54 protein-coding genes and 4 pseudogenes (2 of these 58 cut by a window edge) are annotated in these 57,671 nt (G+C 51.7%); 9 read left to right on the forward strand and 49 right to left on the reverse strand.

Annotated elements, in window-relative coordinates:
* Window positions 1-961, reverse strand: the 5' portion of a protein-coding gene (gene proA / locus NA330_RS12520) for a glutamate-5-semialdehyde dehydrogenase (RefSeq protein ID WP_023242243.1). Its footprint begins 290 nt before the window's first position; the window shows 961 of its 1,251 coding nt (coding positions 1-961); its start codon is at window positions 959-961; the stop codon falls past the left edge of the window.
* 11 nt (window positions 962-972) lie between these two features.
* Complete coding sequence (gene proB, locus NA330_RS12525) at window positions 973-2,076, reverse strand: glutamate 5-kinase (protein ID WP_001285275.1); 1,104 nt, start codon at window positions 2,074-2,076, stop codon at window positions 973-975.
* A gap of 282 nt (window positions 2,077-2,358) precedes the next feature.
* On the opposite strand from proB, the gene phoE reads away from it, so the two are divergent.
* Window positions 2,359-3,411, forward strand: a complete 1,053-nt coding sequence (phoE, locus tag NA330_RS12530) for a phosphoporin PhoE (RefSeq protein ID WP_052894745.1) — start codon at window positions 2,359-2,361, stop codon at window positions 3,409-3,411.
* 50 nt (window positions 3,412-3,461) lie between these two features.
* Here phoE and crl read toward each other — a convergent pair whose 3' ends face one another.
* From crl to gpt, 3 genes are all read right to left on the reverse strand, one after another.
* Window positions 3,462-3,863 carry a sigma factor-binding protein Crl gene (gene crl, locus NA330_RS12535; RefSeq protein WP_000174693.1) on the reverse strand — a complete coding sequence of 134 codons (402 nt, stop codon included), beginning with the start codon at window positions 3,861-3,863 and terminating at the stop codon, window positions 3,462-3,464.
* A 57-nt stretch (window positions 3,864-3,920) separates the two neighbouring features.
* Entirely contained in the window at window positions 3,921-5,165 is a 1,245-nt protein-coding gene (frsA, locus tag NA330_RS12540) for an esterase FrsA (protein WP_023242245.1), read from the reverse strand.
* Window positions 5,166-5,253: 88 nt separating this feature from the next.
* The gene (gene gpt, locus NA330_RS12545) at window positions 5,254-5,712 is read right to left on the reverse strand and encodes a xanthine phosphoribosyltransferase (protein WP_001292018.1); all 459 of its coding nucleotides are present in this window, start codon (window positions 5,710-5,712) and stop codon (window positions 5,254-5,256) included.
* A 248-nt stretch (window positions 5,713-5,960) separates the two neighbouring features.
* Here gpt and pepD point away from each other — a divergent pair, with 248 nt between their 5' ends.
* A complete protein-coding gene (pepD, locus tag NA330_RS12550) occupies window positions 5,961-7,418 on the forward strand; it encodes a cytosol nonspecific dipeptidase (RefSeq protein WP_001292983.1) in 1,458 nt (485 codons plus the stop codon).
* A gap of 154 nt (window positions 7,419-7,572) precedes the next feature.
* On the opposite strand, the gene prfH is transcribed toward pepD, so the two are convergent.
* The 3 genes from prfH to dinB all read right to left on the reverse strand — a co-directional run bounded on the left by prfH (window position 7,573) and on the right by dinB (window position 10,597).
* Window positions 7,573-8,187, reverse strand: a complete 615-nt coding sequence (prfH, locus tag NA330_RS12555) for a peptide chain release factor H (protein ID WP_000602086.1) — start codon at window positions 8,185-8,187, stop codon at window positions 7,573-7,575.
* Window positions 8,184-9,323, reverse strand: a complete 1,140-nt coding sequence (locus NA330_RS12560) for an RNA ligase RtcB family protein (RefSeq protein ID WP_023242246.1) — start codon at window positions 9,321-9,323, stop codon at window positions 8,184-8,186. The genes prfH and NA330_RS12560 overlap by 4 nt, the downstream gene beginning before the upstream one ends.
* Window positions 9,324-9,541: 218 nt before the next feature.
* Window positions 9,542-10,597 (reverse strand): DNA polymerase IV, encoded by a 1,056-nt coding sequence (gene dinB / locus NA330_RS12565; RefSeq protein ID WP_001226204.1) that lies wholly within the window; start codon window positions 10,595-10,597, stop codon window positions 9,542-9,544.
* A gap of 249 nt (window positions 10,598-10,846) precedes the next feature.
* On the opposite strand from dinB, the gene dpaA reads away from it, so the two are divergent.
* Window positions 10,847-11,587 (forward strand): peptidoglycan meso-diaminopimelic acid protein amidase, encoded by a 741-nt coding sequence (gene dpaA / locus NA330_RS12570; RefSeq protein ID WP_001225658.1) that lies wholly within the window; start codon window positions 10,847-10,849, stop codon window positions 11,585-11,587.
* On the opposite strand, the gene NA330_RS12575 is transcribed toward dpaA, so the two are convergent.
* Together NA330_RS12575 and lpcA are read right to left on the reverse strand one after the other, a co-directional pair.
* Window positions 11,558-12,325 carry a class II glutamine amidotransferase gene (locus NA330_RS12575; RefSeq protein ID WP_000333387.1) on the reverse strand — a complete coding sequence of 256 codons (768 nt, stop codon included), beginning with the start codon at window positions 12,323-12,325 and terminating at the stop codon, window positions 11,558-11,560. The two genes, dpaA and NA330_RS12575, sit on opposite strands and share 30 nt — an antisense overlap.
* Window positions 12,326-12,537: 212 nt before the next feature.
* Window positions 12,538-13,116, reverse strand: coding sequence for a D-sedoheptulose 7-phosphate isomerase (gene lpcA / locus NA330_RS12580; RefSeq protein ID WP_000284051.1), 579 nt, complete (start codon window positions 13,114-13,116; stop codon window positions 12,538-12,540).
* 239 nt (window positions 13,117-13,355) lie between these two features.
* Here lpcA and fadE point away from each other — a divergent pair, with 239 nt between their 5' ends.
* From fadE to pagN, 4 genes are all read left to right on the forward strand, one after another.
* Window positions 13,356-15,800, forward strand: a complete 2,445-nt coding sequence (gene fadE / locus NA330_RS12585) for an acyl-CoA dehydrogenase FadE (protein ID WP_000973041.1) — start codon at window positions 13,356-13,358, stop codon at window positions 15,798-15,800.
* Between the two features lie 108 nt (window positions 15,801-15,908).
* The gene (locus NA330_RS12590; protein WP_000015789.1) at window positions 15,909-16,676 is read left to right on the forward strand and encodes an amidohydrolase; all 768 of its coding nucleotides are present in this window, start codon (window positions 15,909-15,911) and stop codon (window positions 16,674-16,676) included.
* Between the two features lie 309 nt (window positions 16,677-16,985).
* Window positions 16,986-17,393 carry a Spy/CpxP family protein refolding chaperone gene (locus NA330_RS12595; RefSeq protein WP_000788200.1) on the forward strand — a complete coding sequence of 136 codons (408 nt, stop codon included), beginning with the start codon at window positions 16,986-16,988 and terminating at the stop codon, window positions 17,391-17,393.
* Between the two features lie 330 nt (window positions 17,394-17,723).
* Entirely contained in the window at window positions 17,724-18,443 is a 720-nt protein-coding gene (gene pagN, locus NA330_RS12600) for an adhesin/invasin protein PagN (RefSeq protein ID WP_000787612.1), read from the forward strand.
* A 3-nt stretch (window positions 18,444-18,446) separates the two neighbouring features.
* On the opposite strand, the gene NA330_RS12605 is transcribed toward pagN, so the two are convergent.
* The 11 genes and pseudogenes from NA330_RS12605 to NA330_RS12655 all read right to left on the reverse strand — a co-directional run bounded on the left by NA330_RS12605 (window position 18,447) and on the right by NA330_RS12655 (window position 28,200).
* Entirely contained in the window at window positions 18,447-18,662 is a 216-nt protein-coding gene (locus NA330_RS12605) for a hypothetical protein (protein ID WP_001575654.1), read from the reverse strand.
* A 119-nt stretch (window positions 18,663-18,781) separates the two neighbouring features.
* On the reverse strand, window positions 18,782-19,729 hold the full coding sequence (locus tag NA330_RS12610) for a LysR family transcriptional regulator (protein ID WP_023242247.1): 948 nt from the start codon (window positions 19,727-19,729) through the stop codon (window positions 18,782-18,784).
* Window positions 19,730-20,225: 496 nt separating this feature from the next.
* Window positions 20,226-20,463: pseudogene (locus NA330_RS12615) on the reverse strand (PerC family transcriptional regulator); the annotation flags it as partial.
* An 82-nt stretch (window positions 20,464-20,545) separates the two neighbouring features.
* Window positions 20,546-21,367: a polysaccharide deacetylase family protein gene (locus NA330_RS12620; protein WP_000119374.1), complete on the reverse strand. Its 822-nt coding sequence runs from the start codon at window positions 21,365-21,367 to the stop codon at window positions 20,546-20,548.
* Between the two features lie 407 nt (window positions 21,368-21,774).
* Complete coding sequence (afaD, locus tag NA330_RS12625; RefSeq protein WP_023242248.1) at window positions 21,775-22,245, reverse strand: AfaD family invasin; 471 nt, start codon at window positions 22,243-22,245, stop codon at window positions 21,775-21,777.
* A gap of 21 nt (window positions 22,246-22,266) precedes the next feature.
* The gene (locus tag NA330_RS12630) at window positions 22,267-24,777 is read right to left on the reverse strand and encodes a fimbrial biogenesis outer membrane usher protein (protein WP_023242249.1); all 2,511 of its coding nucleotides are present in this window, start codon (window positions 24,775-24,777) and stop codon (window positions 22,267-22,269) included.
* Between the two features lie 23 nt (window positions 24,778-24,800).
* On the reverse strand, window positions 24,801-25,541 hold the full coding sequence (gene safB, locus NA330_RS12635; protein ID WP_000691917.1) for a pili assembly chaperone SafB: 741 nt from the start codon (window positions 25,539-25,541) through the stop codon (window positions 24,801-24,803).
* Between the two features lie 74 nt (window positions 25,542-25,615).
* Window positions 25,616-26,113: a Saf-pilin pilus formation protein SafA gene (locus NA330_RS12640; RefSeq protein ID WP_023165498.1), complete on the reverse strand. Its 498-nt coding sequence runs from the start codon at window positions 26,111-26,113 to the stop codon at window positions 25,616-25,618.
* Between the two features lie 131 nt (window positions 26,114-26,244).
* Window positions 26,245-26,739, reverse strand: coding sequence for a hypothetical protein (locus NA330_RS12645; protein ID WP_000800124.1), 495 nt, complete (start codon window positions 26,737-26,739; stop codon window positions 26,245-26,247).
* Between the two features lie 756 nt (window positions 26,740-27,495).
* Window positions 27,496-28,069 (reverse strand): annotated as a pseudogene (locus NA330_RS12650) (integrase core domain-containing protein); the annotation flags it as partial.
* Entirely contained in the window at window positions 28,003-28,200 is a 198-nt protein-coding gene (locus tag NA330_RS12655; RefSeq protein WP_001224073.1) for a transposase, read from the reverse strand. The pseudogene NA330_RS12650 and the gene NA330_RS12655, both read right to left, overlap by 67 nt.
* A gap of 52 nt (window positions 28,201-28,252) precedes the next feature.
* Between NA330_RS12655 and NA330_RS12660 the strand changes: the two genes are divergently transcribed.
* On the forward strand, window positions 28,253-28,567 hold the full coding sequence (locus NA330_RS12660) for a SymE family type I addiction module toxin (protein WP_001539118.1): 315 nt from the start codon (window positions 28,253-28,255) through the stop codon (window positions 28,565-28,567).
* 65 nt (window positions 28,568-28,632) lie between these two features.
* Here NA330_RS12660 and NA330_RS12665 read toward each other — a convergent pair whose 3' ends face one another.
* The 5 genes and pseudogenes from NA330_RS12665 to NA330_RS12685 form a co-directional block, all read right to left on the reverse strand.
* Entirely contained in the window at window positions 28,633-28,911 is a 279-nt protein-coding gene (locus NA330_RS12665) for a hypothetical protein (protein WP_077905245.1), read from the reverse strand.
* 315 nt (window positions 28,912-29,226) lie between these two features.
* The gene (locus NA330_RS12670) at window positions 29,227-29,694 is read right to left on the reverse strand and encodes an exported pathogenicity island protein (RefSeq protein WP_023242252.1); all 468 of its coding nucleotides are present in this window, start codon (window positions 29,692-29,694) and stop codon (window positions 29,227-29,229) included.
* Between the two features lie 92 nt (window positions 29,695-29,786).
* A complete protein-coding gene (locus NA330_RS12675) occupies window positions 29,787-30,011 on the reverse strand; it encodes a hypothetical protein (protein WP_023138331.1) in 225 nt (74 codons plus the stop codon).
* Between the two features lie 556 nt (window positions 30,012-30,567).
* The gene (locus NA330_RS12680) at window positions 30,568-30,807 is read right to left on the reverse strand and encodes a hypothetical protein (protein WP_124743976.1); all 240 of its coding nucleotides are present in this window, start codon (window positions 30,805-30,807) and stop codon (window positions 30,568-30,570) included.
* A gap of 24 nt (window positions 30,808-30,831) precedes the next feature.
* Window positions 30,832-31,004 (reverse strand): annotated as a pseudogene (locus tag NA330_RS12685) (RHS repeat-associated core domain-containing protein); the annotation flags it as partial.
* 136 nt (window positions 31,005-31,140) lie between these two features.
* Between NA330_RS12685 and NA330_RS12690 the strand changes: the two are divergent.
* Entirely contained in the window at window positions 31,141-31,416 is a 276-nt protein-coding gene (locus tag NA330_RS12690) for a SymE family type I addiction module toxin (protein ID WP_023242253.1), read from the forward strand.
* Window positions 31,417-31,464: 48 nt separating this feature from the next.
* On the opposite strand, the gene NA330_RS12695 is transcribed toward NA330_RS12690, so the two are convergent.
* The 23 genes and pseudogenes from NA330_RS12695 to tssH all read right to left on the reverse strand — a co-directional run.
* A complete protein-coding gene (locus NA330_RS12695) occupies window positions 31,465-31,884 on the reverse strand; it encodes a tetratricopeptide repeat protein (protein ID WP_023242254.1) in 420 nt (139 codons plus the stop codon).
* A gap of 13 nt (window positions 31,885-31,897) precedes the next feature.
* On the reverse strand, window positions 31,898-36,598 hold the full coding sequence (locus tag NA330_RS12700) for an RHS repeat-associated core domain-containing protein (RefSeq protein WP_072103196.1): 4,701 nt from the start codon (window positions 36,596-36,598) through the stop codon (window positions 31,898-31,900).
* A gap of 15 nt (window positions 36,599-36,613) precedes the next feature.
* Window positions 36,614-37,072 carry a DcrB-related protein gene (locus NA330_RS12705; RefSeq protein WP_000186513.1) on the reverse strand — a complete coding sequence of 153 codons (459 nt, stop codon included), beginning with the start codon at window positions 37,070-37,072 and terminating at the stop codon, window positions 36,614-36,616.
* 59 nt (window positions 37,073-37,131) lie between these two features.
* Window positions 37,132-39,366, reverse strand: a complete 2,235-nt coding sequence (locus tag NA330_RS12710) for a type VI secretion system Vgr family protein (protein WP_000011526.1) — start codon at window positions 39,364-39,366, stop codon at window positions 37,132-37,134.
* 396 nt (window positions 39,367-39,762) lie between these two features.
* Window positions 39,763-40,284: a DUF2778 domain-containing protein gene (locus NA330_RS12715; protein ID WP_000968384.1), complete on the reverse strand. Its 522-nt coding sequence runs from the start codon at window positions 40,282-40,284 to the stop codon at window positions 39,763-39,765.
* A 23-nt stretch (window positions 40,285-40,307) separates the two neighbouring features.
* Entirely contained in the window at window positions 40,308-40,724 is a 417-nt protein-coding gene (locus NA330_RS12720) for a DUF2195 family protein (protein WP_001596567.1), read from the reverse strand.
* Window positions 40,721-41,509, reverse strand: coding sequence for a TagF domain-containing protein (locus NA330_RS12725; protein ID WP_023242256.1), 789 nt, complete (start codon window positions 41,507-41,509; stop codon window positions 40,721-40,723). The genes NA330_RS12720 and NA330_RS12725 overlap by 4 nt, the downstream gene beginning before the upstream one ends.
* The gene (gene icmF, locus NA330_RS12730) at window positions 41,509-45,378 is read right to left on the reverse strand and encodes a Type VI secretion protein IcmF (RefSeq protein WP_023242257.1); all 3,870 of its coding nucleotides are present in this window, start codon (window positions 45,376-45,378) and stop codon (window positions 41,509-41,511) included. The genes NA330_RS12725 and icmF overlap by 1 nt, the downstream gene beginning before the upstream one ends.
* A gap of 33 nt (window positions 45,379-45,411) precedes the next feature.
* On the reverse strand, window positions 45,412-45,843 hold the full coding sequence (gene sciR, locus NA330_RS12735) for a Shiga-like toxin A subunit SciR (protein WP_077943770.1): 432 nt from the start codon (window positions 45,841-45,843) through the stop codon (window positions 45,412-45,414).
* 201 nt (window positions 45,844-46,044) lie between these two features.
* A complete protein-coding gene (locus NA330_RS12740; RefSeq protein ID WP_023242260.1) occupies window positions 46,045-46,818 on the reverse strand; it encodes a Rap1a/Tai family immunity protein in 774 nt (257 codons plus the stop codon).
* 4 nt (window positions 46,819-46,822) lie between these two features.
* Complete coding sequence (tssL, locus tag NA330_RS12745; RefSeq protein WP_000132479.1) at window positions 46,823-48,127, reverse strand: type VI secretion system protein TssL, long form; 1,305 nt, start codon at window positions 48,125-48,127, stop codon at window positions 46,823-46,825.
* Window positions 48,124-49,467, reverse strand: a complete 1,344-nt coding sequence (tssK, locus tag NA330_RS12750) for a type VI secretion system baseplate subunit TssK (protein ID WP_000118732.1) — start codon at window positions 49,465-49,467, stop codon at window positions 48,124-48,126. The genes tssL and tssK overlap by 4 nt, the downstream gene beginning before the upstream one ends.
* 3 nt (window positions 49,468-49,470) lie before the next feature.
* Window positions 49,471-50,007, reverse strand: coding sequence for a type VI secretion system lipoprotein TssJ (tssJ, locus tag NA330_RS12755; protein ID WP_020898423.1), 537 nt, complete (start codon window positions 50,005-50,007; stop codon window positions 49,471-49,473).
* Between the two features lie 66 nt (window positions 50,008-50,073).
* Window positions 50,074-50,559, reverse strand: a complete 486-nt coding sequence (locus tag NA330_RS12760) for an Hcp family type VI secretion system effector (RefSeq protein ID WP_000119443.1) — start codon at window positions 50,557-50,559, stop codon at window positions 50,074-50,076.
* A gap of 142 nt (window positions 50,560-50,701) precedes the next feature.
* On the reverse strand, window positions 50,702-51,085 hold the full coding sequence (locus NA330_RS12765; protein ID WP_000379146.1) for a type VI secretion system amidase immunity protein Tai4: 384 nt from the start codon (window positions 51,083-51,085) through the stop codon (window positions 50,702-50,704).
* Window positions 51,070-51,555, reverse strand: coding sequence for a type VI secretion system amidase effector protein Tae4 (locus NA330_RS12770; RefSeq protein ID WP_001081550.1), 486 nt, complete (start codon window positions 51,553-51,555; stop codon window positions 51,070-51,072). The genes NA330_RS12765 and NA330_RS12770 overlap by 16 nt, the downstream gene beginning before the upstream one ends.
* Window positions 51,556-51,597: 42 nt before the next feature.
* A pseudogene (locus NA330_RS12775) lies at window positions 51,598-51,792 on the reverse strand (type VI secretion system lipoprotein TssJ); the annotation flags it as partial.
* Window positions 51,793-51,859: 67 nt separating this feature from the next.
* Window positions 51,860-52,345 carry an Hcp family type VI secretion system effector gene (locus NA330_RS12780; protein ID WP_000312802.1) on the reverse strand — a complete coding sequence of 162 codons (486 nt, stop codon included), beginning with the start codon at window positions 52,343-52,345 and terminating at the stop codon, window positions 51,860-51,862.
* 253 nt (window positions 52,346-52,598) lie between these two features.
* Complete coding sequence (locus NA330_RS12785) at window positions 52,599-53,045, reverse strand: STY0301 family protein (protein WP_001804665.1); 447 nt, start codon at window positions 53,043-53,045, stop codon at window positions 52,599-52,601.
* Between the two features lie 12 nt (window positions 53,046-53,057).
* Complete coding sequence (locus NA330_RS12790; protein ID WP_001804664.1) at window positions 53,058-53,216, reverse strand: BPSL0067 family protein; 159 nt, start codon at window positions 53,214-53,216, stop codon at window positions 53,058-53,060.
* A 14-nt stretch (window positions 53,217-53,230) separates the two neighbouring features.
* On the reverse strand, window positions 53,231-54,739 hold the full coding sequence (tssC, locus tag NA330_RS12795) for a type VI secretion system contractile sheath large subunit (RefSeq protein ID WP_000013884.1): 1,509 nt from the start codon (window positions 54,737-54,739) through the stop codon (window positions 53,231-53,233).
* A 23-nt stretch (window positions 54,740-54,762) separates the two neighbouring features.
* Window positions 54,763-55,305, reverse strand: a complete 543-nt coding sequence (tssB, locus tag NA330_RS12800; RefSeq protein WP_000996815.1) for a type VI secretion system contractile sheath small subunit — start codon at window positions 55,303-55,305, stop codon at window positions 54,763-54,765.
* 99 nt (window positions 55,306-55,404) lie between these two features.
* A protein-coding gene (tssH, locus tag NA330_RS12805) for a type VI secretion system ATPase TssH (protein WP_023242262.1) crosses the window boundary here: on the reverse strand, window positions 55,405-57,671 show its 3' portion. 373 nt of this gene lie beyond the right edge of the window; only the last 2,267 of its 2,640 coding nucleotides appear in the window; the start codon falls outside the window, past its right edge; its stop codon occupies window positions 55,405-55,407.

Genomic DNA, 57,671 nt, shown 5'->3' on the forward strand with positions numbered 1-57,671 from the left:
CCACAACGTTCAGATCCAGAGACAGAAACTCGTTATCCAGCTCTTCCGGTTTCAGCGGCACCAGTTTGGCAGGGCCATGCAGTACCTGCATGACGGTTTCATCCCCATGCAACGTCACGCCGCTCTCCGCCATCTGCTTGCTCAGCGCAGGCAAAAAGCGTTCTGCGATGTCCTGATGCACCAGCAAGGTTTCCACCGTGTTACAAGTGCTCGGGCGCTGGGTTTTGGCGTTGACAATAATCTTCAGCGCCGGGGCGATGTCTGCGCTGCTATCGACAAAAATATGGCACACGCCAATCCCGCCGGTAATCACCGGAATGGTGGATTGCTCGCGGCACAGTTTATGCAAGCCTGCGCCGCCGCGCGGGATCAGCATATCGATGTACTTATCCATACGCAGCATTTCACTGACCAGCGAACGCTCCGGATTATCAATCGCCTGAACCGCCGCCTCCGGTAAACCGCAAGCTTTCAGCGCCTTCTGAATGACACGAACGGTTGCGGCATTCGTGCGATGCGTCTCTTTCCCACCGCGTAGAATCACCGCATTACCGGTTTTCAGACACAAAGAAGCCACATCAACGGTAACATTCGGACGCGCCTCATAGATAACGCCAACCACGCCCAACGGCACGCGGCGGCGCTCCAGACGTAGCCCGCTGTCCAGCAGACCGCCGTCGATCACCTGCCCGACCGGGTCAGCGAGATTACAGACCTGGCGCACATCGTCAGCAATCGCTTTCAGACGCGCAGGGGTCAGCGCCAGGCGGTCCAGCATCGCTTCGCTCAGGCCGTTGGCTCGCGCCTGCTCAACATCTTGTACGTTCGCGCTGAGGATACTTTCCATTTGCGCTTCCAGTTCATCGGCTATTTTTTCCAGCACGCGATTTTTTTCGCCGCTGGAGAGCAGCGCCAGCTTATACGACGCCGCTTTAGCAGCAATGCCCATTTGTTCCAGCATATGCCTGTTCCTTATCGAGTAATCATGTCATCACGATGAACAGCGACCGGGCCATATTCATAGCCCAGAATCGCATCGATTTGTTGAGAGTGGTGACCGGCTATCCGCCGCAAAGCATCACTGTTATAACGGCTGACGCCATGAGCAATATCACGCCCTTGCAGGTTACAAATTCTGATGACCTCCCCCCGCGAGAAATTGCCCGTCACGCTTTTGATGCCTTTTGGCAGAAGTGAACTGCCACGTTCCAGCATTGCCGCGGTCGCGCCTTCATCAACCGTAATTTCGCCTGCCGGCGGCGCGCCGAAGATCCAGCGTTTGCGGTTCTCCAGCGGCGAGGCTTGCGCATGAAAACGGGTGCCGACGGAAATCCCCTCCATCACATCGCCGATCACGCCCGGTTTACTGCCTGAGGCAATAATCGTATCAATACCCGCGCGACAGGCTACGTCTGCCGCCTGAAGCTTAGTGCTCATACCACCGGTTCCCAGCCCGGAAACGCTGTCTCCCGCGATAGAGCGCAGCGCATCGTCAACGCCATACACATCTTTGATAAGCTCCGCCTGCGGATTGCTACGCGGATCGGCGGTAAATAATCCTTGCTGATCGGTCAGCAGCAGCAGTTTATCCGCGCCTGCCAGGATCGCCGCCAGCGCGGAGAGGTTATCGTTATCGCCCACTTTAATTTCCGCTGTCGCAACGGCATCATTTTCATTGATAACCGGCACAATATGGTTATCCAGTAATGCACGCAGCGTATCGCGGGCGTTCAGAAAGCGCTCTCTGTCTTCCATATCCGCACGCGTCAACAGCATCTGCCCGATATGGATACCGTAAATTGAAAACAACTGCTCCCACAGTTGAATCAGACGGCTTTGCCCTACCGCCGCCAGAAGCTGTTTAGAGGCGATCGTTGCCGGCAGTTCCGGGTAGCCGAGATGTTCACGTCCGGCGGCAATCGCGCCAGAGGTAACAATAACAATACGATGTCCCGCGGCGTGTAGCTGCGCGCACTGGCGGACAAGTTCTACGATATGGGCACGGTTCAGGCGGCGCGATCCGCCTGTTAGCACGCTGGTGCCGAGTTTTACGACCAGCGTCTGGCTGTCACTCATGATTCTCTGCCGTTCAAAATAAGAAATAAAGACCAAATGAACGTTTTAGCAGGACTGGCTCCGGTTGCCAACAACCTGTACGCATAGCGTGAAATTTTGTTGCGCAGGATCAGCAAGCGTAGCGGCGGAATTTGACCATTTTATTACCGCAACAATTAAACATATTTTTTTAAAAAAATTCTCACTTTGTCATAAATCTTTCATTACCGAACGTTAAAAACCTTCCTGTTTTTTACCGGGTTTCCCGACAAATCATAGCGCGTAATTAAAACAGGAATGGAAATGAATAAGAGCACTCTGGCAATAGTGGTGAGTATCATCGCATCAGCATCTGTTCACGCCGCCGAGGTTTACAATAAAAACGGTAATAAGCTTGATGTGTATGGAAAAGTTAAAGCCATGCACTATATGAGCGATTATGACAGCAAAGATGGCGATCAAAGCTACGTTCGTTTTGGTTTTAAAGGCGAAACGCAAATTAACGATCTATTGACCGGCTACGGGCGCTGGGAAGCTGAGTTTGCCGGTAATAAAGCCGAAAGTGATTCGTCCCAGCAAAAAACCCGCCTGGCCTTTGCTGGCCTGAAATTAAAAGATATCGGTTCTTTTGACTATGGACGTAACCTGGGCGCGCTGTACGATGTTGAGGCCTGGACGGATATGTTTCCCGAATTCGGCGGCGACTCTTCCGCCCAGACCGATAATTTTATGACTAAACGCGCCAGCGGGCTGGCGACTTACCGCAATACCGATTTCTTCGGCATCGTTGATGGACTGGATCTTACCTTACAGTATCAGGGGAAAAACGAAAATCGCGATGTGAAAAAGCAAAACGGCGACGGCTTCGGCACATCCGTGAGCTATGATTTCGGCGGCAGCGATTTTGCCGTCAGCGGCGCTTATACTCTCTCCGATCGCACCAGGGAGCAAAATCTGCAGCGCCGCGGTACGGGCGATAAAGCCGAAGCCTGGGCTACGGGTGTTAAGTATGACGCGAATGATATTTATATTGCGACCTTCTATTCAGAAACCCGCAACATGACGCCAGTTTCCGGCGGATTTGCCAATAAAACCCAAAACTTCGAAGCAGTTATCCAGTATCAGTTTGATTTTGGTCTGCGTCCGTCATTAGGCTATGTGCTGTCAAAAGGCAAAGATATTGAGGGCGTCGGCAGTGAGGATTTGGTGAATTACATTGACGTTGGCGCAACCTATTACTTCAACAAAAATATGTCCGCGTTTGTAGATTACAAAATCAATCAGCTTGATAGCGATAACACGTTAGGCATTAATGACGATGATATTGTGGCAATAGGGTTGACCTACCAGTTCTGATAAGTCGCATTGTGCCTGATGGCGCTACGCCATCAGGCATGACAGCAGGGTTATGCCGACAGTTTTACCGGCTCGTCGTTGAAATCGTCAGACGGCTCCAGCGCCAGCTCCATAGAAATCAGCAGGTCGCGTAGCTTTTCATGAAACTCGCGTAGCGTGTATTCCAGTCGCTCCACCACTTCGGTTTCGTTAATCGGCACTGCGGTCCAGTTGCCCTCTTTATCAAACAAACCAAACTGATAACGATAAGTGAAGCGTTTCTCTTGTGCTTCCAGCTCCATCCACCAGCCCCAAAATTCACGCTTCTCTGGCGCGGGCTTCACGTTGACGCAAACTGCCAGGCAATCGAAAAAAAAACGATTGTCTTCGCACTGCCCTTCCCGGATATAGGGGCCAAGCGCGGTAAATTTCTTGATCAATCTACTTTTCGGGTGTCCACTCGGTAACGTCATTGCGATCTCCTTTAATGAAGCAACTGTTTTACCAAATCAATAGAATTTATCAATCTATTAACACAATCTATGATTAATCCAGTCGGTAATTTCTTGCAGCGCGTGGTCAAAATTGCGGTACACCGGGTTAAAAGGGATCTCTATCAGCTTACCGTCTGAAGATGATGTTGTAATTAAACGAGACTCTTCTTCCGGGCTGAAAGGATCGTTTTTCCAGAATCCGGAAAGCATTGGCGTAGGACAACGTCTGCCCAGTAGCCCCTGTACTTTCAACGAATAGCGATTGAGCTCCACACGCAGCGCCTCATCCGAAGCATCATGCATACCCAGACGGCTGGCCAGCACATCCAGATACATCTCCGGCACCGTGCTCTGTCGTTGCGGATCGCTAAGTAGCGCATGGACCACCGGCCCCAGGCAAGCCACCGCTTTCAAACGCGGCGCTTCCAGATAGGCCAGACGCACCGCAACGTTGGCGCCAAAACGGAAACCAAACGCCGCAACACGGGTATGATCCACCCAGGGGACATTAGGAAGCGCTTTTAACACATGCTGGTGGAGCAAGCTGGAATCATGGGTTAATTTCCACTTTGATGAAAATCCAACCGAAGGCATATCAAGCGTTAACATCGCGATACCGCGCGGCGCGAAATAGCGTTCATACAGGGTGTAATAGTCGGTTTGCATGGCGTCCAGGCCGCCGCACATGAGCACCGTCGGAAACGGACCATCCCCTTTCGGCATATGTAAAAACGCGGTGACAGGCGAACCGCCAGGAACGGCAAATTCCATTTCACGTAACGAGCCTGGCAACCGCTGCGCGGCCTCTTCATAGGCGCGATTCGCCAGCGCCTGCGCCTGCTCCGCCAGCTCATCGCCCTTCAAATGCGGGTAGGCGGCAATGTTATAGAGCGTTGAGGCATGAAGCCAGTAGCGTCCGCTGCGCATGGCGTCCTGTTCCTGACAGGCTTTCTGCTGCCAGTCCATCGCCTGCTTTGCCCACTCATAAATCCAGTTGCCGCCGCGGTAACCGATGACCGTATCGTATAAATCATCATCCGTTCGCTCTGCGTCGCTCATCACAATGCGCGCCTGCACATCAAGGATTTCTCGTGGATCAACGCCGCGCCAAATCCACATCAGGCGGTTTATCATGCGGTACCAGTGCGGGACGTTCTTACCGTCCAGCGCGGATTGCATGGGCGGCTGCGACCCACGATTGAACCGACGGACAAGGGTAGACGTTTCAGTATGTTTAAAGCGGGGTTTGAACAGGGTTTCGCTGAGGTTAGCCTGTGTCATTCGTGCAGCCTCCTTGGATACTCATAGAGGCTTATTGTAACCAATAAAACAGCGCCCGGCATTGCCGGGCGCTCTGAAAAGCTGCTGATTAACGACCTGAAATCGGCGGTACAAATACCACACCCATATCCCAGGGCTGCTCAATCCAGGTGTTCTGAGGAATATCAATAACATAATCATCAACCAGCGGACGGCCCGCCGGTTTAGCGAAAATCGTGACGAAATGCGCTTTAGGGTACATTTCGCGAATCGCGACGGCGGTGCCGCCGGTATCGACCAGATCGTCGATGACGATAAAGCCTTCGCCGTCGCCTTCTGCACGTTTCAGCACTTTCAGTTCGCGCTGGTTATCGTGATCGTAGCTGGAGATGCATACGGTATCGACATGACGAATGCCCAATTCACGCGCCAGTAGTGCGCCCGGTACAAGGCCGCCACGACTTACGGCAATAATGCCTTTCCATTGTTCTGAAGGCATGAGGCGGCTCGCCAGTTTGCGTGCGTGAATCTGCAACATGTCCCAGGTGACGACGTATTTTTCGCTCATGTGAAGTGTCCCAGCCTGTTTATCTACGGCTTAAAAAGTGTTCGAGGGGGAAATAGTTGCGCGAGATTATAGAGACCTGACGCGCTAAAAACCAGTGTTTAGCGGAATCCACGCCTCTTTTTGTATGCTTTATACTACCCGCAGGCGGAGAAAGTGGTATTCTCAGTCGCATCTCGTAAGAGTTATCAATTCCGCTAACCCTGTGGCCTGTAAGAACGTTTTTCAGACCACCGCCAAGGAGACTTATCGTGTCTGAACTGTCTCAGTTATCACCACAACCTTTGTGGGATATTTTTGCCAAAATCTGTTCTATTCCTCACCCGTCCTATCACGAAGAGCAACTCGCGGAACATATTGTGAGTTGGGCCAAAGAGAAAGGCCTTTACGTGGATCGCGACCAGGTCGGTAATATTCTGATCCGTAAGCCCGCCACTGCAGGTATGGAAAATCGCAAGCCGGTCGTTTTACAGGCGCATCTGGATATGGTGCCGCAAAAAAATAGCGACACCGTTCACGACTTCACTACAGATCCCATCCGGCCTTATATTGATGGCGAATGGGTTAAAGCGCGCGGTACTACGCTCGGCGCCGACAATGGTATTGGAATGGCTTCTGCGTTAGCGGTACTGGCTGATGATAATGTCGTCCATGGCCCGCTGGAAGTGCTGCTGACCATGACCGAAGAAGCCGGCATGGATGGCGCGTTCGGCCTCCAGTCCGGCTGGTTGCAGGCCGACATCCTGATCAACACCGACTCTGAAGAAGAAGGTGAGATCTATATGGGCTGCGCAGGCGGCATCGATTTTACCTCTAATCTGCCGTTGACCCGTGAAGCTGTACCCGCAGGATTTGCATGCTTTAAGCTAACCCTGAAAGGCCTGAAAGGCGGCCACTCCGGTGGTGAAATTCACCTCGGCCTTGGCAATGCCAACAAATTGCTGGCGCGTTTTCTGGCCGGGCACGCAGAAGAACTGGATCTGCGTCTGATCGATTTCAACGGCGGCACGCTGCGTAACGCGATTCCGCGCGAAGCGTTCGCTACCCTCGCCGTTGCCGCAGACAACATAGGCGCGCTGAAAACATTAGTGAACGCTTACCAGGATATTCTGAAAAACGAACTGGCGGAAAAAGAGAAAAACCTGACGCTGCAACTCAATGAGGTTGCCAGTGATAAAGCCGCATTGACCGCGCCATCACGCGATACCTTTGTGCGCCTGCTGAACGCAACGCCGAACGGCGTGATCCGCAATTCAGACGTGGCGAAAGGCGTAGTGGAAACATCGCTGAACGTTGGCGTGGTCACAATGTCTGATGCGAATGTCGAAATTCACTGCCTGATTCGCTCTCTTATCGACAGCGGTAAAGATTATGTGGTGAGTATGCTGGATTCGCTGGGCAAGCTGGCTGGCGCGAAAACCGAAGCAAAAGGCAGCTATCCTGGCTGGCAGCCCGATGCGAACTCGCCGGTCATGCACCTGGTGCGGGAAACCTATCAGCGTCTGTTCAACAAAACACCGAACATCCAGATTATCCACGCCGGCCTGGAATGCGGTCTGTTTAAGAAACCCTATCCGGATATGGACATGGTTTCTATTGGGCCTACCATTACCGGACCTCACTCTCCGGATGAGCAGGTACATATCGAAAGCGTCGGCCACTACTGGACTCTGCTGACCGAATTGCTGAAAGCGATTCCTGCGAAGTAAGAAAGCGCTAAAATGCCCGTCCCATTTCTGGACGGGCTATCAATATGGAATATCGGGTATCCATTGCCAGATAAGCTCTCCTGGATGCGCTGAATAGCGCTGCGGCTACACGCGAATAGCCAGACAGCCCTATAACAGCGCTGGTAGCACCGAATTATTGTGGCGTAAACGCCATTCCTTTAAATATCCGTAGCGGATTGCCGCGCTCAATCTGATGATGGAACAGACGCCTTTCAGACTTCAACGCCGCACACTCATTTTGCCGTTGCTGTTCCAGCCGCCAGGCAATCAGCAGCCGGGCCAGACGCTTATTCGCATGTTGACTGCGCTCCGACTGAACCTTCACGCTAATCCCGCTCGCCAGGTGCGTGGCCCGCACTGCCGAGTCGGTTTTATTAACGTGCTGCCCACCCGGGCCGGAAGAGCGCAGAGTCTCGAAACGAATCTCATCAGACTGTATGTGCTCGTCGGCGGAAAAGCGCCCAATGCCGACGTACCAGTTTTTTCGCCCATGGTGCGGACGATACGGGCTGGTACAAATCCACAGTAACGTGCCACACCAACGTTCACTGAAAGCCATAGCTTTTTCGCCGTCCAGCGAGACCAGCGCAGAACGCAGCGTGTCTGGTAATCGTCCCGGCTCTGTTTCAAGTCGCGTCAACGATACCTTTTCTCTGGCAGCTTCTTTCGTCAGACAATCCAGCGCTTTTTTTACCGCCAGACAACACTCGTCCGGTCCCTGCGCAGAAGAAAGTTGCAGTAAGATCATGCGCTTTTCTCCCCTGAGGTTTTCAGCGTCAGCACCGGACGCAGGCAGGCAACTGGCGTAATCAGTCCGGCGTCTGCCAGACAATCCACAACGCTATCGATGGATTTATACGCCTGCGGCGCTTCTTCATAAATGAGCTGGCGATCGCGGCAAATCACCCGGCTACCCATCCCGGTACGGCAGAGCTGTCGCGGGGTAAATTTTGCCGATAACCGGTCTTTACACTCGGTACGCATCCATTTGCGCCCCGCGCCGTGCGCCAGGGAGAAGAGGCTCTCCTCGCTGACGACGGGTTTCACCAGCCAGCTATAATCGCCGCGCGAGCCGGGGATAATCACCAGTCCCTGCCCATCTGGCGTAGCGCCTTTACGGTGCAGCCACCCCGCCTCACCCGCGACAGTACAGGGTTCAACGAAGTTATGCGCCACATCCAGCCGCGGTTCGCCCTCAGCCCTGAGCTGTTGCAGTATCCGGCGGGCAATCAGCGCGCGATTACTGCGGGCAAATGCCAGCGCATCGTCATGTTCTGCAAGGTAGCGGCGCGCATCGTCGCTATCTTCCGGCAAACCGTTATGCGAAAACGCCTCCACATGACGACGCAGGATAGCTTGCCCCAGACCGCGTGAACCACTGTGTACCAGCAGTAATAACTGCGTTTTTTTTAACCCTGACAATGCGAACGAATCAGCATCGACGATGCGATCGACCTGTTGCAGCTCGGCAAAATGATTGCCGCCGCCAATAGAACCCAGCGCAGAGCGCCACGAATGATGCTGCATTGCGGCGGGGACATTCTCCTCCAGCCACTGCGCGTCCGCCACGTCAGGCAGCGACGCCAGCCGCTTCTCCAGTTTATCGGCGTTATATTTACGCCCTAAAATATCCGTTTGCCATAACGCCATGCCGCAGCCGATATCGTTGCCGACCAGCGCCGGATAAAAGCGTCCACGCGAGAAAAAGGCTGCGCCAATAGGGTAGCCGCGCCCCGGATGCAGATCTGGCATCCCGATAACGCGTCTCATACCGATTAACTTAGCCGTCGTATATAATTGTTGGATCGCGGAATCTTCGATCCACAGGTTATCTGATGCGATAGAAAATACCACATCTGATAAAGGACGAATATAATTGCCCATATACCATTCCATATATGAATTAAAAAATCAGGAAATGGCAGACTAATCCAGGGCAATAAAAGAAAATTAATCCTGGAAATGTCTGCAAAGTGCGTTCAGAGAATAAAGTGTCATGATGAACCTCCTTTGCAGTTATTGAGAATGAGAAAACGCGGGTATAGTAATACTGAAATTTAGATGGCGCAATCGTAATAGTGATAAAATCTTAATAGCCTGACTTATAACCCTAACACCAACTGTCGTTCCAACTGAGGGTCGAGCAGCGTTACGTGTAGCCCCACCAGCCGTACGCCGCGCTCGCCGCGACGCTCGTCCCAGGTTTTACGGGCGGTGGTAATTAAGTCTTCTTTATTTAATTGCGGCCAGACATGTTCCTGAGTGGTTTGCTGAAAATCATTAAATTTTAATTTAACGCCCTGTCGGGCAATCAGTAAATCGGGCTTTACTATAGCCAGACGACGCTCCAGTTCCGGATATAAATGTTCAATAATGGCCTCGCAGTCCGACCACTCATGAATATCCTCCGCCAGAGTACGCTCAACGCCTACCGATTTACGCAGCCTTTCGCTGTTAACATCACGCTCGTCAATACCCTGACTACGCTCCCATAATACCCGGCCAAATTTACCGAAGCGTTTGAGAAGCATCGCCAGATCGCACTGTTGAATATCCCCGCAGGTTCTTAACCCCATATTTTCCAGTTTGGCGGCGGAAACTTTCCCCACGCCTGGAATTTTGGCTAACGGCAACGTTTTAAGAAAGCCGGGTACATCGGCTGGCGTAATAACATATTGTCCGTTCGGTTTATTGAGATCGGAGGCAATCTTCGCCAGAAATTTCACTGGCGCAACGCCGGCGGAGGCGGTGAGTTGCAGTTCATTGAAAATAGTCTGACGAATCTCCCTGGCGATCAGCGTCGCCGAACCATAACAGTGCGGGCTGTCAGTCACATCCAGCCAGGCTTCATCCAGCGAGAGCGGTTCAATCAGTGAAGTGTAGCGGGAAAAGATGTCACGTACATGCCGCGAAGCCTCTTTATAGGCGTCAAAGCGGCCAGGCAATAAGGTGAGATGGGGGCACAGCTTTAGCGCCATGGCGGTCGGCATCGCGCTACGTACGCCAAACTGGCGCGCAGGATAGTTGGCGGTACTGATAACGCCTCTTCGCTCACGACTCCCGCCAATGGCAATGGGAATATCGCGTAACGCCGGATTATCACGCATCTCTACCGCGGCAAAAAAACAGTCCATATCAACATGTATGATTTTGCGCATCGCTCGCCCCCACAATACTGTTTAAGTGTACAGTATGTTTTATTGCGCGCAAAGAGACATTCGCGTTAAAAATGCGACATATTCGAAGGTATGACGACGAAAGCGGCGGGAAAATTGTAAACGTACACACGGGGACTTGCGAAAAACTGCCGTGGTGCTAATGTGAGCGCTCCAAATCCAGATTACTCCGATTTGGGGACTCTTTTGCCGTTCTGGCGTGTGTAACCGTTTTATCAAGGAACAAGCAGTATGCGTAAAATCGCATTTTTTCTTGCGATGCTTCTGATGCCGTGCGTCTCGTTTGCCGGTTTGCTGAGCAGCAGCAGCCCCGTCACGCCGGTCAGTAAAGAGTATAAGCAGCAGTTAATGGGCTCACCGGTCTATATTCAGATTTTTAAAGAAGAGCGCACCCTTGATCTCTACGTCAAAATGGGTGAGCAATACCAGTTGCTTGATAGCTACAAAATTTGCAACTATTCCGGCGGGTTAGGCCCGAAACGCCGTCAGGGCGATTTTAAAAGTCCGGAAGGGTTTTACAGCGTTCAGCGTAATCAACTCAAGCCAGACAGCCGTTTTTATAAGGCCATCAACATTGGTTTTCCAAATGCCTACGATCGCGCGCATGGCTATGATGGTAAATATCTGATGATTCACGGCGCCTGTGTTTCCGTCGGCTGCTATGCCATGACCGACAGCGGCATTGATGAGATTTTCCAGTTTGTCACCGCCGCGCTGGTCTTTGGTCAGCCGAGCGTGCAGGTGAGTATTTATCCGTTCCGGATGACCGACGCCAATATGCAGCGTCATAAATATTCATATTACAAAGATTTCTGGGCGCAGCTAAAACCCGGCTACGATTATTTTGAACAGACGCATAAGCCGCCAACTGTTTCTATCGTTGATGGACGTTACGTCGTGAGCAAACCGTTGAGTCACGAAGTCGTTCAGCCACAGCTGGCCTCAAATTATACGCTCTCCGAGGCAAAATAACGCCCATTCGCCTGGCATAATCTTTTGCCAGGTTTCATTCCCCGTTAGCGGCTGGGTAGCAATCACGGTAACCACGTCATTTGGCGTGGTCTGTGAGCTGAAATCAATTTCCATATCCTGATCCACCAGCGTGGCTACGCCAAACGGCGCCCGGCGAGTGATCCAGTGCAAATGGGTTGAGCAAAACGCCATCACATATCGCCCATCTGACAGCAGCATGTTAAAAACGCCTTTTTCACGTAATACCGTCGCCAGTGTCGCAATATATTTAAATACCGCCGTCATGTTGCCCGGCGTGCGGGGATAACGCTGCGTTAATTTATGCAATAGCCAGCAAAACGCTTTTTCGCTGTCGGTTTCCCCCACCGGACGAAAATTACCGGTTTCCAGCGACTTATAACCGTTGAGCTGACCGTTATGAGCATAAGTCCAGTTGCGTCCCCATAATTCCCGGGTAAAAGGGTGTGTATTTTCCAGCGCCACTTCACCGCGATTAGCCTGACGGATATGGGCGATAACCGAGCAGGACTTGATCGGGTAATTCTGTACCAGTTTCGCAATCGGCGAATGGTAGCTCGGTTGCGGATCTTTAAACGTGCGACAGCCCTTTCCTTCGTAAAAGGTAATTCCCCAGCCGTCTTTATGCGGCCCAGTTCCGCCGCCACGCTGCACCAGTCCGGTGAAGCTAAAGCAGATATCCGTCGGCACATTGGCGCTCATCCCAAGCAGTTCGCACATACATCACCTCCACTAACGCCTTAAGCGGGAAGGCGTAATTTTTACAGCCAATCAAAAGTCAAAATATCAAAGAAAACAATATGCTATACCCTAAATAATTCGAGTTGCAGGAAGGCGGTAAGGGAGGAAATCCCCAGGAGCATAGATAACTATGTGACTGGGGTTTCTGAGCGCAACCAACGCACCTGCAGCTTGAAGTATGACGGGTATAGTTATTTAACCATCTCTTTTTCGATCAACTGAATCAAAATATGAATCACTTTGATATGAATTTCCTGAATACGATCGGCATAACCGAAGTGCGGTACGCGAATTTCAATATCCGCCGTTCCCGCCATTTTGCCGCCGTCTTTGCCGGTCAACGTAATCACTTTCATGCCTTTTTCACGGGCCGCGGCAATCGCTTTAATCACGTTACCAGAGTTACCCGACGTCGAGATCCCTAACAGGACATCGCCTTCGCGCCCTACCGCCTCAACGTAACGAGAGAAAATATAGTCATAGCCAAAATCATTACTGACGCAGGATATATGGCTAACATCAGAAATCGCAATTGCCGGGTAGCCCGGACGATTTTCACGATAACGACCTGTCAGCTCTTCAGCAAAGTGCATCGCATCGCAATGGGAGCCGCCGTTACCGCAGGAAAGTACCTTACCACCCGCTTTAAAACTGTCAGCCAACAGGACCGCCGCGCGCTGAATAGCGTGAATATTGGCGTCATCTTTTAAAAAATTAGCCAGCGTTTCCGCCGCTTCGTTCAGTTCGTTACGAATAAGATCCTGGTACATGAGGATATCCTTCAGCATGAATGTAAATGACAGTATGCAGTGTACCGGATAGCAGTACAGGCGAGAAGCATAAGCCGAATTAACGCCTCACGCTTTTGATTTTTCGTGCCCCCAAAAACGGCAACAATGTGAGCTTTGTTGTAATTATTTTGTAAACACATTGCTAAAAAATTTTACATCCACTACAACCTAATCATCACAAGTGGTCAGACCTCCTACAAGCAAGGGAGCTTTTCGTTATGATGATTTTGAGTATTATCGCTACGGTTGTTCTGCTCGGCGCATTGTTCTATCACCGCGTGAGTTTATTTCTTAGCAGCCTGATTCTGCTCGCCTGGACCGCCGCACTTGGCGTCGCTGGCCTGTGGTCCATCTGGCTGTTGGTTCCTCTGGCCATTATCCTCGTGCCGTTTAACCTCACACCGATGCGAAAATCAATGATTTCCGCACCGGTGTTCCGCGGCTTCCGTAAGGTCATGCCGCCGATGTCGCGCACTGAGAAAGAAGCGATTGATGCCGGTACAACCTGGTGGGAAGGCGATCTGTTCCAGGGCAAGCCTGACTGGAAAAAACTGCACAACTATCCGCAACCGCAACTCACTGCCGAAGAGCAAGCGTTTCTCGACGGCCCGGTAGAAGAAGCGTGCCGGATGGCGAACGATTTCCAGATTACCCATGAACTGGCGGATCTGCCGCCGGAACTGTGGGCTTATCTGAAAGAGCATCGTTTTTTTGCGATGATCATTAAAAAAGAGTACGGCGGGCTGGAGTTCTCCGCTTATGCGCAGTCCCGTGTACTGCAAAAACTGTCCGGCGTCTCCGGAATTCTGGCTATCACCGTCGGCGTTCCAAACTCACTCGGCCCTGGCGAGTTGTTGCAGCACTATGGTACGGAAGAGCAGAAGAATCACTATCTGCCGCGACTGGCGCGCGGCCAGGAGATCCCCTGCTTTGCGCTGACCAGCCCGGAAGCAGGTTCTGATGCAGGCGCCATTCCGGATACCGGCGTGGTTTGCATGGGCGAATGGCAGGGCCAGCAGGTGCTGGGTATGCGCCTGACCTGGAACAAGCGTTACATTACGTTGGCGCCGATAGCTACCGTGTTGGGCCTGGCGTTTAAGCTTTCCGATCCGGATAGATTGTTAGGCGGAGAAGAAGAGCTGGGTATTACCTGCGCCCTGATCCCCACCTCAACGCCGGGTGTGGAAATTGGTCGTCGTCACTTCCCGCTTAACGTTCCGTTCCAGAATGGCCCAACCCGCGGTAACGATATTTTCGTGCCTATTGATTATATTATCGGCGGCCCCAAAATGGCCGGACAGGGCTGGCGTATGCTGGTGGAATGTTTGTCGGTAGGACGCGGTATTACCCTGCCGTCCAACTCCACTGGCGGGGTGAAATCCGTCGCGCTGGCAACCGGCGCCTATGCTCACATTCGTCGTCAGTTCAAAATTTCTATCGGCAAGATGGAAGGTATTGAAGAACCGCTGGCGCGTATTGCAGGTAACGCTTATGTGATGGATGCCGCCGCATCGTTAATCACCTACGGCATTATGCTGGGCGAAAAACCGGCGGTACTGTCGGCTATCGTGAAGTACCACTGCACCCACCGCGGCCAGCAGTCCATTATCGACGCGATGGATATCACTGGGGGTAAAGGCATTATGCTGGGCGAGAGCAACTTCCTGGCGCGTGCTTACCAGGGCGCGCCTATCGCGATTACCGTGGAAGGCGCGAATATCCTGACCCGTAGCATGATGATCTTTGGTCAGGGCGCCATTCGCTGCCATCCTTATGTACTGGAAGAGATGGCCGCAGCGCAGAATAATGATGTCAATGCCTTTGATAAGCTGTTGTTTAAACATATCGGCCATGTCGGCAGCAATACCGTCCGCAGTTTCTGGCTTGGCCTGACCCGCGGATTAACGAGCCATACGCCAACCGGCGACGCCACGAAGCGTTATTACCAGCATCTGAACCGACTGAGCGCAAACCTGGCGCTGCTGTCTGACGTGTCAATGGCGGTACTGGGCGGCAGCCTGAAACGCCGCGAGCGTATCTCCGCGCGTCTGGGCGATGTGTTGAGTCAGCTTTATCTGGCCTCAGCCGTACTGAAGCGTTACGACGACGAAGGTCGCCACGAAGCCGACCTGCCGCTGGTACACTGGGGCGTACAGGATGCGCTGTATCGTGCTGAACAAGCGATGGACGATCTGCTGCAGAACTTCCCGAACCGCGTCGTGGCCGGATTGCTCACCGCGATGATCTTCCCGACTGGCCGTCATTATCTGGCGCCGTCTGATAAGCTGGATCACGCCGTGGCGAAGATCCTGCAGGTGCCGAACGCCACACGTTCACGCATTGGGCGCGGTCAGTATCTGACGCCCGCCGAACATAATCCGGTCGGTTTACTGGAAGAAGCGCTGCGTGATGTCATCGCTGCCGACCCTATCCACCAGCGCATCTGCAAAGAACTGGGTAAAAATCTGCCGTTTACTCGTCTGGATGAACTGGCGCGCAATGCGCTGGCGAAAGGGCTTATAGATAAAGATGAAGCCGCCATCCTGGCGAAAGCGGAAGAGAGCCGCCTGCGCAGTATCAACGTTGATGATTTTGAACCTGAAGCGCTGGCGACCAAACCGGTAAAGCTGCCGGAGAAAGTGCGTAAAGTCGAAGCCGCATAATCAGTCTCGCGTCTTTCCTGCCCCGCTTTCGCGGGGCTTTTTCTTGCCGCTTTTTTATTATTGCTCATGCTACAGTGTAAAGACGCTGTTCAATGAGGAGCTCCGATCGTGTCTGGTTTGAAAATTACTCTGTTGCAACAACCTTTAGTCTGGATGGACGGCCCGGCAAACCTGCGTCATTTTGACAGACAGCTAGAGCTCGTATCTGGCCGGGATGTGATTGTTCTGCCTGAAATGTTTACCACCGGCTTCGCGATGGAGGCCGCTAATAACTCACTTTCGCAAGATAGCGTGATTACGTGGATGCAGGCCAAAGCCCGACAAACTGACGCTCTGATTGCCGGCAGCGCGGCGCTACAAACTGAGCGCGGCGCCGTAAATCGCTTCTTACTGGTTGAACCGGAAGGCAAGGTTCATCTCTATGATAAGCGCCATCTGTTTCGTATGGCGGATGAACATCAACATTATGCCGCAGGCGATAAACGCATCATCGTGCAGTGGCGCGGTTGGCGCATTCTGCCGCTGATCTGTTACGATCTGCGCTTTCCGATATGGTCGCGCAACCGCAATGATTACGATCTGGCGCTGTATGTAGCGAACTGGCCCGCGCCGCGCTCGCTACACTGGCAAACATTACTGACGGCGCGCGCTATTGAAAATCAGGCTTATGTCGCAGGCTGCAACCGGGTTGGCACCGATGGTAACGGGCTACATTATCGCGGCGATAGCCGGATCATTAATCCCCAGGGTGATATTATCGCCACCGCCGAACCACACCAGGCGACACGTATCGATGCCGATCTTTCTCTCGTCGCCTTGCAGGACTATCGCGAAAAATTTCCAGCCTGGCGCGATGCCGATCCATTCACCTTGTAAGCAACCTGCCGCTCACCGCGGCGGGATTGTTTCACTCCGTAACTCTCCGTAAAACAAATTCGCGTGGCGTAATGTGGCAGGCAACGTATTCTGACTAAGAGCCTATCCCATTAGGGCTATTTTACTTGCCATTTTGGATCTGGGCAGTGCTCAAAATCCTCACGTACTACGTGTACGCTCCGGTTTTTGCGCGCTGTCCGTGTCCAAACTGGCTGCGCCAATAACGCCTACTGGGATAGGCTCTAAGATAATTGCTCGCCATTCGTGGGTAATAAAAACGGTTAATCACTCCCTTATCAGGATATCTTCATGAAAAACTTTGTACGCACAACTTTACTGGCAGCGACTCTGGCGGGCGTTTCTTTTGGCGCTTTCGCCACCGCTGTCCCCAATCCTCCCCTGCCCGCCCAGGATCCTATTGTCCAGCATCTGAAGCTGACAAACGATCAGATTACCCGGATCAAAAAACTTCACCAACAACTGGAAACCGACGTCAGTCAGATTTCTATGAAGGGAATTAAAGACGGTGCGCTGATAGAGGTGATTAAATCCGGTAAATGGGATGACGCCGCCGTAAAACAGCAGCTTGCAGCCTTCAGTAACATAGAACAACAGGCTCGCTATTATCGGGTTAAATATTATTTTGATTTAAGCAAAGTCTTAACACCAGAACAGCGTCAACAGGTACAACAAGATCTCGCCCAGGCACTTGAGTAAATATTTTTGCCCGTTATTCCTGGATAACGGGCTTTATCCAGGTCGGGTACAAATTCATCTTCATCTTTTTGTTACAGCATCGCTCTATCTAACACTACCCGTTACATAACGTAGAAGTGAAACCGTACGTTGGGCAATTTGGCGAGGAGATGGATTTCCATACCGACGATTATCGTATTGTTATTTAATATTTTCATCTCATTTTTTACCCGCTTACAGAAAACCCAGCGTTACAATAGACCGTTTTTTGGGCTTCGTTTATGTAATCGTTATATCACCCCCTATACCGTGAAACTTGTCTTTTAGCCCAATGTTAAGGCAGGTTCTGAAATGAAAAACTTTTTCGCAGTCTGCATCATTCCCCTTGTGGTAACCTGGTCCGCTACTGCATCAGCAAAAGAAGGGATCTATATCACCGGGAAAGCGGGGACATCCGTAGTCAATGTCTATGGAATCAACTCAACCTTCAGCCAGGATGAGATAGTCAATGGTCATGCAACGTTACCTGACCGTACCAAAGGCGTTTTTGGCGGCGGGGTTGCTATCGGTTATGACTTTTATGATCCATTCCAGCTTCCAGTACGTTTAGAACTGGATACCACTTTCAGAGGTGAGACGGATGCTAAAGGCGGGCAGGATATTATTGCATTTGGTCAGCCAGTACACATAAATGTAAAAAATCAGGTCCGAATGACCACTTACATGGTTAATGGTTATTATGATTTTCACAATAGTACGGCATTTACACCCTATATCAGCGCAGGTGTTGGCCTCGCTCATGTGAAGCTAAGTAATAACACCATTCCTGTTGGTTTTGGTATTAATGAAACTCTGTCTGCTTCAAAAAATAACTTTGCCTGGGGCGCAGGTATCGGTGCAAAATATGCTGTAACAGATAATATTATGATTGACGCCAGTTATAAATACATTAATGCCGGCAAAGTAAGCATTTCAAAAAATCACTATGCTGGTGATGAACATACCGCTTATGATGCAGACACAAAGGCTGCCTCCAATGACTTCATGCTCGGCATTACTTACGCCTTTTAAACACTATCGGTAAAATAGCTGGTCCTGTGGGTTCCCGAAGGCGCAATGGAGGATATCAGTAATGAATACTCCTGCGCCTTCAGAAAATCGTTGAACAGGTGCAACCTGGCGCCATTTTTCAGTACACTGCAACGTTTCTGGTATGGGCTTAACTTCCGGCTGCCCAAAAACAGCCCCGTCCTGTTTCCGGGTATTATCATTTCCGTCAGTCGGCATCATGTTTTGTATTGGGCATCGTCAAAAGACGACTGGCTGACCAGTCGCATATCTCGATGCCTCAATTCAGTCATCATCATGTGGGTTTAAGTCAGGAACGTGTCAAAACCATTCCAAACGGGTTAATCATCATTCAGAAAATCAATTTGTGGGCGATTATTCCATTTATCTTCAATAAAATACAGAAAGCGTTGAAATAAAGGAGAATAATACTGACGATGACGCCATACAAGATAAATGGGGAGATCTGGAACCCTCCATTCAGGAAGTATAATTTCAAGTTCATTATTTTTTAAGTATTTGGTGGCAAGCCAGGCCGGAGTCATGAGGTTGATACCCTTTCCTTCTAAAACCAAATTAAGAACACTCAAAAGATTATTGGAAGATAAATGAACATTAACAGCGCCACTAATAGTGTATGATTCATCTTGACGGAAAAGAGTAAGAGGTCCGGAAAGACCATGATTGTGAAGACCCACAATAATGTGATTTTCCAAATCGCCAGGATGTGAGATCCTGCCATATTTTCTGATATATTTCGGACTCGCACAAAGAACCAACTTTAAAGGGCTTATCTTTCGATACACGAGATCCTCACTTTCGATTATGCCACTTTTAAAAACCAGCTCATCAAACTCCAGGGATTTACTAAAAAAATCGCTACGCTCTCGTGAATCCAGGTAGATTTTTGTATCCGGATAGCTAGCTGTAAATTCCCATATCCACTTATTGGCAAGAAACTCACAGACAATAGCCGGAGCCGAAAATTTTATACTCCCTCTGATAATTTTATCCGGATTTCGCAATTCATCCAGCAAGGACTGAAAGGAAGATGTTATCCTTTTCATGCTTGCATAGGCTGTCTGACCAGCTCCAGTCAGTTCTAAGTGATGTGAATCGCGCCGAAGTAAAGTAACCTCAATAGAATTCTCAAGGCGGCTAAGCGATTTACTGACAGCAGAAATGCTAATATCTAATTCCCGTGCAGCCCGGGAAAGATTCCCTACTTCCGCCACTTTAATAAATATCATCCAGTCTCGCATACCACGATTATTGATCAGTTCCATCATTATCTTCCGTTGATAAAAGAAATTCTTATATTAAAGGAGCTATCAACGACTTACTGATGCGTCATTGTGTGCCTCAATGTCCTTGATATCATCTTAATAAAAAATCTATTGGCTGCAAAATAGCATCTGAATCGATCATGATTTTGCATCCATCTCCGGTTACTAATTGAACCTGTTTACCACTCAGTGTAAATACCCTATCTCGGAAGTGATCGTCAAGGTTGTCGCCGAACCAGATACCAATAATAAAGTGGTTCATTGTCATGCGCCCGTTCTGCAAAGGCATTCTCCTTTTCTGTGACGCAGTCTGGAACGCATTAATTGTATCGTTCACCTAACAAAGTATCCCGTGGAAACAAGCAAAACATCGCCAGATTATTCTTACTTGAGTCCCCCCCACCCGGTTCGACATTATTTGTGAAAGTGGAGGAAACAGAACAGACGGTTTAAATAAGACGCTTACTCAAAACATAAACCTATGTGCAGGCTCCTCTCATTTCGTCACGTCGCTGATATCCAGCTTTACTGGCGCCAGGGGAAGATATCTGCGCAAGGCAATAATTCCGGCGCAACAACAACCACTCCCGCTGGGCCTCTGTACATTCAAAATCGCCCATGACCAAAAGCCAGCGGGTAGAAGCCCTGCGCCAGTGACCTGCGGCCTCCAGATTCTGCGCAACCGGGTCTATCACGGCCTCCGGTGTTATCTTATTTCTGCTCAAAATCAGCACCATCATTTGGGATATAGCCTACAACCCCTGCCCGCCGATGATGGGGGAGGATTCGGTATGCAGCACTTTCATCCTGGTCTCCGGCTCAGTCAGCTATCCGACGTGCCCCCTTATGCCGGGCCAGCAGCGAAGAAAATCCGGGCGTGGTGTGATAAAACAGACGACGTTTCAGCCAGCCCACATTCTTTCGCTCCTTTGTGTTGATACGACCAATACGCTGTGAACCGATGACTGGATTGTTCATACGCCTTTCTGTGGTATACAGGTATGTGAACCCCAGCTCTTCAGCCACATGAATATAGTCAGAACAATACCAGCCCTCAGGCCAGCACAGATGCTGACTGCAATAACCCAGCATCTCCCTCATCCGCTTACGACTAAGAAGAATATCGACACGAAGCAAATCCGACGGATTACGGGACACAGGTTTCTGGTCCCAGCGTCGGTGGGTGTGCGTGTGCGAGTGAAACTCAACAAGGCCACTGAGGTGCATCTCCCGGACCTCTGACCAGCGCAGCATGACCTCATCAGCCCGGCCTTGTTTAACCAGCATCTGACACTCATCATGAGAGTACACCGGTTCGCCTGCAGGAATACGGACCGGTCCGTCACTGATCAAACTGGTCACAAGAAAGAGATGCGCATGCAGATTAAACTCCTGCAGCACCGGAAAAACCTGCAACCAGTTATCCAGCCAGCCGCCATCAAAGGTCAGCATGACGCTTTTACGAGGCAATCTTGCACCATGATAAAAAGCTTCCACCTCTGCAGCGGTAACGGTTTTCCAGCCAGATTCAGCCAGCCATTTCATCTGCGCCCGGAACGTACAGGGAGATAAGGTTATCTGTCCGGGTTTATCACTGACATGGTGATACATTAATACCGGTAAATGTCGTGCATAAGACATATGCTTTATTCCTTTATGTAAAAAATAAATTATTTTTACGCCTGAGGGGACAAGAAAAAGCCCCCTAAACATAAAATCTTAAATATCACATATGAATACCTGACAGATAAACAAACCTTATACTAAGGGCTTATAAAGCCCCGCTCACAAAAGAGTGAATCAAACAAATCCACAAAACAGAAAATAATAAAGGCATCAGTGTCCGTTAAATTATTTTACGAAACATAATATTCCTCTCCCTACAAAAAAAGATGAATTTCAGATTTTAAAATCAATCAGCAATTGATTTTTCTGCAATGAAGATTGCTAACCATATTTGCCTTGAGTAAATTTTCAATACATCCTCGAACCTGATATACAGTATTCGCCTTATTCACTGATACAGGAAGTATGAGTGGAACAGACGGCTACGTATCCTCCTGCGCCAATGCACAGGCCTTAAAATCCAGCGTCCAGGTGTCCGCAGGCACTTCCTGATTGCCATCAACGACCACACTGAAACTGGCGTTATCTGCAGCGGTTCTTAAAATGGCGCCACGACCACTCACCGTATCTGGTTGCCACCCCTCGCCCTCCAGGCGAACCTGAATGTGATGGCGAGGATCCTGTTGCCCGCTCAGCAGCAATACGGTAGGCGTGTTACCCGCCTTTTGCTCATCGCTCCATACCCGAAACCCGCTGTGACTGCCGTGATAAGTCACCCAGCCTTGCGCAAGCACCATCCCATCTGGCACATGCCCGGCCCGAAAGTAAGTCCCTACACGTAGCGTTGTCTGAAGTTTTTCTGCGGCGTTCGCTATCGGCACCAAGCTACTGGCAGTGACCAGTAAGGTTACGCTATAGATAACCGTTTTCATTCGCTGTATTTTCATCCACATTATTCTCTCCTTCAGAATCGGCTATCTGCAGAGACCGCTCATTTGATACAAGCCCGCGATTCCCTTGTGGGCAGGTAGGTGGTAGTTAACCCGACATTGCTGTGCTCCCCATTTCACCGTCAGTTCGCCCTTATCCGCCAAACCAGTGAGATAAACCTGGCTATCAGTATCCACCAGAGCAGCACTGCCATCCTGCCCATTGACTGTAACCTGCGCCCCGAAAGGAATGGCGCTACCATCTTCCCGTTTCAGCGTCATCAGTGCCCTGGCCCCGATGCGAGTGTGAAACTTCGCTTCCACCACCGCCCCTTCGGTTGGCACCACGCGCACATCGGTTTGTGTGACCTCTGCGTCATCCGGTAGTTGCGACGGATCGAGGCTGACTGTATTCTCCTGATAGACGCTCAGGTTGCCCACTGTGGTGTCGCCACGAAAATCCGTCTTAACGCCAGGCCAGCCGCCAACTGGCACCCCCGAGGCCCCTGGCGCTTCAACCAGCGCCACTGAGCCTTGCAAAGGTTGCCCCAGCGTCACACCATGATGGTGGATAACTATACCTCCCGCGATATTGACTCCCATCTGGCGCATCGCCCGGCTGTAGCTATAGTCACCACCTAACAGGCCGTAAGCCCCATTCCATGCCAAGTGCAATGCGCTGTTATTACCACCACCTGGCGGGGCATCGGCACGGTAACTCTGACGCACCTCCCAATCCAGTTGCTGACTGAATGCCTCTCCGTTGACCCCCACTTGTTGCGTCTGACCACCGTGTGATGGTGAAGTCATCTGCCAACTAGCACTTACATTATTCCCCGTCCAGCGGCTTAATGGCATACTGAACCACAGGCTGGTTATGTTCTCTTTACGGTGCTCGCCATTGCGCCACAGCGTTCTGTTTTGATTCCAGTTCAATGACAGCGAGCCCACTCCGATAGAGGTTCCCCAACTCAGTCCGTAGCTGTCATCATGACCGGGGCGATTACGCCAGTCGGTACGGGAACCGATTAAACTCAGATTGCCCAAATGCCTCCCCCATGACTGACTCAACATCAGGGTGGTACGTGAGCTCGGCTGCAAATTTTCCCGCCACGACCATAGACGGTTGCCATTATGTCGATAACTGTCGAGCACATCGGATAGGGTGTTATAGCCCTGCGAGGCATATTGCCATCTCGTCAGAAACAAATTTGTCCCCGTCGCAGTCAGCTGGTTGCTGTAACGCAGTCGCCAGGAGGCTCCTTGCTGTACCGCTTCCCCCTGACGCTGACTGTGTGTGTCGCTTCCATCGACAGATAAACTCCCCCACCGCCCGAGAGATCCCCCCAAACCAAGCGATGCAGCTTGATAGTGCGTTGCACTCTGTATACCGCCGTATGCAGTGAGATTCCACGGCAGACCATACATCAACGTAGCCTGCGCGATCTGCGCCTTATCCGTTGCAGAGTCTGACGATCGGTATCGGCCCGCCAACAGGCTGTACTTCAAATATCCCTGGTGCAGTGCTATCGCCGGGGTCTGATACGGCACCACAAACATTTGTGTACTGCCATCGGCCTCCCACACGGTGACATGCAGATCACCACTACTGTCTGTTACCGACAGATCCCGCAGTGCAAACGGTCCGGGCGCCACGGTGGTGTTGTAAATGGTGTAACCATTCTGTTTGACCTCCACCCGAGCCTGCGTGCGGGCAATCCCACGCACTACCGGAGCAAACTGCCGCTCACTGTAGGGCACCATGTTGTCATCCGATGCCAACATCACACCGGTAAATGGCACACTATCAAATATCTCCCCCTGCGAAGTCTTTTGCCCCAGAGTCAGACGACTTTTTAGTGAGTACAGTCCACGCTCAGCATAGGTATATGCTGCCTGCCACTTCCCCGACAGTTGACTACTCCGCTGCCAGCTGGTCGCATTGCGGACACGCCACGCACCTATATTGATTCCCGGTTGCAGTTGTACCCAGGAAGAGTTGTCACGCCTCTCCATATCCATTTTGTAATCCGTCTGCGTTGTCCTCGCACTGTAGTTCATCAGAAACGCCGGAATACCATCATCCCAGAGATCTTCAGGAGCGATCCCCTTAAATTCCGGACGCAACGCCACCTGAGGAATACTCAGTTGCAGTTGCTGATTATTGATATCCAATACCGCTTTAGCCTGTGGAATGGCGCTCAGATCCGCACACTCATCTGGGGTCTTTGCTGCTTTCCACAACTGAGGGTAATCTTCCGTTTTTACGCCGTAGCGTGAAAGCTGACTGACCGTCAAACAAGGAGCCAGAAAAGGCGTTCCTTGCCCATCCTTTTCTAATTTGAACACCACATCACGGGTGTCGACACGTTTACCATTCACCATTACGTCCACTCGATAAGTCCCTGGCTGTTGTACCCCCTGGTTAAAGAGCGACATATCAACCCCTTTCGCTGCATCGCCCAACATTGATGCATCGAATGTGTAAGTGTGCGCATTTGCGCAGTGAACCACTCCCGCGATAAACAGTAGCAAGGCAGGATGTTTGAACTTCATATTCTGCCGCTAAGCCCCTGGATTTATTTAAGGACGTAGTGGAACGGATGACTTTCACCACCAAAGTCTGTAATAACGCTCCACTCGATATCACCACGAGTGCCACCTGGCATATTTAGTGTTTTGTCAGCAAAGGGGGGGATATACTCAAGCCCTGTAATGGGCTTTCCCCCTACTGTGACGGAGGCTAAATTCATGTAAAACGGGGTGGGGTTCTCCACCTTAAGTTTGTTGCCCGTCTCCACCCATCTTAAATTTCCTGCAACATCTTCCGGCGTCCCCTTCACGGCATCCGGGCGGAAAATCAGCTTATCACAGACGTTGATGGACAAATTGAGGTCAAGGGTCGCGCCCTTAGCCTGTGTATCCGACGGTTCATTTTCGGGTGGTACCGCCTTTACACAGACCCACTGTAAAGTTTCACGATCCGTTGGCATGTCACCACCAGTACGGACAATACGCAGTTGACTCTGCTGGTTCGCTTCTAAACGAAATAGAGGCGGCATCACCAAAAAGGGAGCAGGCGAACTTTTGTCTGCTGCTTTGACTGAAGACTGAACCAAAATAGGGTAATTCTGCGGGTTGCTCACCGAGAGCGTGGCTCCAGCTGTACCAGCGTGATAAATCACCCGTGTAGCCCCCAGCTTCACGCTGAATGATTTAGTGTTTAAATTTAATTTCTGCTCAGAGGCATACACTGGAGGAGTTATAGAATTAGAGACGAATAAAACAGCCGCCATTACACCAAAACTAATAATTTTCATATTACAAGTTATAAAAAAAAGTATGACTTGATATTTATTGCGCCTTAATAAGGCGCAATAAAAGTTGTTTACTATTAAGCTTGATACTCCGCTATGTGTAGCGTCACTGGATAAGTATCAGCCTTTACCGTTTGTGATCCAGACAATTTCACAGCGACTTTATCTGCCATGTCATATACCCACCACTTATGCGAAGCACCATCCACTAATGAACCTTTATTGGCACAGCCTACCCCCCCAAAGGTAACTTTAATGGTATTACCACTTTTACCAGTTACCGTCCACACATCGCTGTCGTTGCCCACTACTTCAGGTTTAGAATAATCTCCCGTTACCGCGTATTGTTTGCTCGAACCGCTTACCAAAAGCATAGCAATAGCCTCATCACCCTTATGAGGCCCTGCCACCAAGCCAGACACTGGAGTAAGCTGTGCTTGTAGTTGTCCAGGATTACTGAAATTTACATCCGCCGACACGCCAGTGCTTGTATTCGGCACGAGCGAGCCGGCATAACAACTAGCAGCCATAATGCTTAATGCACTTGCGATAATTAAATTTTTTATGTTTTTCATCGGAAATCCACCTTTTCAAAATCCCCCAGACATCAAGAATGAATAATGTCATACCAAAATTCACCGTACAGAAAAGCCTGTAGCTGGGAATACTTTAAGACTTAATAATACTTAATAGAAGTTGCTTACTATTAAGCTTGATATGCCGCTATGTTTACAGTCATTGGGAAGACATCAGCTGGGATGTTCTGATCTCCAGCTAGTTTAACACCAAGTTTGTCGTTAATATCATATATGATCCACTGATGCCCATTGTAATTTACATTCCCCTTTGGTGAGGTTGTCTCACCATAGAAATACACTTTGATTCCTTTGCCAGTATTTTTACCATATAAAGTCCATGTATCGCCATTCATGACATCCTTTGCCTTAAAATCCGCTGCGATCGCGAATTGTTTAGCAGCAACAGAACTAACTGCAATAGTCGCAATCTCCGTATTAGACTTAATCGCCCCAGCCTTTAAGCCCGCCACTGGAGCAAATGTTACGCTCAACTGCTGGGGAGAGACAAAGCCAATATCCACTGAACTTTGTTGCTCTGAGCCCACCACGATTGAACCAGCATAACAACTAGCAGTTATCATGCTCAACACGCTTGCGATAATTAATTTTTTTACGTTTTTCATTGAAAAGAAACCTCTTTAAAACTAAGTTAAAATTGCACATCCAGAATGTTATGATGCCATAACATAATTTTACCATATGGGAAAATCCGTGACTGGTAATAACAACTTGTACTTATTGGTATTTGTTACCAATTCAAACAAGTAATGTCATAAAAATCTATATATCAGAGCACCTCTTAATCTGAAAAAAATTGCGTTATTGCCAATATAAACAGTGTTGATGTTAACATCGTGTTGTCAGGGTGGAATAGAATACTAGTCAAAAAGCAATTATACCTTCCATTTACATTCAAGTGATAACATTACAATGACACCCACCACACTGGGTGTGGGAAACTTATCTTCGAAGAGAGGATAATTATCAGGCATCGTTGCAACATTGTTTATATTTAAACATACATCTCCTAACTCGACGGTAAGATTATTAGTTAACTTTTCCTCGCAGGGAAGATCTTTAATGGAAAATCTTGTTTTCCGAAACGGAAAAGCAATTATAACGCTCCAACGAGAGTCTCAACACTAAGAGCTGACTGACACAGGTCAGACTGATTATACAGGCATGAAAAAGCTCTCCCCTTCCTTTCAGTTCTTGCTGGATTATGCAAACGTCGCACCACCTCCCCGTGAACATGGCACATTAATTTGAAGCAACTCTCATCCGGTATCGCTTTTCAGTGCAGCGAAATTCATCGCAGGTGCCCCTGTAAATAGACCCGTTTTAGTTCCATGCATTTTTAAGATTCCGGCCAGATAACGTTATTGGCGGTATTCCTCCGGTATCATATTGTTCCGCGATTCATATGGACGTTCGCAGTTATATTCTGATAACCCTTTATCCGTAATTTCCCGCACCTCATTCAGCGTTCTGAACAGATAAGAATTGAGTATTTCTGTACGGTATGTCCGGTTAAAACGCTCGATGAAAACGTTTTTCTTCGGCTTACCCGGCTGGATAAACGCCAGCTTTACTGCATGTTTCTTTGCCCATTCAGCCAGTGCCAGCGAGATAAATTCCGGTCCCTTATCCATACGCAGCATGGCCGGATAACCGCGGTTGCTGTAATCCTGTCGAGTACACGGACCACTCGCAGAGCTGGCAGATTCAGATCGATTTCAATCGACAACGCTTCACGATTACAGTCATCAACAACATTGAACGTGCGAAAACGACTCCCATAAACCAGCTCTGGTTCAGCGCTTCCGGCGTGACCAGTGGCGAGGGATTGCGTACCGGCAGCCGTTGTTTACCCTTACGGCGAAAATTCAGCTTGAGCAGACAGTAAATACGGTGGAGCCTTTTGTGATTCCACGCGTATCCCTGCCGCCGTATCCAGACCTCCAGTTGTCCCTGGTGGCTTCAGAAATACCGGCCTCCCGGTAGACATCTTTAACAGTCCGTCCGGATTCGACTGATCTAATCACAGCGATGATCTGGTGCGCAGTAATACGGGCTTTACGCATAGCGATCTCCTGCGTTGGCAGATTGATTATGTCGGATGATCTCTAAATGTGAATGGCTCGATTATGCGGGATACTTACATACTCACGCGTTGAGAGACTTTCAGTTCGTTTGTACGGTGAATGGATGCCGCAGGCGGGGTTTATTAACGGGATGCCCGTCAAGGTGCGGGTAATGAGGGATTGCATCGTGATCACGCCGCAGCATACCCGCGGACTCTTTGTCTGTATTGAAGGGATGGGCGTAACCCGCATTAATAAACGGAGTGCAGAACAGTGGTTAAAAAAACTCCTGGGGGCGCTGAACAATACCGGAGATATTCCGGTGATTAAACGCAAAAGAACGGAACAGGAGTTAATGAGTAATTGATAATAAAAAGCCGGGAAAAGATAACCCTCCGGCTTTTACATATTATCCATCCGGCTCCAGATGTTTTATTTCAATCCTTTTGGTTTTATTTCTGGATGTTTTTCATATAATGGATTCATTATTTTAATAAGCATTTCACCCATGATAAAACCAACCGCTTCTCGATATACCTTAAATTCATCCTCATCACAACGGGACTGAACAACAGCAACAGATTCATCAAGTCCCTTACCGAATCTCAACATTAAATCACTAATTAATATAGCTGTATCCTTATCGTTAACCATACTTATTCCTGTAGTAAAAACATCAACAGCCTTGATTTTATTTGCATTCGTTAACACAACTCCAGAAGGCAAATCCGTTACTTTTTGTAGGTAAAGACGTAAATAAGCATTCACTAATGCAATTATTTTCAACCATTTTTCATCTTAATAACTTGCCAGAATCACCTCTATCAGCACCACAAGTAATAAGGCCAAGAGGATCACTATCTGTAATAGGATTCAGAGGATAATAATATCGGTCCATCCCCCTTTCAGCCCTATTGGATCTGCGTAATATACCTTCCCAGTCCCGGATTATAGAACGGTGCTAGTTATAATACAGCCCCAATTCTTCATCGCATTGGGATAGGCTCTAACTGGAGTTATCACACGTTAATGTAATTTAATTACCTCCCCATGTTTCCCCGCATCATCCGTAAACATTGCTTGCAAGCATATTTTTTGTCCATCATTTTTAATATAGTTAAATTCTTCAATTAAAGAATAGTTAATATAGTCCACTCTATAATATAACTCCACGGATTTTGAATTAATGACATTACTATATTGAAGTTTTCGCCCTTTAAATTCACCGAGTATTTTCATTTTAGTTCCCATAACTGTTAAAAAATCTTTTCTCGCAGTGGCATTTTTGAAAGAGTCACATGACAAATCATATATCTCAGCATACTCCCCTTCATTATAAAGAGAAAAAAGCTTATCAACTTCTTCTTTCGCAACTTCTCGAATAGCGCTATCATTTTTAATATTCTCTCTACCTAACCATGTAAAAAATAGAATAACGAACAACACAATCAACACCATAAATAGTAACGATAGAAAAAATCTATTTCTTTTCACTTGAATTCACCTGATAACCAATCATATCCCTTATCCATCAGATCGAAAATCTCCGATAGACACCTCGAATGCCGGGAGCATGTGAGTTCCCCCTAGTCTCCAAATCCGGGTCCCATACTCACACCTTTTGTATATTTATAACTATCAGTTTGATCACAAGCATCTGTATAAGCCATTCCCGCAAGAAGTGCCTCCATAAGAATCCCCTCCAGACTCTGATATTCCTGGTAATAAATCAGCATCAGGGGCTGATATTGTGAATAACAAACCAGCAGAAGTACCTGTACCGCAATGATCACACAATGAATAATACGCACAAACCTCTCTTTCCTTTGGGGGTGTGTACTCCAGCTCCAATTGCCCCACCATCTGCTCTGGCGTCAGCCTCCCGTAACAGTCATACCGGTACAGTTACTGCATATCTTCCGTGATGCGGTTATCCGCCTATAATGATTTCCCGGCTTTTATTCAACGAAGGATTAATAATTTCATGTACAGTCTCTGATATTCTTTACTCAGAGTTATCAGCTTATCCCCCAAAATAAATCACATATTATCTTGATTATTTTTTTAAGATTATCTCTAAACATCCCTCTTTTCGATAAAGTGGCATATAACATCCATATTATCGCGATTACACTTCCAATAATAAAGATCAACATGGATATTTTATTAATCATATTCATCAAACATCAATGTCCCTATCTTTTTGATGAAATTCATTGGAGAATCCATCATGTTATGGAATTTCTCTTTACACACATCGCTAATTGATAGCTCATCTGGATCGTCAAACTGTTCACTATAAGGCAATACACCTAATAAATTTTTGCAGCACCTATCCTTGTCGGTTTCATTAAGTGATTCTGATAATCATAAATTTGCCCTGTTATATGAAGCAGTTGCCAATTTGATATTCCACGCCCCCCATGCCAGAGAAACATTGCCCACTGGAGACAATATAACCAATCCATCAGCAGCAATACCTATCCCGAGTTTGGCTACCCCACTTGCGTGCAATCTTGCAGAATTAGCCATATTTAAACTAGCCGTTAACATTTTTGCCGGATTAAATGGAAGACTATCCAGACTATTATTAGTCTCATCTATCATGCGACTACATAATTCACATGTAAACAATCCCAGCGGATCTGTATCTGTGACGGGATTCAACGGATAGTGGTAAGGATTTAATCCCCCTTTCAGCCCTGTCGGGCCTGACTGACGAACCTGCCACACTCCGGTGCATAATATCTGAACAGATTTTAATGCAGGCCCGTTTCATCGTCAAAATACGGCCCCGGCAGCCGGTTGCTCATCACCGCCCGGTACTGGCCGGGGAGAGGGAGGCGCGGTGCCAGGATGTCGCGCCCATACTCACTCACCCTGAGCTCCACAATCAGCCAGCATCCGGCGGATAAATAAGAATTTATTTAGTCAGCAAATATGAATGCCTCCGGCGTCAGCGTCCGCCACATCAACAGCGAAACCTGCATGACCACCTGTTACTCACAAATCCCCAGCCAGCATCTTAAGGGCGACTGGCTGGCAGAAGAGGGATTTGATACCGGGGCGAGCGTGACCGTGAAGATCTCCGAGGGGTGTTTGATCCTGATTGCAGAGACGGACGAAGTGAGGGATCTACGGAAGGAGCTTTATCAGGTGAAAAAGTCGATGAAGCATATTAAGGCGGGAGTAAATGATGTGGTGAACGGAAATTAAATAATAAAAGAGCCGGGAAGATTTAAATATCCTCCCGGCTTTTATTATTTATTTATGCTTTGATTTAAAAAATTCCCAATATTTAGATGGGTATTCTTTGAATGCTCTATTCTTACCCTTCGAGTAGGCTTTCATAAAGCATTCATAGGCTTCATCATTTTCACCTAACTCCAAACAAACAGCACCTAAATTAACTAATTCGGATGTGGCAACATCAGGAATATTGCACTTAAAAATATCAGACGCCCACTTTTTTGCTTCTATATAATCACCACGAGAAAAATAGATATCATATAAGCTCATCATTACTAACCGAGCCTCTTCACTTTTATATCTGTCCCCATAGATTATATCTAATTCATTTAAAACAGAAATGGAGTTATCTATTGCTTCATCAAATTTCCCCTGAGAATAGAGTGCATTACCTTCACCGATCATCTTAAGTATTAAAGGGTTAAATGACGCCATAATTTGATATTCCTTATTTCACTATTGGTGGCGGTGTAGGTGGTACTGGCGGCAAGTATACCTGACCGAGTTGAGCACCAGCAGAACGGTTAAGTGAATAATGATCCAGATAGTAATTGTTCGAATCCAGCATCCAATTTCTGACTGGCTTAGATTTCGGACCTAAATATCTACCAGTATTATTCCACCATGTTACGGCATCTGTTGTATGTGACATATCAGCTTCACGCAATGGATACCAATTTCCATCCGATGCTTTGAAAATTGTCTGTCCATTGACATCCAGCACATCGCCATTCTGCCTCATTCGAGCTATGACTTCTCGCCCCGTCCGGCTATTTTTTCCCGGAGTTCGTCCTAAATAATCATTACGACAAGATAATCCAAGCGGATCGATCCATGACAGAGGATTCGGTGCATACGCATATAAGTTTATTCCGCCCCTCAGCGAGATTGGATCGCCCGATATAAACTTCCCGATATCCGGATCATAAAATCTGTATAAATTGTAATGCAGCCCCGTTTCCCTGTCCAGATATTGCCCCTGGAAACGCAGGTTCTGCTGTACGGGCCGGGTTTCTTTTTCATGCGTCAGGTTCCCCCATACCTGATAGCCCGCTTCCCAGACAATATTGCCCCCGCCGTCCGTCATCTCCTCCGGCGCGCCGTTTACGTCCGTATGGTAATACAGCACCTCATCCGCTTCGCCCGGCGCGGCCCTGTCCACCCGCGCCAGCGGCTCGTGGCTCCCCTGGTCGCTGTAGATATACAGGCTGCTGCTTCTTCCCAGCCTGCACTCCTGCGCCAGCCGCATTCCGTCCCATAAAAACGTCGTCCGGTTATACGGCTTTCCTTCCGCGTCCAGTTCGTGCTTCTCCACCCGCCTGCCCGGCGCGTCGTACACGTACCCGTAACGCCGTACGGTGCTCCCCCGGATGACCGCCACTTCCGTCAGCCGGTGCTCCGCATCCCAGCGGTAGTGCTGCGTACCGTTGCGGCCCCGCTTTTCCACCACCCGGCCATATTCATCGTAACGGTAATGCAGCCCACGGTATGACGTTATCCGGTTGAACGGCACCACGCTGCCTGCACCCGCCTGCGCGGTCTCTCCCTGCCGCCTGTCCAGCAGGTTCGCCGCCGCGTCGTACTGCCAGCTGTCCAGGTATGCCTCATTCCGGCACGCCGTGATGCGCCCCGTCGTGTCGTAAAAATAATCCGTCACCCCCTGCCGGCTGTGCCGCTTTTTCAGCAGCTCGTCCTGGCCGCTATACGCATATTCCCGGTCAATAAACGTCTCCGGCACCACACCGCGCATTCCTTTACAGGTCAGTTTCCGCGTTAACCGGCCCGTCCGGTCGTACATCCGCCGCGTGTCCAGCCGCCCCTGGCTCCGCTGCACCTCACGGTGCAGGTGGTCACGCGTGAACTCGCTGATGACATCACGCCCCAGGTTGATTTGCTGGAGATGGCCGCTCCCGTAGTACAGGTACCGCAGCGTCCGCCCGTCCGGCATCTGCGTTTCTGTGCGGTTGCCCTGAACATCGTACCGGTGCTGCAGCACGCCCTGCGCCGTCTCCTCGCTCAGCAGGTTACCCGCACTGTCGTAGCTGAACCGGATAACTTCCGGCTCTCCGCCTTCCGCCGCATCATGCCGCCTGCGGCGGATTTCCAGCAGACGGTCCGCCGCGTCGTACCGGTATTCCGTGCGCGTCTCCGGCGTGGTTTTCGCCGTCAGCCTCCCCGCCGCATCACGCTCCAGACCGTGACGGATTTCTCCCCCGCGCTCCCCGCCGTATATCACCGCCGTCACCGCATTCAGCGCGTTATACCCGTATGCCCGGCGGCTGCCGCCGGGGTCCGTCTGTTCCGTCACCCGGTCCAGAACATCGTACCGGAACCGGTAGCTTTCCCCGTTCTCGTTCGTGAGCGTGGTCAGCCGCCCGTAAGCGTCGTACTCATACGCCGTCCTGTGCCCCGTCGCATCCGTCTGCCTGCGCACCCGCCCCTGACCGTCCCGCTGCCAGCGTGTTATCTGCCCTGCCGGGCTGGTGTATTTCACCAGCCGTCCCGCCGCATCCGGCTGGTAACGCTCCGTACGCCCGTCCGCGAACATGACCTCCGTCAGATGTCCGTTGCCGTCATAGCTGTAACGCGTACTGTTACTCTCCGCGTCCGTCACCCTTTCCAGCCGCGTGCGTTCATCATAAAACCATGCCGTCTGCGAGCCAGAACAGTCCGTGTGGCGCATAAGCTGCCCGTCTTCGTTCCACTGCAGGTATTTATCCCCGCCCCGCGCGTCGGTTATCCGCACCACCTGACCGTGCCGGTCATACCCGTATACCGTGCGCTGGTGCAGCGGGTCGATGACCGCCTGCAGGTTGCCCCGCTCATCATACTCATAACGCCACGCCGCTCCCGCGGCATCCACCTCCGTTTCCGGCTGGTGCCACACCGGATGCCACTGCGTCTGCTCAACCCGGCCCAGCGGGTCATGCGTCTCCGTCAGGTGGCCGAGACGGTCATAGACATAACGCCATTTGCCGCCCTGCGCGTCCGTCATCCCCAGCAGTAACCGCTCTTCATCGCTCCAGCGGAAAGTGGTCATCTGCCCGGCCTCGTCCCGGTACGCCGTCACCTGGCCCTGCGCATCCCACCAGTGGCAGCGCGTACGCCCCAGGCTATCCGTCACGCACAGCGAGCGTTCTGCCAGATTCCAGTCCAGTCGGTACTGCTCGCCGCTGTCCGTATGATGGCCCGTCACCCGCCACGCCGCATCGTCCGGGCCTTCAAACCACGCCCAGGAGTAGTAATACCGTTCGCCGCCCGGCTCCCGGTGCATCGTCATGCAGTCGTTGTCGTCATACGCAAACTCGCGCTGATACTGACCTGCGTTGTCCACCACCCCGTTCAGCCGCCCCGCCTCATCGTAACGGTAACACCGCAGCAGCTCCGGCTCCCCTTCCGGGTAATGGCGGAAGATGCGCGTCACGCGCTGCGGGTGCGCTGCCAGCTCATAGTGCAGCCGGATGCAGGGGCGCTGCCGATCGCCGCTGATTTCCACCAGACGCCCGTGGTTGTCGTAGGTCAGGTGCTGGCAGTTACTGTTGCGGTCGCCCAGCATTTTCAGCCGCCGACGCTGTGGGCTGAACGGGTCCGCTTCAAACAGCCTGTACACGCCGTCATCACTGCTGATAAGCCAGTGGCCCTGTTCGCTGCGCCGCACTGCCAGCCCCTCGCCGGGGCTGTAAAAACCGCTCCCCGGCTCCATCGCCTGCAGGTCAATTCGCCGTCCCATCGGGGCCACATACGTCATGCAGTTTTCATCCGGGTTGTCCGGCGTACGCTCCAGGCACACTTCATACAGCACGCTCCAGCCCCGCCCGAACATCCCCTCCGTCCGTTCATCACGGCTGCTGTAGGTCCGCTGCCACTCCAGCGGGAAGTGGCCGGGCAGACTGAAATCAACGTCATCATCGCCTGCCAGGTACTTGGCTCCGGTGGCGGCGTTTACCGGGCGGTTCAGCGCACTCCCCGCCTTCTGAACCATCATGTTAATGCCCAATCCCATCATAAAGCAGGCACTTTTAGCTGACGCCCGTCCGGGCTGCATGAACGTCAGCGCAATGGTGGTCACCAGGGTTATTTGTGACTTACCGCTTTTGATATCCCGTACCACCAGAAGCGGCCCGCCGATACGTACATCACCGGATACATGTACGCCGTTCTCAGGCTCATCCACCACTTTTGCCTCGCAGGTACAGCGTACCCCGCTGCGCGCCGCAGGCTGGCTGTTGATACGCACATCCCGCGTCCCTTCGGCGATATATTCTGCTGCGGGCGGCTCATCGTCGCCTTTGAACAGGTTCGACACGCTGCCGATAAGCGCGCTTGCCGCCTGAAAACCGGTTTCCAGCACATCGAAAGTGTTCATCGCCCCCAGTACCGTCCCCACCGGGTCATCCGTCAGCGCCTGCAGTTTCTGCGCCATAAACTGGGTGAATGAAGAGGGATGTTTGTGGCAGTCGATTTTATCATCCTGTTTCGGGTCAGACCCCGGATATGCCGTTGCCACCGTGGGCTGCCACATCTCTGAAATAAAGTGGCCCGTGTCGGAAAGCATATCGTCCGCCTCTGCCAGAGCATCATTTCCCAGCGAGGCCCATCCTTCCGCTGATCCCATCCGGCTCACCACGGAAACGACGCCCTTAGCCATATTCTCTGCCCGGCCTTTTACTGCATCCAGATATTCCCCGGCCACATCCCACATTGATTTGGCGTCCTGCCTGCGTTTTTCTTCTTCTGCCTCTGCCTGCGCCTGCGCGTCCAGGGTTTCCACATCATGGCGTGATAATGCCGTTGCCGCCGCCCGCGCCGCCCGTTTGCTGTTAATCCGGGTGTCGCCTGAGCCGGTCAGGATATATCCCTCAATTTTCGGCGGAAAAAGGCTGTTGGCTATGTCTTCACAGGCTTTACTGATTTTCTCCCCGGCGCCACTCAGCAACATCGTCGCGCCGACCACGGTCCCCACAAGTAATACGGCGCTGCATCCCAGCGTTGCCACCGTAGCCCCCGTCGCCAGCGCCACAACAGCCAGTGCCGCAAAATCAATAACCGCATTGATGGCGAATTCCAGCGCACTGCCCACCAGATCTGCCAGAAAGGACGTATGCAGCAGCGCGTCGCCTTCCCTTGCCGCCCAGAATGCTTCTCCCATACCACACTCCCTGTGTTATTGTCCGGTTGCCGTGTTTTCCGGGTCCAACCTGAAACGCAGATTCTTTTTGATATCCGCCCAGCGCCCCCTATCCGCTTCGGTTAACGCTGTTGAGCGGGCATAGGTCAGGGCCATCATTACCCGGCTGCTCTGTAGCACAAATACCGCCTGGTACTGATATACATGCTCATTACCCCGGATGAACTGACTCTGTATTTCCAGCCCTTCCATTTTCCCGTCAATACCCAGCCGGACAACCTGTGCTGGCGTATAACGCAGTTCCTTAACCTGCTTTTCCAGTTTTTTCATCTGTTGTTCAACCTGGGACGCCAGTTCATCACCGTCCTGCATTTTGCCGCGGCTGATAATCAGCGCCGCATCCGGATCGCTCAGGCGGATCATATTGAGGGTGCTGTCCTGGGATATATTACCGGAGAAACTCAAGATGGCTTCGTTGATATAATAGTTCGTCATGATTATATAAAATCCTTTTTGGTCTGAAAGTGTTGATAAGTCCGGCACTAAAATAAAAACTATTCTTTGGGTGGGAAAGTTTCCTTAATTACTGCTGCCATTGCTGTTTTTTCTGACTCACCAAATGTTCCCACTTTGGGTTCTCTTTTATCCATATTTAAATCCAGCTGCCCTTTTATAGTATTAATCTGACCATCGGCATCTGTTGCAGTAATATTGAACGTTTTACAGGTTACGTAAAATTCCCCCTTACTGCTCATGTACAGAACGGTGTCACCACAACTCAGGGTAATAGAATCACCCGCTGCCAGATATAACTCTTTTACCGTCTGAATGGTTTTATTTCCTCCGGCCAGAGAGGTATCGTCATACTGAACTTTATGGTCGCGGACAGCGCCAATAGTGGCTATTTCTGACTGGTCAATGACCTTAACCCGATTATTCCCCACCCAGTGACTTTCATTATTATTAACTTCAATACGCTGATCTTTTTCAGCATGTAGCCAGACCTCTTCACTACCGGGTTTATCTTCAAAACGCAGAGCGTTGGCATTGGTCGGTCCGCCGCCGATAGTGTGGCTGTATATCCCGCTCTGTGTTGCCGCGCCCGGCAGTCCCCACGGCGGCATGGTGTCCTGGTTGTAGGTACGCCCCACGATGATCGGCAGATCCGGATCGCCGTTTTTGAAATCCACCAGCACTTCCTGGCCGATACGCGGGATCTGGATCATCCCGAAGCCTTTGCCCGCCCATGGGTAGCTGACGCGTATCCAGCAGGAGCTGTTTTCATCCATTTTGCCGTAGCGATCCCAGCCAAACTGTACCTTTACCCGCCCGTACTGATCCGTCCAGATTTCCTGGCCCGCCGGGCCGGTGACGATGGCGCTCTGCGGCCCTTTGGTGTGGGGTTTGCTCACCGTCCGCTGCGGGCGGAACACCTCGCGGGTGGGGTGCAGTTCAAAACGGGTGGAAAAGGTAAAGTGCTGGTCCTGCCCGCTGTGCTGCGCGTTGTCCTGCACAAACAGCAAGGTCTGCATCAGCAGGTATTCCTGATTGACTTCGGCAGTGGGATAGTTTTCCAGCGTGAAGGTATAACCGGTCATGAGTGTGCGGATATTCCCTCCCCCCAGCACTCGACTGCCGGGGCTGCGCTGCGCTTCCATACGAATGCGCGTCAGCATCTCGCCTTCACTCTTGTCGAAGTAGTCTCCCGGCCACTCATAATGCTCGTAGGTGGCATGACCGGTTTCACGCGGGTTTGCCACCGTGTTTGCCAGCAATGAACGTGGCTTCGTAAAATCGAAATCATCCAGCACCCACTGGCCAGTCCGCAGACTCTCGTTTGCCGTGATAGTGTGGATAAACTCCTTGTCCAGCTTCAGCCCTTCCTGGTGCCACTCGACCAGCGGCGAGTCCGGACATGCTTTGTGGGCGCTGATGGCATCCGCCAGCACCAGCGTGTGGCTGTCCTCGCTGTGCTCAAACCACCAGTAGATGCCCCACTCCTGCATCAGTCGCTGAAGAAAATCAAAATCAGTTTCACCGTACTGCACCTGCCAGGTACGTACCGGGTAGCTTTCCACCAGCCGCTTTTCCACCGGGTAGGGGTATTCCGCCAGCACCTCATCCAGAATATCCACCACGGTTTTATTCTGGAATGCTTTGTAGTCGCTGGTGTGGGTCAGCAGTTTTACCCACGGCTCCATACGCAGCTCATAGGTAACCGAACGCCCTTCATGGCCCACCACCCGCGCCGCCGTGACCAGCCCGCTGATATGTCGTTTACCGCCACCATCCAGTTCGATGTTGACGCACAGATCTTTGCCCACCATCGGTTTGAGCGGCAGGTTGGCCGCCGGGGAGACATAGCCCAGATTCAGGGTGTCGGGCGTTTTTAGCTGTACCACATAGCTGAACAGTTCACTTAATGTTTCGCCGCCGTCCAGGCTGGCGAACAGTAATGCGCCCGGCGGTACGGCGCTGCCGCTGACCGTCACATTATGCGCCCCCGGCCCGCCTGCAACAGCAGAGACGATGGCCGATACCGCATCCTGCGCCATACCTGCGGCGGCGGCAGCCTGCGCCGCTGCCACCGCGGCTTTCACCAGTCCTGATGGCTCCGGCAATGCGCCAAACAGCGATCCCGCAGCCTGTTCCACGGCGGCTTCCGCCGCATCTGCCACGCTTCCGGCGACTGAATCTGCGGTGACACCGCCACTTTCTCCGGTTATCGGCGGCGTGGTTGTCGTCAGCCCTCCCATACCGGATTTATTATTTGTGGATACAAAACTCATGGTAGTGACTCCTTTAATACCGGATTAAAATAAATAGACTCACCGTCAGGAAACAGTGCCCCGCACTTTATAATGCAACCAGCCTGTTATATTTAAATATTTACCAGAAGAACAGGGTATATTGCTGACAAGAGCCATGAAAATAAAAACACAAAAATTAGCACATAACATAAATACTGAATTACATAAATAAGGAAATGAATATAACAATATTATGATTTTATTTTTATTACGCTTACCAGATTCACATTGCATTTTATAGAAATTTGATTAATAACCAGCACACCGCCAGTCATATACTTTATCATTGGTGCTCATTACTTATCTGGCCACCATTGTAATGATTGTCAACCACAGCACGTCCAGACACGATAATTTCATCCGGTTTTAACGGTATTATTGTTTTGTTCCACCATTCGTTTGCTGACCAGAAACATACTTAACATTAACCGTAAATGTCTTTTCACCATTTTCTTTTTCCGTCTCCTGTTTCAGAATACGGAAAAACACCGGTTCCACTTCAATACAACCATGACTGTAACCTTTGGTGGAATCATGGATATAAAAACCACCCCGCTTGCCCCCACAGGCTTTTCGGGTCTTCTCATCCGCTGATTCCAGCCGGATACGGTTATATCCCCAGTTCGCCCAGTATATCTCACATGTTCCGGCAGCCTGGCCTCGCGGAATGGTACTCCAGCCCCATGATGGTCCCAGATCACAATCCGCAGCATTTCTTATCGGTGCCTCCCCCTGAAACTGAATAAACAATTTATAATTCCCTTCCGGTATCGCCGCATCCGGCACACACTGTTTATCTGGCCACTGTAAATCCGGTAACCCCGTGGTCGCCTTAAATATCCCGATACCAGGCCATGTCAGCTTTTGCCCGTCAAAAGTCAGTCTTACCGCCATCATCTTCTCCCTGACTATTCTGTGTATTACAGCGGTGGTGTACAACGTATCATTAGCGCCAGCTTCTGATCCCGTACAGACTGGTTATCCACCGATAATACAAAGCTGAAAGGATAACGTCCCTGCATCTTCGCCAGTGAAATATTCCCCTCCTGAAGGGAATATGCACTTCCGCGTCCGTAACCCTCAACATCCTGCGCCAGTAAGCTGGTATAGTTGATTAATGTTGAGAAACAGCCACATTCACCGGTACTTTTTTTCAGTGTGACCGTTGTTTTCAGAATGGTAAGGTTATCCATTTCCTGACGATGAACGGGATGGATATCCACACACTCCGCCAGCGGGTTATCAATGTTTACATCTGTTCCGCCCCAGGCAAATACGGGCAGGAACATTCCTGCACAGGCAGACATAAACAGAACCTCTACAGCGTACTTTTTCACAGCATCTGACCTCTATTTTCTTCATCCACCAGCCGCAGCGCATCCACATACCGCCCTTCACTGTTCTGCTGCCAGAACCAGCCTTGCCCCGGTGTTGCCTGCCCCAGCGTCTTACCCGGCCAGCCCGGCCACGGCAGATAACGCACGCCCGGCAGTTCTACTACCGGTGCTTCATCCGGCAGCCCGGTCAGTTCCCGGCTGCGCTGCGATGTTCGTCGTAACCCGCGCAGCCACTGCGCCCACCACGGCCCCGGCTGCCACATCGCCCATAGCTGGTCCACCTGCTCCGTCAGCCGCCCGCGCCGCATCGTGTCCGGCGTGATATGCTGCGCCGCCAGCCTCGCCAGCCAGTACAGCCAGCCCTGCGTCTCCTGCAAACTCTCGTCCAGCCACTCCCGACCGCAGCGCTGGTAAATCACCAGCGGCCACGGGCGTCCCACGCTATCCCGTGACGCCATCAGCACTCCGGTCAGCCAGTCAGTCGTCCCACCCATCGGCAAAAATCCCGGCGACATCACAAAGCTCCACGGCAGCGGATGGTGTTCCGGCGCGGGCATATCATGTTCGCCACGCGGCGACAGGTGCATCCAGTCGTCACGTTCTTCATCGGTCGTCTGGCCTTCCGGCAACACGATATGCCGCCCGCTGCCCACCCATGTCTGGCGGTTCAGCCAGTCCTGCCATATTCGTCCCTCTTCAGCGCCCACCCGCCAGCGCACATAGTCGCGCTGGTCCGGCAGCCTGCCGAACATCGCCGGGGCTGATACTACCGCTGGCCGGCGCATTACAACGCCCTCGCCGGACAACTGAAGTTCTGCAACAGCTCCCGGCTGACCGGGTTAAAATCCCGCCCGGCGGTGATTTCCAGCACCACCCGGCGACCGTCAAAATCATATTCCACCAGTTGACGCCCCCGCACCGCCGTTTCCTGTACCATTCCGGCGTCCAGCAGATGAAACAGCGCCCACGGCCCGCCGGTCAGTAGCGTTGAGGTGTCCTGGCGAATACGCGGGCTGGCGGTGATTTCCGCCATCGAGCCGTTGCGCGGTCCCGGCCACGTCACTTTCAGGGGCCGGTCCGGACCATGGGCGTAGCGCAGCACCTGGCCGTCGATATCAATCACCAGTTCCGTGATGGCCGGGTCCATATCCACCACGCTAATCTGCATCGACCAGGAAAATTTTTTCCCGCCCTCGCTGTTAAAAAATACGCTGCGGATCTGCTTCGCCTGCTGAAACGGCGTTAAATCCGGCCCCTGCAACGTCATGTTGCCTTCGGTCGGTTTGTAGCGCCACGGGTCGCTGGCGGTGTCCGCCAGCGGAGCCAGTTGTTTGCTCCAGAAAGCATCCAGTACGCCGCCGCTGGCGAAGATGCGGTTAAAGTCCTCGGCGCTGACCTCCTGCGGACTGTCGGCGAACGGATAGCGCCCGTCGATGGCGTCACGGCAGTCGTCGCCCATCATCGCCTCCATCTGGGTGTTCAGCACGTCGCCGGTCCCGGCGTTGATTTTGCGCGTTCCCTGCTTCGTCAGATCCAGCAGGATGTTTTTCAGCGGCGCAGGCAGTTTCGCCGCCTCCAGTTGCAACTTGTCTGCGGCAGTAATGCGCGCTGGCAACGTCCCCGCCGCCAGCGCGCTATCAGCAATGGTCAGTTGGGTGTAATACTCGTTGAGCATGGTCAGCAGCGAAGCGATCTGCATCGTCCCACCGCCGCTCTGTCCGCCGTCCGTCCGCCCGGCAATGACCTCGCGCAGCGCGGCGAAACGGTCATCCACCAGCGTTTTTTCCAGCCGTTCTTCCGGGTGAATATCCTGGAACAGTTTTGCCGTCTGTACCACTTTCCCCGCGTTACCGGACGCGCGCTGCGCCAGCTGTTTCTGTCTGGCCTGCGGGTCCGGCGGCGGCACCAGCGTGGTCTGCTCCACCACCGCTTTTCCCAGCCGCATCAGCGGTGAGTCCGGCGACGCCAGGGTGCGCAGCACCTGTAAATCATAGGCCAGGCCGGAACTGCCCTCTTCCCCGGCACTGTTGATACTATGGATACTGTCCAGAAAATCCTGCCAGCGGCGGGCATATTCCGTCAGGTACAAACGGCGGACTTCGCGGGCGACAGACTGCTCCTGCCCCGGTATCTGGCTGCGCAGGCTGTCAGTCAGCTTTTTTGGCGTACTCTCCCGGCCCATCACCCAGCCATCGTTCGCCGTCGCCGCCGCCACAAATTCCGGTAATCGTTTGTCGAACAGCTCCCGGTAACCTTCACGGGTAAAAATACCCGGCACGCCCCGATCCAACGGCGCGCCGTTGCTACGCACAAACACCGTTCCCGCATCCGCGCCGACGGCGCGTACCAGCGTGAACTCCTGCGGCGCTTCGCTCTCCATCGCCGCCAGCGCCCGCGCATAGATACGCTCGGTACTGGTGTGACCGTCGAGGAATGCCCGCGCCTGGCGGATCAGCGCCTCATTTTTCTCATACGGTGAATGCACCACCCGGCTGCCGTCAAACAGCGCTTCGATATGCGTCAGCACGGCGGCGCGCCCGCCAAACCCGGCCACGCTGTCGCTGTTCCCCAGATCGTTAATCACCCACGACTGGATCTCCGCCGCGTTGTATTTATCTTCGTGATCTTTATCCAGATTCAGTAGCAGATAGATGCGCAGGGCATCATACGCAGCTTTACTGTCCTGACGGGCAATGGCGTCCGCCAGCACATACTCCATCCGTTTCACCAGCGGCGGCAGCAGCAGTTGATCCAGCAGGCGGTTGTACAGCGACGCCACGCTGTCGGTTACCGGCGGTACGCTGTACAGGCCGTAGCGCCAGGTCAGCGGCGGCGCGTCCGGGTCCAGTTCCGGCCAGGCGGACAGTTCCCTTGCGCTGTCCAGCAGTGCCGGGACGGGAGCCATCGCCGGTTTACCGGTGTAGGCTTTCACTTCACCGTCCAGCCGGGTCGCGCGGGCGCTGATTTCATTCAGATAGTCGCCGTTGGTCTGCTGGCTGGTCTGCATCCCCTGCCACAACAGGAATGCCAGCACCAGTACCAGCAGGTGCCCGCCGAGGCGCAGCAGGCGGTAACGCCAGGCCCACTGGAGGTTTGGCTCCACCAGGTGCGCTTCACGGAAAATAAACTGTGTCAGCAGATCATGCAGAAAGTAGCTGCGGTTGCCGTCCGGCAGAGCGTGTGGGAGAGAGGCGGAGGATTCGCCACGGGCGGTTTTTATCGCCCGGACAAAGCGCTGCCAGATACTCAACTGGTCGGCCACGGCGTCGGCCTGCGCCTGCGCGGCGCTGGTGAAAAAGACCCCGCGCAGCGTGTTATTCAGTTGCGTGGCATCGAATTTTGAATCGAGGAAGATCTGTTCAATAGCCTCCAGCAACGGCTCGCCGAGGGCGGCGAACTCACGCGGGAAGGTATACAGCCGCTGGCGGCTTTTAAGGTCGTACTCTTCCTGTAACCGGGTATCCAGTCCCTGATCCAACCGCAGCGTCAGGCGCGCCAGCTCCTTCGCGCAGGCGGCGTGCAGCGCCTGCGGGTCGCCCGCTTTTCGCCTGCGGCTGTACGGCAACGTGAAGCCCCAGATTTGTGCGCGAAGATGGCTGGTCAGCGTGCGAAAATACTCGCTGAACCCCGGCAACAAATCCATTTTGGTGACCACCAGATAGACCGGAAAGCGAATCCCCAGGGTCTCGCGCAGTTCTGCCAGTCGCGCCCGCAGAGCGGCGCAGGCCGCCAGGCGTTCCGCCGGTGACTGTGCGGTTAAATCCGCCACGTTTAGCGTCAGGATCACGCCGTTAAGCGGCGCGCCGGGGCGATGTTTACGCAGCAGACCGAGAAAGCCCTGCCACTCTCCGGCGTTACGCTGCGCGGCGCTCGCTTCGCCGCCGTCATCGTGGCGGGCGTAGCGTCCGGCGGTATCAATCAACACCGCTTCGTTGGTAAACCACCAGTCGCAGTGTAGCGTGCCGCCACCCGGTACTGTCAGGATACGCGAGGTCTGCTCCATTTGCTCCGCCAGCGGGAACTGCAATCCGGTGTTCAGCAGGGCCGTGGTTTTGCCGTCGCCGGGACTGCCGACCACCATGAACCACGGCAGCTCATACAGAAAGCGTTTTCCCTCGAAGATTTTACGCCAGCCAGGCATATCCACCCGCAACTGCCGCAGCTGCCGGATGGCCTGCGTGACAATATGGTTGACGGTGCGCAGGTCGGCTTTGATCTCGCCTGCCACCGGTACCTCTTCCCCGCGCGGATGCAGGAAGCGACGCAGCAGTTGTTCATCCATACGCAGCACACGCCACAGCCGGTACAGGCCGTACAGCGCGTACATCAGCAGGATGAAACCAATCAGGGTCAGGCGGACCCACAGCGGCGCAAACGGATGGACATCGCCCAGGGCCAGCAGCGGTGTGACGAAGCCAATCGCCAGGCACAGGACACTGATGCCGATGATACTCATCGACCAGTTGACCAGCCACAGTACCAGCAGCATCAGTAACAGGGCAATGGTCACTACCCGGCTACCCACGGAGGCCAGCGGGCGCAGGGTATCAAATGACACCAGCGGCCCGACAAACCAGACCAGCAGCGCCAGAACCAGAACGCCCACAACTGCCAGCGCGCGCCGGGAAAAAAGCAGACTAAGAAATTTTTGCATTATATTTCGACTCGCCACCCAATAATCAATATTTTAAAATTCCCTGGATAAAGTAATATAACCATTAAATCTTACAGAACACTCATCAGCATTCATGAAGCTGGATGCAATGAAAATATCTTTTTCTTTATCTTTGTTAATATAGGTATATTTTGCCACGATAGATTTAACCTGATTTTCATAGTAACTATCGAAATAGGATTTTTTATCTAATATTGCCACTTTATTTTTGGCCTTATCTTTTTCATAATCCATCCTGGCCAGAGATTCTGCATAGACCTTAGATACAGGCGAGATATCAAGAATCTCTACCCTTGTTTTATCCTTTATAATAGTAGCGACATCTATATTCAGGTCATTTTTTATGGCATCAAATAATGATGACTCCATTGATGCTCCAACCGTAGCACACCCATAATCGTGCGCATAAGAAATGGCAGGAATACCCACCAACAGACAGACCATTATCTTAAACATATCAATCCCTTACCACCAAGACTTTACCACCAATACTTATCTGAACTGGCAGCGATAACATTATCACAGGGTATACCTGTCACATTTCAGGCTACATGTGCGCTGGCTTTCCTCGCTCACCCCAGTCACGAACTAATGTACGTTCCTGGGGATTCACTCCCTTGCCGCCTTGATGCAACTTGAATGATTTTATATATTACAGGGATACTCTATTAATTTATTTATGATAAGTTCAGCCGCGCGAGAATTAAGTTCTTTATGTGTTTTATTTTTAAGAGAAACATAGACTAATTCATTTAATGTTAGCGTCTTAAATAAAGCGTATCCACACCACAGTTTGTTCTCTGTCGCATCCTCCACGCCAAGCAGATAGACACCCGCCCTGAGTTTATCCCGTTGATTACCAGACACCCAAAATTTAAAAAAGTCATTACCTGAAAGATTAAGCGCATCCGGAGTCAGGGATAACACAGGAGATGACCGGGAAGCAATTTTTATGGAGGAGTCTGTCCTCTGACAGGGAAAATTTTTAACTAATGCTTCCTCTATTAGTATTGAAGCCCTTACATCAGGCTTTTTCACTGCGTGCTGTTCAAACCAGGTCAGCACAGTATGGTTTATTGTTATACTGTCAACCTGACCATATCCACACCAGGCTTTACTTTCTGTAGCATCCGCCACCCCCAGCATATACATCAGAGCATTGTCTTTTTTCTGTACGTTGTCAGTGGCATAAAATTTCAGGAAATCCCGAGTACTGAGGTTGACATTATCGGGGGAAATGAATCCTGCGTTAATCAGGGACCCGGCAAAAACGCCACCGGGTAATAAACAACATAAAATGATCAAAAAAACACGGATAGATCGTTTTATGTGATATGTCGCTGAGATCCGATAATAATCCCCCGTCACGCCACATACTGCCGAATGATGAGACACATCATAGGTTGATTTTTTCATCATTCATTCACTCCACTACCAGAATTTCCACCCGACGGTTTTTCGCCCGCCCGGCTTTACTGCCGTTATCCGCCACCGGCACCGTATCGCCCTTGCCGACGATATGTACCCGTCCGGCAGGTACGCCGCCGGAGGTCAGTAACGCCGCAACTTCCGCCGCCCGTTTTTCCGATAGCACCAGGTTGGATGGGAATTCAGCCGAATGAATGGGCTGGCTGTCAGTGTGACCCGTTACAGTGACTGCGCCGCCCACGCGGGCGATTTCCCGCGCCGCTTTGTTAATCACTGGCCGGATTGCGTCACTCACCGTTTTCTGTCCCGGTACAAACATGGCGTCGCCACGGAAGACCACCCTACTGTGCTGGTCATCTTCGTCCACGGTCAGCAGGCCACGGGCGATTTCGTTTGCCAGCAGGATTTTCAGCCGCAGCTTATGAACCGGCACGGGCGGCGGCGGCAGTTTTATACCAATCGCATCAATATGCTGTTGTACGGTGACGGTCTGCACATCCATCCGGTGGCTGTAAAGGCCAAACAGCGTCAGCATCGCCAACAGAGCAATCCCGGCGCTCAGCCAGACCGGCACCCGGCGCATCCGCCGCAGTCGTCCGCTTATCGCCCCCTGAAAGTCAGGCGAGAGCGCGGGCATAACCGGATCGCGACGCTGTGAAAGCTGTGTCAGCAATTGCTGACGAATATTGTCCAGTTGCTTACGCCCGTCTGGCTGCACGCTGTAGCGGCCTTCAAATCCCAACCCCAGCAGGTGGTAGATAACCTCCAGTACGTTGCCATGCTCCTGGAAGCTGGCCGCCAGACGCCCGATGATCTGGAAAAGTTTTATCCCGCCTTCGCTTTCACCATGAAATGTTACCAGCAGGCTTTTTCCGGCCCAGATGCCGCGCCGTCCCCAGGTTGTGTTATTGGCGGCTTCATCAAGCGCCGTACACAGGCAGTAACGTACCGCCAGTACGTGCTCGCGCCGCAGGTTCGCCTGATCGCATAATGTCTGGTACAGATGCATCTCGCGTACCAGCAGATTACGGTAAGGCTCTACCAGGGCCGCATCCAGCTTAGCGGGCATGGCTGCGAGAGCGCACAATAAAGGCCGGGCAGCGGCGAGCAACGGGTTAGCCGCCGCGCTTATTTCAGCCAGCCGAAGTTTGCTGTCCGGACCGTCTTCAACGATGACATTGAGTTCCGTGCGCTGGCTGGTGTGTACCGGCGTTTCATATTCACTGTCCTTATGCTCCGGCGTGGTGGACAAAAAGGACATCATGTCCGCCGCTGGCGGCGTCAGGGTACTGTCTGTCATTTATCGCGCACTCCCCACAGTTCTGTCTCCAGCCCCGGAAATTCCCCGGCGGTATGCATGGCCATCCCGCCGTAACGGGCAATATGTTCCCACAATGCTCCCTCGCGGCGGATGTCGTAATAGATGTATCCGGCCTGAAACGGGATTTGGCGCGGTGGTACAGGCAGAACCTGCAAAGCCAGCCCCGGCAGATGCGAGCGGATCAGTTCCGGCAGGCGATCGGATGGCCCGATTTTGGTCTGGGCGGCAAAATGTTGCAGTAGCACATCGGTCGGCATTGAAGCCTTTATCGCCAGTACCAGCGTGCTGAAATCGGCAAGATCGGAAGGAGCCACCACCGCATTCAGGATGCCGTAAGTCCCCTCTTTCAGTTCGATGCGCTGCGCGCCCCGGATCAGTACCGCATTCAGCAGGAACTGCACCTCATCAACCAGCGATTTCAGTCCGGCATAGGGCGTCAGGTGTTTGTACTCTTTGTATTCAGCGGGCCGTCGCGTTTGTGGACGCACATAGGTGGAGAGTTCCCCGGCCAGTTCGGATAGGTAGCGATACAACACTTCCGGGGCCAGCGGGGTTTTCGCCAGGTGAGTCAGCAGCGGCTCAAAGCGATTGAGAATTTGCAGCAGCAGGTAATCGGAGACCTCCGCTGCTTCATGGCCGTGGTTGTCGCTGCCTGTCAGCCGTTCCGCCAGCGAATCGGCCCGCATTCGGATGAGATCGTTGATCCACGACAGCCAGGTACACATCAGTGAACTGGCCTGATAATTAATGATGGGCGGGATCAGGTCGTGGTCGATATCTATCCGCCCGTCAGGGTTTAGCCCGGTGATGCGGGTCAGCGGCAGGCCAATCCAGGCGCCCGTCACCGCTTTTTCCGGCAGCAGCCGCAGGCGCAGGTGACTGAGCTGTAATAACTGCGCGCCACGTCCCAGCGAGTTGGCGTCGCGGATGTCGTGTTCATGTACCGAGAAACGCGCCAGTGATTCCGGGTTATTGTCAAACGTGGTTTCTTCGCTGTTCGGCGCGCGTACCGGTACCGCCAGACAAATCTGCTGGTTCAGGTGCTCCGGCAGGATGGTCAGCGGCGGCGGCAGCGGGGTGTGGTCCGGTGCGTTAAACGGCGTGCCGTCAGGGAAAATCCCTGATGCCTCTTTCAGTATCAGTTTACCGATGTTCAGCGCTTCGCCATCAATATTGTAGTGGCTGAATCCCCAGAAAAAGGGGGTCAGCGGCAGGCTGCGGTAATGCATGACGTGTTCCAGATAACGCTCTTGCTGCTGAAACATCTGCGGCAGTAAAAATTGTCCTTCACTCCAGACTACGCGGTCATTCCAGCTCATAATTCATTTATCCCGTTCCGTAATTACAATGGCGCTTTGTTCCAGTTCCGCCTCCAACTGCACTTTTCCTTTCCCCGGTATGAAGCTGCTGTACCAGGCTTTTTCCGGGGCTTCCGGGATTTTGTAGGTTACCCGCCAGACCGATTTGGCCAGGTTACGGTATCCGGCCAGTACGCCGATTGCCGTGGTCTGCGCATTCAGCGGGCGACGCAGTTTTTTCTCTTCGCCGGGACGCAAAATAAAGCTGTCGCGACGCACTAAATCGTCGGTAAGGACGGATTTGTCGTTGTCATGGAGCGACCAGTAATCAGCTGTCGTGAAAGCGGCGTCATTTTTTAGTTCATAAACACGAATCTCAATGGGCGCGGCCTTCTTCTGATTGTCAGGATTCACCTTATCGGAGGCTTTCACGCTCAGGTCGAGTCGCTGTGATTCGAGGTCAGGTAACGCATCGCTACTGCCGCATCCGGAAAGCAGGAGCAGTACAAAAGGCATAGCTACCGCACATAACCGCCGAGTGGGGTTACGCCATTTATTCACTGTAAATTCCTTTAAAATCAAAACAATAAATCCGGCCAGATATAAATCTGGCCGGAAAAACAGCCGTTAAATTTCTTTGTTGGCCTTGAAGTCGTAGCCTGCGGTGATGGTGCCGCCGCTGCCGCCCTGCTGGTTCTGCACCACGTATTCCTGCTTCACGGTGCTGAAGGAGAGTTCAATTGATTCGCGAGACGCAATTTCCCCTCCCTGGCTTCCGCTGGGCGATACCATTGCAATAATCAGATCTGTGAAAGTGTACTTGAGGTACTCCAGCGGATTGCCGCCAGCCTTACGCATAACCAGAATGGCCTGCGGAATGTGCTTACCGGAAGAGCAGTATTTGAACAGGTTCGGGCTGGCGCGATCGATGTAATGTTCAAATGAAAGATTAGTGACGGAGACCTTACCGGAACCGAGACCGCTACCGGCGTGCATGGTGGATTCCTGATGAATATTCCAGCGCCAGCTCAGTACTTCAATTTCATTTTTGTGTTTGTCATCCATTGACTCGCCGTCAATGCCGTCAATTTTCAGAAAAATGTCATAAGACATATCTACTATCCTTTTAACTACCTAAATTAAGCCCTGATTTATCTGCTTTATTAGGTGAACAGATTAACTATTCCTGTACAGCTCTTTCTTACCCATAAATTCATCAGAGCAAGAGAACGTATGCTTTTAATATCTTTGAATTTTACTTCTCGACACGCCTTTTAATTAATTCATTTAATTCCCTGTCATGGATAAAATCTATGCACTTCATGGTATTAAAATCTGATGATATCGAACCGTTATATTTCAACCCTGAATATTTTTTCGCAATCTCATCAATTTCATGGTAAATCTCCACAGATTGTTTACCATATTCAAGGTAAGCACTGGCCGTAGCTCTGGCATCGTTTTTAACGACATCATCTTTGTATACTAATGCCAGACAATGACTCAGCGCCCAATTTTTTAAGAGTTCCGACTGTGAATATTGTGTGGTCAATGCTTCTTGTGCAAAGGATGGCTGCCATACCAGCATTCCACTTATGCTGAAAGTAACTAATATTAACCATTTCACGGCAGTATCCACAGAGTCCCAACTTCAGGAACAAATGGTCCATTATCTGGGTCATTTAATAAGTGGCACTGATCTGAACAGATACTGCCATTCCATAATGTAACGTGTCCTCTGGCATTGCTCCAGCCATGCCCTTTTACTACGATAATTCCTTTCTTCCCGATAAAGTCACTCTGTTTCGGATTATTAACAATAAGATCAGGCTTGCCCATAGTATGAGTAAGATAATCAATCATATCATTCACGCGATAAATATAGAATTTATTATCGGCACCACTAACCTTTGCATACGGAGAGTTACGGGCTATTGGGAACCCTGTCGCATTCAAAACATAGCTCATTCGAATAGGGCAGGCATTTTGAAAATAACCACCAGTTATATTTTTCCCAACGTTTCCACCAATAATGCTACCCACATCAGCGACGGAATGATTCACCTTCCTAAAAGCTAACCACGCTTCATTGAATGAAGGTCTGTTCATTTTGCTTAACCTCTAAAAATTCTGTGTAGGTCATTAATTCTCAACACGTATCTTCATGGACGCCGCTTTCTTCTGATTGTCAGAATTCACCTTGTAAAACGCTTTCACGCTCAGGCCAGGCCGCTGCGATTAGGGGTCAGGTAGCGAATCGCTACTGCCGCATCCGGAAAGCAGGAGCAGTGCAAAAGGCATAGCTACCGCACATAACCACCCAGTGGGGTTACGCCATTTATTCACTGTAAATTCCTTTAAAATCAAAACAATAAAACCAGCCAGACATAACATCTGGCCGGAAAAACAGCCGTTAAATTTCTTTGTTGGCCTTGAAGTCGTAGCCTGCGGTGATGGTGCCGCCGCTGCCGCCCTGCTGGTTCTGCACCACGTATTCCTGCTTCACGGTGCTGAAGGAGAGCTCCACCGTTTCACGGGAGGCGATTTCACCATCGTGGCTGCCGCTCGGGGAAACCACGGCGACAATCAGGTCGGTGAAGGTATACTTGAGGTACTCCAGCGGATTGCCGCCAGCCTTACGCATAACCAGAATGGCCTGCGGAATGTGCTTGCCGGAGGCGCAGTATTTGAACAGGTTCGGGCTGGCGCGATCGATATAGTGATCAAAATCCAGGTTGGTGACGGAGACCTTACCGGAGCCGAGGCCGCTACCGGCGTGCATGGTGGATTCCTGATGAATATTCCAGCGCCAGCTCAGTACTTCAATTTCATTTTTGTGTTTGTCATCCATTGACTCGCCATCAATGCCGTCAATTTTTAAAAAAATGTCATAAGCCATTTTTATATCCTTATTAAGTTTTACTTAAAATAAACCTGATTTTATCTATATCTTTTTGTTTATAGATAAATCATTGCCGTACAGAATCCTTCTCCAATAACTTCAGGAGAACAGAAGACTGTATATTTTTCCGGTACCGATAATGTATTTAGTTATTTTATGAATTTGCATTATTTAATGCATATGAATAATGCTTCATAACTTCCGATAATAAAAACCATAACCTGTACTGAAATTTTCACGTCTCAAATCGCTAATTACAGATAAAAGATATAGACTGGTCTTCTGGCGATCCCTCAAAATTATGAGTCTTACAGCGAGTAGAAGAAGCAGGTATTGGTTGCGTCAACCATATCTGTTCATGACCATAAATACACGAAACCCAATAGCGATCGGTTTCTTTATCGCTAACACGTTCTGTTTCCCATACAGACCAATTTTCACCGTTTACTTTTTTAGTCTCTGGTTTGAGATCCATCAGGTTTTCAGGTTTACCCTGCGTTACCCCAATACTACTTAACCATAAACGCGACATATATCGGGGAGAAAGCTGCCACGGCGCTGGGACATCAGACTTCAGGCTCACAGCAGAAGACTGAGTATCAATAACAGCCGGACAACTGACTTCCCAGGCTACAGCATATTGTGAAAAGAGCAGAACAATACCAGGTAACAGATGAAAAGTTGGGCTTATGGTCATAATATGTATTTCCTACTCAATGATATAAAAAGCTTCGGCATTGTTACTGGCATTCGGATATGTGTCATCATTACGTACCCCACCTTTACGAGAAAGTGAGCGGGACGAAATTCTTTTCTTCATATCCCTCTTTATATTCTCTATCTTCTCTGTCTTCACTCGCTTAAACATTCATAAAATATATATCAGGCATTGCCCTGCTTCACTGACGGCAGTTTTGTCACCAGGCGCAGCGATCCCGTCAGCCCTTCAAGCTGGAAATGCGGACGCAGGAAGAATTTCGCGTCGTAATAACCTGGATTGCCTTCCACCTCTTCCACCACTACCTCTGCGGCAGCCAGCGGACGACGGGCTTTGGTTTCTTGCGAGGAGTTCACCGGATCGGCGTCGACATAATTCATAATCCATTCATTTAGCCAGCGCTGCATATCCTCACGCTCTTTAAAGGAACCGATTTTGTCGCGGACGATACATTTGAGGAAGTGAGCGAAGCGCGAGCAGGCGAACAGGTACGGCAGACGGGCGGACAGGTTGGCGTTGGCCGTCGCGTCCGGATCGTAGTATTCCTGTGGTTTTTGCAGCGATTGTGCGCCGATAAAGGCGGCATAGTCTGAGTTTTTACGGTGGATCAACGGGATAAAACCGTTTTTCGCCAGTTCAGCCTCGCGGCGGTCAGAGATGGCGATTTCGGTCGGGCATTTCATGTCCACGCCGCCATCGTCAGTCGGGAAGGTATGGCAGGGAAGATTTTCCACCGCACCGCCTGATTCCACACCGCGAATCAACGTACACCAGCCGTAGTGTTTGAAGGAACGGTTGATGTTTACGCCCATCGCGTAGGCCGCGTTGCTCCAGACGTATTTGGTATGGTCAGAACCATCCGCATCTTCTTCAAAATCAAACTCGTCCACCGGGTTGGTTTTTGCGCCATACGGCAGGCGGGCAAGAAAACGCGGCATCGTCAGGCCAATATAACGGGAGTCTTCGCTGGCCCGCAGGGAGTTCCACGGCGCATATTCCAGGTTCTGAGTGACGATTTTAGTCAGGTCGCGAGGATTCGCCAGCTCCTGCCAGGAGTCCATTTGCAGTACCGAGGGGGAAGCCCCGGCAATAAACGGCGCATGGGCCGACGCGGCGACTTTGGCGATAGAGCCAAGCAGATCCACATCGGGCGGTGTATGGTCGAAGTAGTAATCCGCAATGATACAGCCATAAGGTTCGCCGCCTAACTGGCCGTATTCGGCTTCATACAGTTTCTTGAACATCGGGCTTTGATCCCAGGCGATGCCCTTGTAACGCTTCATGTTGCGCCGCAATTCATCTTTTGACAGATTCATGAAGCGGATTTTCAGCTTTTCGTCGGTCTCGGTGTTGTAAACCAGATGCTCCATACCGCGCCACGAGGATTCCAGCTTCTGCCAGTCGGGATGTTGCAGAATCAGTTTGATCTGTTCGGTCAGTTTAAAGTCGATCTGCGCAATAATAGCGCTGATGCTTTTATAGGCGTCATCGCTGACGGTGATCGTGTTCGCCAGCGCCTGTTGCGCCAGCGTCTGCACCGCGGCTTCCACGGCTTTTGCCGCCTGGGTAGTCTTGGGTCGGAAGGCCTGATTCAGCAACGCATCAAATTCACCGGATGCGGAGACGGTATCCTGAGCAACCGCGTCGGTTGCCTGCATATTACTGTTTGCCATGAAAATTCCTTAAAAATTCGACGTTATTCCGCTGATTCATTATCCGCTGACACACCTTGCTGGGTAGCGGCCGGTTTCGGCGCATTCGCCAGCGTTTTCAGCAGAGTCGGGTCCTGCAACAGTTTATTGACCAGATTTTCCGCCCCGGCCTTGCCATCCATGTAGGTCTGGAGGTTCGCCAGTTGAGTGCGGGCTTCCAGTAACTGGTTCAGGGCGTCCACCTTGCGGGCAATCTGTGCCGGCGAAAAGTCGTCCATATTTTCCAGCGTGATATCGACCATCAACTGACCTTCACCCGTCAGCGTATTCGGCACAGCGAACGCCACGCGCGGCGCAATGGCTTTCATGCGCTCATTGAAGTTATCAATATCAATATCGAGGAATTTGCGATCCGTCACCGGCGGCAGTTCTTCACGCGGTTTCCCGGCCAGATCGGCCAGCACCGCCATCACGAACGGCAGCTCGATTTTTTTCTCAGAGCCGTAAATCTCTACGTCATATTCAATCTGCACGCGCGGCGCGCGGTTGCGCGCGATGAATTTCTGCGCGCTATTGTTGATAGCCATAATCCTTCATTTCCTTTTTAGTCAACTGGTTGCCGCAAGGGGAGCGGTATACCGGTACAGTTTTTAAAATCGCACTACGGACACTTCGAACGGCCGGTTTCAGCAAACGATCTCAAAAACAATCTGCTCATCACCATTAACGCCGATATCAATTTGCCTGATAGCGGCTTTTTCCGTCATGGCCTGCAACCAGTAGCGCGACAGTTGCGGCAGAATGTGCTGTTCGATGTAGCCAATCAGCAACCGCGCGCCCGTTTCATGCATTGGACAGCACGCCACAATATGTGCGACCAGTTCCTCGCTATACGTCAGCGTCACGCCGTGCTGCTCACCCATCCGCGCCACCAGCCGGTCAAGGTGCAAACGGGCAATCACGCCACGCGACGTTTCGTCCAGCGGCAGGTAAGGGATCACCGTCACGCGGCCCAGAAATGCCGCCGGGAAATGCTTGCGCAATTCCGGCATTAGCGCCTCTTTAAGCCCCGTAGCATCGGGCATTAAGGCCGGATCTTCACACATCTGGCTGATGAGGTCGGAACCCACGTTGGTGGTGAGTAATAGCGTGGTGTTTTTGAAATCGACATGTGTTCCCTCACCGTCCTCCATCCCGCCCTTGTCAAACACCTGATAGAAGAGTTCGTGGACGTCATGGTGCGCTTTTTCGATCTCGTCGAGCAGCACTACGCTCCAGGGGTGGCGACGCACCGCTTCCGTCAGCACACCACCCTCGCCATAGCCCACATAGCCGGGGGGCGCGCCTTTCAGCGTGGAAACGGTGTGAGCCTCCTGGAACTCGCTCATATTGATGGTAATCAGGTTCTGCTCACCGCCGTAGATAGCCTCCGCCAGCGCCAGCGCGGTTTCGGTTTTACCGACACCGGACGGCCCGGCCAGCATAAACACTCCCACCGGTTTGCGTGGATCGCCCAGTCCCGCCCTGGCGGTCTGAATACGTTCACCAATCTGCGCCAGCGCGCCGTCTTGCCCGGTAACGCGTTGCGCCAGTCGGGCAGGCAGTTCCAGCACCTGGCTGGCCTCATCTTTCACCATGCGCCCGGCAGGAATACCGGTCCAGTCGGCGACAATCGCCGCGACCACCGCCGCGCTGACTTCCGGGAACACCACCGGCGCGTCACCCTGCCACTCCCTTAGCGCCGTTTCGGCCTGTTGCAGCGTGGTTTTGTCATCAGCATCTGACTCTACGAGACGCAGTTCCTGCAACGTATGTACCAGTTCCATCTCCCGCTGCCAGCGGGATTCGGATGCAGTCAGTTCATCGTTGAGCGAGAAAATTCGCGCCGTCAGCGCATCGCGCCGCTCATCTGACTGAATCCCCATTTTTTCCTGCTTCTGCAACAGCGACCGTTCCATTTCCGCCGCTTTTAGCTGCTGGCGCAGGAACTGTACGCTGGCAGGCGGCGTGTGCAGCGTCAGCGCCACGCGGGCCGCGGCGGTATCCAGCAGGCTGATGGCCTTATCCGGCAACTGCCGGGCGGGAATGTAGCGGTGAGAAAGCTGTACCGCCGCACGTACCGCCTCATCCAGAATCAGAACGTTATGGTGTTTTTCCAGCGTATCCACCAGACCACGCACCATTTCCATTGCGGGGATCTCTTCCGGTTCGGCAATCTGCAACACCTGAAAACGACGGGTCAGCGCCGGATCTTTCTCAATATGGCGCTTGTATTCGCTCCAGGTGGTGGCGCCGATAGTCCGCAGGGTGCCGCGCGCCAGCGCCGGTTTCAGCAGGTTAGCGGCATCGCCCGTGCCGGATGCGCCGCCCGCGCCCACCAGAGTGTGAACTTCATCGACAAACAGAATAACCGGCTGCGGCGAGCGCCCGGCCTCTTCCAGTAACCCTTTCAGACGCGATTCAAACTCGCCTTTCATGCTGGCTCCGGCCAACAGAGCGCCAACGTCCAGCGCCAGCAGCCGTACTTCCCGCAGCGCGGGCGGCACTTCCCCCTGCGCAATCGCGAGGGCAAAACCTTCGACGACCGCCGTCTTTCCGACGCCCGCCTCACCAGTCAGTAGTGGATTATTCTGGCGACGGCGCAGCAGAATATCCGTCATGGTGCGGATTTCATGCTCACGCCCCGTCACCGGGTCGATTTTGCCGTCGCGCGCCTGTGCCGTCATGTCCTGACAGTATTTTGCCAGCGCGGATTTACCGTCCTGCCCGCCGTTGGGAATCGCCTGACTGCTTTCACCGGGAATGGCTGATGCCAGGCCGGAGCCGTCGTAAGGGCGCTCCTGCGCTTCCGGCGATGTTTCGATCAACGAGGGCAGTATTTCAGTCAGTTCATCAACCGGAAGCGTGGCCAGCGGCGCGCAGATACTGCTCAGTACCCGACGCAGTTCTGGCG

It is taken from the genome of Salmonella sp. NW722, assembly GCF_051702785.1.
GTDB lineage: Bacteria > Pseudomonadota > Gammaproteobacteria > Enterobacterales > Enterobacteriaceae > Salmonella > Salmonella enterica.

What these genes read in the sequence shown, in the direction of transcription:
- proB (WP_001285275.1), bottom strand. Translation starts at nt 2,076, where the DNA reads ATGAGTGACAGCCAGACGCTGGTCGTAAAACTCGGCACCAGCGTGCTA.
- phoE (WP_052894745.1), top strand. Translation starts at nt 2,359, where the DNA reads ATGAATAAGAGCACTCTGGCAATAGTGGTGAGTATCATCGCATCAGCA.
- crl (WP_000174693.1), bottom strand. Translation starts at nt 3,863, where the DNA reads ATGACGTTACCGAGTGGACACCCGAAAAGTAGATTGATCAAGAAATTT.
- frsA (WP_023242245.1), bottom strand. Translation starts at nt 5,165, where the DNA reads ATGACACAGGCTAACCTCAGCGAAACCCTGTTCAAACCCCGCTTTAAA.
- gpt (WP_001292018.1), bottom strand. Translation starts at nt 5,712, where the DNA reads ATGAGCGAAAAATACGTCGTCACCTGGGACATGTTGCAGATTCACGCA.
- prfH (WP_000602086.1), bottom strand. Translation starts at nt 8,187, where the DNA reads ATGATCTTACTGCAACTTTCTTCTGCGCAGGGACCGGACGAGTGTTGT.
- NA330_RS12560 (WP_023242246.1), bottom strand. Translation starts at nt 9,323, where the DNA reads ATGGGCAATTATATTCGTCCTTTATCAGATGTGGTATTTTCTATCGCA.
- dinB (WP_001226204.1), bottom strand. Translation starts at nt 10,597, where the DNA reads ATGCGCAAAATCATACATGTTGATATGGACTGTTTTTTTGCCGCGGTA.
- dpaA (WP_001225658.1), top strand. Translation starts at nt 10,847, where the DNA reads ATGCGTAAAATCGCATTTTTTCTTGCGATGCTTCTGATGCCGTGCGTC.
- NA330_RS12575 (WP_000333387.1), bottom strand. Translation starts at nt 12,325, where the DNA reads ATGTGCGAACTGCTTGGGATGAGCGCCAATGTGCCGACGGATATCTGC.
- lpcA (WP_000284051.1), bottom strand. Translation starts at nt 13,116, where the DNA reads ATGTACCAGGATCTTATTCGTAACGAACTGAACGAAGCGGCGGAAACG.
- fadE (WP_000973041.1), top strand. Translation starts at nt 13,356, where the DNA reads ATGATGATTTTGAGTATTATCGCTACGGTTGTTCTGCTCGGCGCATTG.
- NA330_RS12595 (WP_000788200.1), top strand. Translation starts at nt 16,986, where the DNA reads ATGAAAAACTTTGTACGCACAACTTTACTGGCAGCGACTCTGGCGGGC.
- pagN (WP_000787612.1), top strand. Translation starts at nt 17,724, where the DNA reads ATGAAAAACTTTTTCGCAGTCTGCATCATTCCCCTTGTGGTAACCTGG.
- NA330_RS12605 (WP_001575654.1), bottom strand. Translation starts at nt 18,662, where the DNA reads ATGATGCCGACTGACGGAAATGATAATACCCGGAAACAGGACGGGGCT.
- NA330_RS12610 (WP_023242247.1), bottom strand. Translation starts at nt 19,729, where the DNA reads ATGATGGAACTGATCAATAATCGTGGTATGCGAGACTGGATGATATTT.
- NA330_RS12620 (WP_000119374.1), bottom strand. Translation starts at nt 21,367, where the DNA reads ATGTCTTATGCACGACATTTACCGGTATTAATGTATCACCATGTCAGT.
- afaD (WP_023242248.1), bottom strand. Translation starts at nt 22,245, where the DNA reads ATGTGGATGAAAATACAGCGAATGAAAACGGTTATCTATAGCGTAACC.
- NA330_RS12630 (WP_023242249.1), bottom strand. Translation starts at nt 24,777, where the DNA reads ATGAAGTTCAAACATCCTGCCTTGCTACTGTTTATCGCGGGAGTGGTT.
- safB (WP_000691917.1), bottom strand. Translation starts at nt 25,541, where the DNA reads ATGAAAATTATTAGTTTTGGTGTAATGGCGGCTGTTTTATTCGTCTCT.
- NA330_RS12640 (WP_023165498.1), bottom strand. Translation starts at nt 26,113, where the DNA reads ATGAAAAACATAAAAAATTTAATTATCGCAAGTGCATTAAGCATTATG.
- NA330_RS12645 (WP_000800124.1), bottom strand. Translation starts at nt 26,739, where the DNA reads ATGAAAAACGTAAAAAAATTAATTATCGCAAGCGTGTTGAGCATGATA.
- NA330_RS12655 (WP_001224073.1), bottom strand. Translation starts at nt 28,200, where the DNA reads ATGCGTAAAGCCCGTATTACTGCGCACCAGATCATCGCTGTGATTAGA.
- NA330_RS12660 (WP_001539118.1), top strand. Translation starts at nt 28,253, where the DNA reads ATGGCTCGATTATGCGGGATACTTACATACTCACGCGTTGAGAGACTT.
- NA330_RS12680 (WP_124743976.1), bottom strand. Translation starts at nt 30,807, where the DNA reads ATGATAGATGAGACTAATAATAGTCTGGATAGTCTTCCATTTAATCCG.
- NA330_RS12690 (WP_023242253.1), top strand. Translation starts at nt 31,141, where the DNA reads ATGAATGCCTCCGGCGTCAGCGTCCGCCACATCAACAGCGAAACCTGC.
- NA330_RS12695 (WP_023242254.1), bottom strand. Translation starts at nt 31,884, where the DNA reads ATGGCGTCATTTAACCCTTTAATACTTAAGATGATCGGTGAAGGTAAT.
- NA330_RS12700 (WP_072103196.1), bottom strand. Translation starts at nt 36,598, where the DNA reads ATGGGAGAAGCATTCTGGGCGGCAAGGGAAGGCGACGCGCTGCTGCAT.
- NA330_RS12705 (WP_000186513.1), bottom strand. Translation starts at nt 37,072, where the DNA reads ATGACGAACTATTATATCAACGAAGCCATCTTGAGTTTCTCCGGTAAT.
- NA330_RS12710 (WP_000011526.1), bottom strand. Translation starts at nt 39,366, where the DNA reads ATGAGTTTTGTATCCACAAATAATAAATCCGGTATGGGAGGGCTGACG.
- NA330_RS12715 (WP_000968384.1), bottom strand. Translation starts at nt 40,284, where the DNA reads ATGATGGCGGTAAGACTGACTTTTGACGGGCAAAAGCTGACATGGCCT.
- NA330_RS12725 (WP_023242256.1), bottom strand. Translation starts at nt 41,509, where the DNA reads ATGCGCCGGCCAGCGGTAGTATCAGCCCCGGCGATGTTCGGCAGGCTG.
- icmF (WP_023242257.1), bottom strand. Translation starts at nt 45,378, where the DNA reads ATGCAAAAATTTCTTAGTCTGCTTTTTTCCCGGCGCGCGCTGGCAGTT.
- sciR (WP_077943770.1), bottom strand. Translation starts at nt 45,843, where the DNA reads ATGGTCTGTCTGTTGGTGGGTATTCCTGCCATTTCTTATGCGCACGAT.
- NA330_RS12740 (WP_023242260.1), bottom strand. Translation starts at nt 46,818, where the DNA reads ATGATGAAAAAATCAACCTATGATGTGTCTCATCATTCGGCAGTATGT.
- tssL (WP_000132479.1), bottom strand. Translation starts at nt 48,127, where the DNA reads ATGACAGACAGTACCCTGACGCCGCCAGCGGCGGACATGATGTCCTTT.
- tssK (WP_000118732.1), bottom strand. Translation starts at nt 49,467, where the DNA reads ATGAGCTGGAATGACCGCGTAGTCTGGAGTGAAGGACAATTTTTACTG.
- NA330_RS12760 (WP_000119443.1), bottom strand. Translation starts at nt 50,559, where the DNA reads ATGTCTTATGACATTTTTCTGAAAATTGACGGCATTGACGGCGAGTCA.
- NA330_RS12770 (WP_001081550.1), bottom strand. Translation starts at nt 51,555, where the DNA reads ATGAACAGACCTTCATTCAATGAAGCGTGGTTAGCTTTTAGGAAGGTG.
- NA330_RS12780 (WP_000312802.1), bottom strand. Translation starts at nt 52,345, where the DNA reads ATGGCTTATGACATTTTTTTAAAAATTGACGGCATTGATGGCGAGTCA.
- NA330_RS12785 (WP_001804665.1), bottom strand. Translation starts at nt 53,045, where the DNA reads ATGACCATAAGCCCAACTTTTCATCTGTTACCTGGTATTGTTCTGCTC.
- NA330_RS12790 (WP_001804664.1), bottom strand. Translation starts at nt 53,216, where the DNA reads ATGTTTAAGCGAGTGAAGACAGAGAAGATAGAGAATATAAAGAGGGAT.
- tssC (WP_000013884.1), bottom strand. Translation starts at nt 54,739, where the DNA reads ATGGCAAACAGTAATATGCAGGCAACCGACGCGGTTGCTCAGGATACC.
- tssB (WP_000996815.1), bottom strand. Translation starts at nt 55,305, where the DNA reads ATGGCTATCAACAATAGCGCGCAGAAATTCATCGCGCGCAACCGCGCG.